At 66.9% G+C, this 55,797-nt stretch carries 56 protein-coding genes and 2 tRNA genes (2 of these 58 cut by a window edge); 40 read left to right on the forward strand and 18 right to left on the reverse strand.

Annotated features, from left to right (window positions below; genetic code table 11):
* Both ACWPM1_RS04935 and ACWPM1_RS04940 read left to right on the forward strand, forming a co-directional pair.
* Positions 1–1,005 carry the 3' portion of an APC family permease gene (locus ACWPM1_RS04935; protein WP_455693725.1) on the forward strand. The gene continues 342 nt to the left of window position 1, outside the view, so the window shows 1,005 of its 1,347 coding nt (coding positions 343–1,347); its start codon lies off the left edge, out of view; the stop codon is at positions 1,003–1,005.
* The gene (locus tag ACWPM1_RS04940) at positions 987–1,280 is read left to right on the forward strand and encodes a 4a-hydroxytetrahydrobiopterin dehydratase (RefSeq protein ID WP_455693726.1); all 294 of its coding nucleotides are present in this window, start codon (positions 987–989) and stop codon (positions 1,278–1,280) included. The genes ACWPM1_RS04935 and ACWPM1_RS04940 overlap by 19 nt, the downstream gene beginning before the upstream one ends.
* On the opposite strand, the gene ACWPM1_RS04945 is transcribed toward ACWPM1_RS04940, so the two are convergent.
* Together ACWPM1_RS04945 and ACWPM1_RS04950 are read right to left on the reverse strand one after the other, a co-directional pair.
* The gene (locus ACWPM1_RS04945) at positions 1,269–2,075 is read right to left on the reverse strand and encodes an SDR family oxidoreductase (protein ID WP_455693727.1); all 807 of its coding nucleotides are present in this window, start codon (positions 2,073–2,075) and stop codon (positions 1,269–1,271) included. The two genes, ACWPM1_RS04940 and ACWPM1_RS04945, sit on opposite strands and share 12 nt — an antisense overlap.
* Before the next feature lie 344 nt (positions 2,076–2,419).
* Positions 2,420–3,037 (reverse strand): DNA-3-methyladenine glycosylase family protein, encoded by a 618-nt coding sequence (locus ACWPM1_RS04950; RefSeq protein ID WP_455693728.1) that lies wholly within the window; start codon positions 3,035–3,037, stop codon positions 2,420–2,422.
* Between the two features lie 96 nt (positions 3,038–3,133).
* Here ACWPM1_RS04950 and ACWPM1_RS04955 point away from each other — a divergent pair, with 96 nt between their 5' ends.
* The 30 genes from ACWPM1_RS04955 to ACWPM1_RS05100 all read left to right on the forward strand — a co-directional run bounded on the left by ACWPM1_RS04955 (position 3,134) and on the right by ACWPM1_RS05100 (position 33,926).
* Complete coding sequence (locus ACWPM1_RS04955; RefSeq protein WP_455693729.1) at positions 3,134–3,451, forward strand: 2Fe-2S iron-sulfur cluster-binding protein; 318 nt, start codon at positions 3,134–3,136, stop codon at positions 3,449–3,451.
* 74 nt (positions 3,452–3,525) lie between these two features.
* Positions 3,526–4,539 carry a cysteine synthase A gene (locus tag ACWPM1_RS04960; RefSeq protein WP_455693730.1) on the forward strand — a complete coding sequence of 338 codons (1,014 nt, stop codon included), beginning with the start codon at positions 3,526–3,528 and terminating at the stop codon, positions 4,537–4,539.
* Positions 4,540–4,585: 46 nt separating this feature from the next.
* Complete coding sequence (locus ACWPM1_RS04965) at positions 4,586–4,891, forward strand: hypothetical protein (RefSeq protein WP_455693731.1); 306 nt, start codon at positions 4,586–4,588, stop codon at positions 4,889–4,891.
* A gap of 46 nt (positions 4,892–4,937) precedes the next feature.
* Complete coding sequence (locus ACWPM1_RS04970) at positions 4,938–5,624, forward strand: ABC transporter (RefSeq protein ID WP_455693732.1); 687 nt, start codon at positions 4,938–4,940, stop codon at positions 5,622–5,624.
* Between the two features lie 328 nt (positions 5,625–5,952).
* Entirely contained in the window at positions 5,953–6,432 is a 480-nt protein-coding gene (locus tag ACWPM1_RS04975; RefSeq protein WP_455693733.1) for a division/cell wall cluster transcriptional repressor MraZ, read from the forward strand.
* Positions 6,429–7,367 carry a 16S rRNA (cytosine(1402)-N(4))-methyltransferase RsmH gene (gene rsmH, locus ACWPM1_RS04980; RefSeq protein ID WP_455693734.1) on the forward strand — a complete coding sequence of 313 codons (939 nt, stop codon included), beginning with the start codon at positions 6,429–6,431 and terminating at the stop codon, positions 7,365–7,367. The genes ACWPM1_RS04975 and rsmH overlap by 4 nt, the downstream gene beginning before the upstream one ends.
* 38 nt (positions 7,368–7,405) lie before the next feature.
* Positions 7,406–7,846 (forward strand): hypothetical protein, encoded by a 441-nt coding sequence (locus ACWPM1_RS04985; protein WP_455693735.1) that lies wholly within the window; start codon positions 7,406–7,408, stop codon positions 7,844–7,846.
* The gene (locus ACWPM1_RS04990) at positions 7,843–9,561 is read left to right on the forward strand and encodes a peptidoglycan D,D-transpeptidase FtsI family protein (RefSeq protein ID WP_455693736.1); all 1,719 of its coding nucleotides are present in this window, start codon (positions 7,843–7,845) and stop codon (positions 9,559–9,561) included. The genes ACWPM1_RS04985 and ACWPM1_RS04990 overlap by 4 nt, the downstream gene beginning before the upstream one ends.
* A complete protein-coding gene (locus ACWPM1_RS04995) occupies positions 9,558–11,024 on the forward strand; it encodes a UDP-N-acetylmuramoyl-L-alanyl-D-glutamate--2,6-diaminopimelate ligase (RefSeq protein ID WP_455693737.1) in 1,467 nt (488 codons plus the stop codon). Before ACWPM1_RS04990 ends, ACWPM1_RS04995 begins: the two co-directional genes overlap by 4 nt.
* Complete coding sequence (locus tag ACWPM1_RS05000) at positions 11,021–12,478, forward strand: UDP-N-acetylmuramoyl-tripeptide--D-alanyl-D-alanine ligase (protein WP_455693738.1); 1,458 nt, start codon at positions 11,021–11,023, stop codon at positions 12,476–12,478. The genes ACWPM1_RS04995 and ACWPM1_RS05000 overlap by 4 nt, the downstream gene beginning before the upstream one ends.
* Before the next feature lie 17 nt (positions 12,479–12,495).
* Positions 12,496–13,566: a phospho-N-acetylmuramoyl-pentapeptide-transferase gene (mraY, locus tag ACWPM1_RS05005; RefSeq protein ID WP_455693739.1), complete on the forward strand. Its 1,071-nt coding sequence runs from the start codon at positions 12,496–12,498 to the stop codon at positions 13,564–13,566.
* On the forward strand, positions 13,563–14,846 hold the full coding sequence (locus ACWPM1_RS05010; protein ID WP_455693740.1) for a Mur ligase family protein: 1,284 nt from the start codon (positions 13,563–13,565) through the stop codon (positions 14,844–14,846). The genes mraY and ACWPM1_RS05010 overlap by 4 nt, the downstream gene beginning before the upstream one ends.
* A complete protein-coding gene (locus ACWPM1_RS05015) occupies positions 14,843–16,072 on the forward strand; it encodes an FtsW/RodA/SpoVE family cell cycle protein (protein WP_455693741.1) in 1,230 nt (409 codons plus the stop codon). Before ACWPM1_RS05010 ends, ACWPM1_RS05015 begins: the two co-directional genes overlap by 4 nt.
* On the forward strand, positions 16,069–17,253 hold the full coding sequence (gene murG / locus ACWPM1_RS05020; protein WP_455693742.1) for an undecaprenyldiphospho-muramoylpentapeptide beta-N-acetylglucosaminyltransferase: 1,185 nt from the start codon (positions 16,069–16,071) through the stop codon (positions 17,251–17,253). The genes ACWPM1_RS05015 and murG overlap by 4 nt, the downstream gene beginning before the upstream one ends.
* Positions 17,250–18,668: a UDP-N-acetylmuramate--L-alanine ligase gene (gene murC, locus ACWPM1_RS05025; protein ID WP_455693743.1), complete on the forward strand. Its 1,419-nt coding sequence runs from the start codon at positions 17,250–17,252 to the stop codon at positions 18,666–18,668. Before murG ends, murC begins: the two co-directional genes overlap by 4 nt.
* Positions 18,665–19,633: a UDP-N-acetylmuramate dehydrogenase gene (murB, locus tag ACWPM1_RS05030; RefSeq protein WP_455693744.1), complete on the forward strand. Its 969-nt coding sequence runs from the start codon at positions 18,665–18,667 to the stop codon at positions 19,631–19,633. The genes murC and murB overlap by 4 nt, the downstream gene beginning before the upstream one ends.
* Positions 19,630–20,592 (forward strand): D-alanine--D-alanine ligase, encoded by a 963-nt coding sequence (locus ACWPM1_RS05035; RefSeq protein ID WP_455693745.1) that lies wholly within the window; start codon positions 19,630–19,632, stop codon positions 20,590–20,592. The genes murB and ACWPM1_RS05035 overlap by 4 nt, the downstream gene beginning before the upstream one ends.
* Positions 20,585–21,511, forward strand: a complete 927-nt coding sequence (locus ACWPM1_RS05040; RefSeq protein ID WP_455693746.1) for a cell division protein FtsQ/DivIB — start codon at positions 20,585–20,587, stop codon at positions 21,509–21,511. Before ACWPM1_RS05035 ends, ACWPM1_RS05040 begins: the two co-directional genes overlap by 8 nt.
* Positions 21,511–22,788, forward strand: a complete 1,278-nt coding sequence (gene ftsA, locus ACWPM1_RS05045; protein ID WP_455693747.1) for a cell division protein FtsA — start codon at positions 21,511–21,513, stop codon at positions 22,786–22,788. Before ACWPM1_RS05040 ends, ftsA begins: the two co-directional genes overlap by 1 nt.
* A gap of 101 nt (positions 22,789–22,889) precedes the next feature.
* Entirely contained in the window at positions 22,890–24,599 is a 1,710-nt protein-coding gene (gene ftsZ / locus ACWPM1_RS05050; RefSeq protein WP_455693748.1) for a cell division protein FtsZ, read from the forward strand.
* Positions 24,600–24,655: 56 nt separating this feature from the next.
* Positions 24,656–26,422, forward strand: a complete 1,767-nt coding sequence (locus ACWPM1_RS05055; protein ID WP_455693749.1) for a tetratricopeptide repeat protein — start codon at positions 24,656–24,658, stop codon at positions 26,420–26,422.
* Positions 26,423–26,559: 137 nt separating this feature from the next.
* Complete coding sequence (locus ACWPM1_RS05060; protein ID WP_455693750.1) at positions 26,560–27,072, forward strand: YbjN domain-containing protein; 513 nt, start codon at positions 26,560–26,562, stop codon at positions 27,070–27,072.
* A 31-nt stretch (positions 27,073–27,103) separates the two neighbouring features.
* Complete coding sequence (locus tag ACWPM1_RS05065; RefSeq protein ID WP_455693751.1) at positions 27,104–27,913, forward strand: pyrroline-5-carboxylate reductase family protein; 810 nt, start codon at positions 27,104–27,106, stop codon at positions 27,911–27,913.
* 95 nt (positions 27,914–28,008) lie between these two features.
* Positions 28,009–28,743 carry a Bax inhibitor-1/YccA family protein gene (locus ACWPM1_RS05070; RefSeq protein ID WP_455693752.1) on the forward strand — a complete coding sequence of 245 codons (735 nt, stop codon included), beginning with the start codon at positions 28,009–28,011 and terminating at the stop codon, positions 28,741–28,743.
* 178 nt (positions 28,744–28,921) lie between these two features.
* Positions 28,922–29,782: a hypothetical protein gene (locus tag ACWPM1_RS05075; protein WP_455693753.1), complete on the forward strand. Its 861-nt coding sequence runs from the start codon at positions 28,922–28,924 to the stop codon at positions 29,780–29,782.
* Positions 29,783–29,873: 91 nt separating this feature from the next.
* Positions 29,874–29,949, forward strand: a tRNA-Ala gene (locus ACWPM1_RS05080).
* A 305-nt stretch (positions 29,950–30,254) separates the two neighbouring features.
* Positions 30,255–31,313 carry a GTPase ObgE gene (gene obgE / locus ACWPM1_RS05085; RefSeq protein ID WP_455693754.1) on the forward strand — a complete coding sequence of 353 codons (1,059 nt, stop codon included), beginning with the start codon at positions 30,255–30,257 and terminating at the stop codon, positions 31,311–31,313.
* A gap of 62 nt (positions 31,314–31,375) precedes the next feature.
* Complete coding sequence (gene proB / locus ACWPM1_RS05090) at positions 31,376–32,509, forward strand: glutamate 5-kinase (RefSeq protein ID WP_455693755.1); 1,134 nt, start codon at positions 31,376–31,378, stop codon at positions 32,507–32,509.
* Complete coding sequence (locus tag ACWPM1_RS05095) at positions 32,506–33,423, forward strand: NAD-dependent epimerase/dehydratase family protein (RefSeq protein WP_455693756.1); 918 nt, start codon at positions 32,506–32,508, stop codon at positions 33,421–33,423. Before proB ends, ACWPM1_RS05095 begins: the two co-directional genes overlap by 4 nt.
* A gap of 89 nt (positions 33,424–33,512) precedes the next feature.
* Positions 33,513–33,926 carry a hypothetical protein gene (locus ACWPM1_RS05100; RefSeq protein WP_455693757.1) on the forward strand — a complete coding sequence of 138 codons (414 nt, stop codon included), beginning with the start codon at positions 33,513–33,515 and terminating at the stop codon, positions 33,924–33,926.
* A gap of 52 nt (positions 33,927–33,978) precedes the next feature.
* Here ACWPM1_RS05100 and ACWPM1_RS05105 read toward each other — a convergent pair whose 3' ends face one another.
* The 9 genes from ACWPM1_RS05105 to ACWPM1_RS05145 form a co-directional block, all read right to left on the reverse strand.
* Positions 33,979–34,779 (reverse strand): phosphoadenylyl-sulfate reductase, encoded by an 801-nt coding sequence (locus ACWPM1_RS05105; RefSeq protein WP_455693758.1) that lies wholly within the window; start codon positions 34,777–34,779, stop codon positions 33,979–33,981.
* Positions 34,772–35,221, reverse strand: coding sequence for a DUF934 domain-containing protein (locus ACWPM1_RS05110; protein ID WP_455693759.1), 450 nt, complete (start codon positions 35,219–35,221; stop codon positions 34,772–34,774). Before ACWPM1_RS05110 ends, ACWPM1_RS05105 begins: the two co-directional genes overlap by 8 nt.
* The gene (locus tag ACWPM1_RS05115) at positions 35,214–36,848 is read right to left on the reverse strand and encodes a nitrite/sulfite reductase (RefSeq protein WP_455695125.1); all 1,635 of its coding nucleotides are present in this window, start codon (positions 36,846–36,848) and stop codon (positions 35,214–35,216) included. The genes ACWPM1_RS05110 and ACWPM1_RS05115 overlap by 8 nt, the downstream gene beginning before the upstream one ends.
* Positions 36,848–37,147 (reverse strand): DUF2849 domain-containing protein, encoded by a 300-nt coding sequence (locus tag ACWPM1_RS05120; RefSeq protein WP_455693760.1) that lies wholly within the window; start codon positions 37,145–37,147, stop codon positions 36,848–36,850. Before ACWPM1_RS05120 ends, ACWPM1_RS05115 begins: the two co-directional genes overlap by 1 nt.
* Positions 37,144–37,899: a uroporphyrinogen-III C-methyltransferase gene (gene cobA, locus ACWPM1_RS05125; protein WP_455693761.1), complete on the reverse strand. Its 756-nt coding sequence runs from the start codon at positions 37,897–37,899 to the stop codon at positions 37,144–37,146. The genes ACWPM1_RS05120 and cobA overlap by 4 nt, the downstream gene beginning before the upstream one ends.
* A gap of 97 nt (positions 37,900–37,996) precedes the next feature.
* Positions 37,997–38,947, reverse strand: coding sequence for a mechanosensitive ion channel family protein (locus ACWPM1_RS05130; RefSeq protein ID WP_455693762.1), 951 nt, complete (start codon positions 38,945–38,947; stop codon positions 37,997–37,999).
* Positions 38,944–40,149: a cystathionine beta-lyase gene (gene metC, locus ACWPM1_RS05135; protein ID WP_455693763.1), complete on the reverse strand. Its 1,206-nt coding sequence runs from the start codon at positions 40,147–40,149 to the stop codon at positions 38,944–38,946. Before metC ends, ACWPM1_RS05130 begins: the two co-directional genes overlap by 4 nt.
* Positions 40,149–41,000 (reverse strand): sulfurtransferase, encoded by an 852-nt coding sequence (locus tag ACWPM1_RS05140; RefSeq protein ID WP_455693764.1) that lies wholly within the window; start codon positions 40,998–41,000, stop codon positions 40,149–40,151. The genes metC and ACWPM1_RS05140 overlap by 1 nt, the downstream gene beginning before the upstream one ends.
* A 39-nt stretch (positions 41,001–41,039) precedes the next feature.
* Positions 41,040–42,161, reverse strand: a complete 1,122-nt coding sequence (locus ACWPM1_RS05145) for a hypothetical protein (protein ID WP_455693765.1) — start codon at positions 42,159–42,161, stop codon at positions 41,040–41,042.
* Between the two features lie 108 nt (positions 42,162–42,269).
* Between ACWPM1_RS05145 and queF the strand changes: the two genes are divergently transcribed.
* Together queF and fumC are read left to right on the forward strand one after the other, a co-directional pair.
* Complete coding sequence (gene queF, locus ACWPM1_RS05150; RefSeq protein ID WP_455693766.1) at positions 42,270–42,743, forward strand: preQ(1) synthase; 474 nt, start codon at positions 42,270–42,272, stop codon at positions 42,741–42,743.
* Positions 42,740–44,119, forward strand: a complete 1,380-nt coding sequence (gene fumC, locus ACWPM1_RS05155; protein WP_455693767.1) for a class II fumarate hydratase — start codon at positions 42,740–42,742, stop codon at positions 44,117–44,119. The genes queF and fumC overlap by 4 nt, the downstream gene beginning before the upstream one ends.
* Here the strand turns inward: fumC and xth are convergent.
* The 6 genes from xth to ACWPM1_RS05185 form a co-directional block, all read right to left on the reverse strand.
* Positions 44,116–44,889: an exodeoxyribonuclease III gene (xth, locus tag ACWPM1_RS05160; RefSeq protein WP_455693768.1), complete on the reverse strand. Its 774-nt coding sequence runs from the start codon at positions 44,887–44,889 to the stop codon at positions 44,116–44,118. The two genes, fumC and xth, sit on opposite strands and share 4 nt — an antisense overlap.
* Before the next feature lie 223 nt (positions 44,890–45,112).
* Positions 45,113–45,364, reverse strand: a complete 252-nt coding sequence (locus ACWPM1_RS05165) for a hypothetical protein (RefSeq protein WP_455693769.1) — start codon at positions 45,362–45,364, stop codon at positions 45,113–45,115.
* Positions 45,365–45,392: 28 nt separating this feature from the next.
* Positions 45,393–45,468 (reverse strand) — tRNA-Thr (locus ACWPM1_RS05170).
* Positions 45,459–45,908: a hypothetical protein gene (locus ACWPM1_RS05175; protein WP_455693770.1), complete on the reverse strand. Its 450-nt coding sequence runs from the start codon at positions 45,906–45,908 to the stop codon at positions 45,459–45,461. The genes ACWPM1_RS05170 and ACWPM1_RS05175 overlap by 10 nt, the downstream gene beginning before the upstream one ends.
* A gap of 78 nt (positions 45,909–45,986) precedes the next feature.
* Positions 45,987–46,862, reverse strand: coding sequence for a hypothetical protein (locus tag ACWPM1_RS05180; RefSeq protein WP_455693771.1), 876 nt, complete (start codon positions 46,860–46,862; stop codon positions 45,987–45,989).
* Positions 46,859–48,175 (reverse strand): replication-associated recombination protein A, encoded by a 1,317-nt coding sequence (locus tag ACWPM1_RS05185; RefSeq protein ID WP_455693772.1) that lies wholly within the window; start codon positions 48,173–48,175, stop codon positions 46,859–46,861. Before ACWPM1_RS05185 ends, ACWPM1_RS05180 begins: the two co-directional genes overlap by 4 nt.
* A 96-nt stretch (positions 48,176–48,271) precedes the next feature.
* On the opposite strand from ACWPM1_RS05185, the gene ACWPM1_RS05190 reads away from it, so the two are divergent.
* Both ACWPM1_RS05190 and ACWPM1_RS05195 read left to right on the forward strand, forming a co-directional pair.
* The gene (locus tag ACWPM1_RS05190; RefSeq protein ID WP_455693773.1) at positions 48,272–48,955 is read left to right on the forward strand and encodes a PadR family transcriptional regulator; all 684 of its coding nucleotides are present in this window, start codon (positions 48,272–48,274) and stop codon (positions 48,953–48,955) included.
* Positions 48,956–49,027: 72 nt separating this feature from the next.
* The gene (locus ACWPM1_RS05195) at positions 49,028–49,501 is read left to right on the forward strand and encodes a hypothetical protein (RefSeq protein ID WP_455693774.1); all 474 of its coding nucleotides are present in this window, start codon (positions 49,028–49,030) and stop codon (positions 49,499–49,501) included.
* Here the strand turns inward: ACWPM1_RS05195 and ACWPM1_RS05200 are convergent.
* Positions 49,498–50,646 carry a glycosyltransferase family 4 protein gene (locus tag ACWPM1_RS05200; protein ID WP_455693775.1) on the reverse strand — a complete coding sequence of 383 codons (1,149 nt, stop codon included), beginning with the start codon at positions 50,644–50,646 and terminating at the stop codon, positions 49,498–49,500. The two genes, ACWPM1_RS05195 and ACWPM1_RS05200, sit on opposite strands and share 4 nt — an antisense overlap.
* Positions 50,647–50,818: 172 nt before the next feature.
* On the opposite strand from ACWPM1_RS05200, the gene ACWPM1_RS05205 reads away from it, so the two are divergent.
* The 4 genes in view from ACWPM1_RS05205 to ACWPM1_RS05220 are tightly spaced (at most 53 nt apart) and all read left to right on the forward strand, a layout consistent with a single transcriptional unit that may run on beyond the window.
* Entirely contained in the window at positions 50,819–51,949 is a 1,131-nt protein-coding gene (locus ACWPM1_RS05205; RefSeq protein ID WP_455693776.1) for a phosphoserine transaminase, read from the forward strand.
* Between the two features lie 53 nt (positions 51,950–52,002).
* Positions 52,003–53,586 carry a phosphoglycerate dehydrogenase gene (gene serA, locus ACWPM1_RS05210; protein WP_455693777.1) on the forward strand — a complete coding sequence of 528 codons (1,584 nt, stop codon included), beginning with the start codon at positions 52,003–52,005 and terminating at the stop codon, positions 53,584–53,586.
* A 19-nt stretch (positions 53,587–53,605) separates the two neighbouring features.
* On the forward strand, positions 53,606–54,715 hold the full coding sequence (locus ACWPM1_RS05215; RefSeq protein WP_455693778.1) for an ATP phosphoribosyltransferase regulatory subunit: 1,110 nt from the start codon (positions 53,606–53,608) through the stop codon (positions 54,713–54,715).
* A gap of 36 nt (positions 54,716–54,751) precedes the next feature.
* Positions 54,752–55,797: the 5' portion of an adenylosuccinate synthase gene (locus tag ACWPM1_RS05220; protein ID WP_455693779.1), read on the forward strand. 244 nt of this gene lie beyond the right edge of the window; 1,046 of the gene's 1,290 nt are visible here — the first part of the coding sequence; the start codon lies at positions 54,752–54,754; its stop codon lies off the right edge, out of view.

The following is a 55,797-nucleotide window of genomic DNA, read 5'->3' on the forward strand; positions in this document are numbered from 1 at the left end:
GAATTCCTCGTGCGCCTCGGAGTCGGCGGCGGACGGTGGGGGCCGGGCGCGATTGCGAGCCTGATACTGGTTCTGTTCCTCCTGCTCAACGCCATCGGCACGCGCGCGAGCGGTGTGGTCCAGATCGTCTTCTCGACCCTTAAGGGCGCGGTGCTCATCGCGCTCGTGGTCGCGCTGTTCTCGCAGCCCGGCGCGGTCGACGCCGGGCCGCCGCCGGCCACGATCACCCGCGGCTGGTTTGGCTTCGGCGCGGCGATTCTGGTGATCGTCAGCGCTTACAACGGGTGGGGCGACCTGTCAGTCTACGGCGAGGAGATCGACGACCCCGGGCGGGCGATCCCGCGCGCGCTGTTTGGCGGCATCCTCGGCATCGCGGCGCTCTATCTGGCGGTCAATCTGGCGCTGATGCACTCGCTGACGCCCGAGGCGCTGGCGGCATCAGACTTCGCCGCCGCTGATGCGGCGAAGGGCGTGTTTGGGGCCAACGGCGATCTGATCTTCACTGCGTTCGGGGTGCTGTCGGTCGGGGCGATCGCCAACCTCAGCTTGATGACTACCACGCGGGTGGTTTTCGCCAGCGCCAGAGCCGGTATGTTGCCCGGCGGGCTCGCCTGGGTCGACAGGCGCGGCACTCCGCTGCGCGCGCTATTACTGGCGACGGTGTGTTCGGCCGCATTCCTGTGGTCGGACGCTTATATCGCGCTCAACGCCACCGCCACCGCCCTGTCGCAGGGGGTGTTCGTGATCGTCGCGCTGGCGGCGATTGTTCTGCGGCGGACCGAGCCCACAATGCCGCGGCCCTACCGGATGCCGCTCTATCCGCTGTCTGCGTGGGCGGCGCTGGCGTTCAACCTGATCCTGCTGCTAGTGTTCGTGGTGCAGGAGCCGTTCTACACCTTGCTAGGGCTGGTGCTGGTCGCAGCGCTTTCGGCGGGCTATCTGCTGCTTGCGCGCGCCGGCGGTGAAGCGCCTGAGGAGAACGCCGAGTGGCCGTTGCCGAGTTGACTGCAGTCGAGCGCGAGGCCGCGCTCGCCGATCTGCCCGAATGGGCCGCCTCCCGCGAAGGCAAGGCCATCGCGCGCAGCCTCCGCTTCGCCGACTTCAACGAGGCGTTCGGCTTCATGACCCGCGTCGCCCTGCTGGCCGACAAGGCCGATCACCATCCCGAATGGTCGAACGTCTATAACCGGGTCGAGATCGAGCTCACCACCCACGACGCCGGCGGGCTCAGCGCGCGCGATGTCGAGATGGCCAAGGCGATTGACGCGTTACTGGCCTAAGGGCCTAGCCTGGCCGCGCGCCTGCTTGCGCACGCGACCTGGCATCCAGCGCGCGCCGAACGCCATCCGTCTCGCGGTCTTGCCGACAAGCGTGTGCAACTTGTCGCCGTGCACCGCATCCCAAGCAGCCCGGGCGACAACCAACGCTGATGTAATCTCGAGCCCCGCCTCGGTCACCCGGGCGCGGATCGCTTCGTTGCTGCCCTGGTTGGGCGAATGGTCGAGCAGGGGCGTGTCGATGAACCCGGGCATCAGGTCGCGTACCTTGATGCCGTGCTCGGCCCATTCGGCGTCGAGCGCTTCCGTGATCCCGCGCACCCCGAACTTGGTCGCCGAATAGACGCTCGCGCCGCCGGTGCCGTAGATGCCCGCCGCGCTCGCGGTGTTGAGCAGGCACGATCCCGGCGCAGTCTTCTTGAGGTGCGGCAGCGCGGCTTGCGCGCCGAACAGCACGCCCTTCAGGTTGATGTCGAGGCAGCGCTCGATCTCCTCGGTAGTGTTGGTGTCGAGCGAGCCGCCCAGCGGGATACCGGCGTTGTTGGCGAGCACGTCGATCCGCCCGCCCGAGGCCATCGAGAACGCCTCGAGCGCGGTGTCCCACGCCGCCCGGTCGCGCACGTCGAACTTGTGCGCGAAAGTGAACCCGTTGCCGATCCGCGCCTGCGTCTCGGTCATCCCCGCGGCGTCGATGTCGCCGAGCCCGACGAACCACCCGGCCTGCGCGAAATGCTCGGCGATCGCCCGCCCGATGCCCGATCCGCCGCCGGTGATGAAGATCGCTTTCCGCACGCTCATGCCCACACTCCCTTTGGTAGCGGGTTAGCGCGGTGAGTGGCGGATTGCTACGCGTTCGAGCGTGCGTTCAGCAACTGCTATGGATTACTGCAAACGACCCACTGCGGACGTTACAGGTTCACTAGGAGAACGTGGTCGCGATACTATTTCGTAATGCGGTCTACGGCTAAGCTCAGTTTGCTGTAGATGCCTGCAAGAAGCCCCAGGACCCCCAAATAGAATGCTGCTTCAGCCCAGACTGGCATACGATTCCCTCCTTCGTTCGGCCGGAGGATGGACGCATACGGGACGGGAAGCAAATGGGGGCTCCACCTGTCTTGCAACCGTAAACCTAAGCCTCCGAGCTAAAGCGCCGGATTGTTGTAGCAGTGCCAGGTGAAGATCGCCGCCGCGCCGCGGTGCGGCCGCCAGTCCTCGGCCAGCGCGCGGGTTTCCTTTTCGGTGGGCCGTTCCTCCAGTTTGAGGATCTTGCCGAGGCCCGCCTGGACCGCGAGATCGCCCGCGGGCCAGATGTCGGGGCGGCCTTCGGCGAACAGCAGATAGATCTCGGCGGTCCAGCGACCAATGCCTTTGATCTGCGTGAGCTGGGCGATCGCCTCCTCGTCGTCGGCGGGCAGCGCGTCGAAGTCGATCGCTCCCGCCGCGACGAGCTCGCATAGCGAGCGGGCGTAGCCCTGCTTCTGCCGCGAGAGGCCGCAGGCGCGCAACGTGTCGAAATCGCGCGCAAGTAGCTCCGTGGGATCGACATCCTCACCCACCTCGGCGGCGAGCTTGTTCCACATGCTCGCCGCCGCCGCGACCGAGACCTGCTGGCCGACGATCGCACGCAACAGGGTCACGTGGCCGCGCTCGCGGATCCGCGGTTCGGGGTAGCCCGCCGCCTCCAGCGCGCGCGCAATCGCCGGTTCGCGCGCGGCGACCGTGTCGAGACTGTGCTTGATCTGCCCGGCGCTGAGCCCCATCGGATGTCCCATTCTTGCCAGAGTGGCGTTCTTGCTAAAATTGTTGGCAGTGCCTAGCAGCCGCGCCGAAGCAAATCGACAAGGACGCAAGTTCCCATGCCCAAGCTGATCGTGGTCAACCGAGCCGGCGAAGAATCGACCGTCGATGCGGCCGACGGCCTCACCGTAATGGAGGCTATCCGTGACAACGGCTTCGACGAGCTTCTCGCGCTGTGTGGCGGTTGCTGCAGTTGCGCGACGTGTCACGTTCACGTCGATCCGGCCTTCAAGGACCGGCTTCCGGCAATGAGCGAGGATGAGGACGACCTGCTGGAATCGAGCGACCACCGCGATGAGAACTCGCGCCTCGGTTGCCAGGTCCCGCTGACTGCCGACCTCGACGGTCTCAAGGTTACCATCGCCCAGGAAGACTGAGGGCAAGACTGAGTAGCGGTTCGCAAACCGGAACTGCGTTGTCCGCCGCGGGACCAAACTCTAGCTAGCGCGCTATGACTGGCATTCCCGTGCGCACCACCACGCTCGATCTCATCGGAAACACCCCCCTCGTCCTTCTCGCCGGCCCGAGCGCCGAGGCGGGCTGCGAGATCTGGGGCAAGTGCGAATTCCTGAACCCCGGCGGCAGCGTGAAGGACCGAGCGGCGCTCGGCATCGTCCGAGATGCCGAAGAAAGCGGCGAGCTGAAGGCTGGCGGCACAATCGTCGAAGGGACGGCCGGCAACACCGGGATCGGCCTTGCCCTTGTGGCGAACGCGCTCGGGTACCGCACGATCATCGTGATGCCGGACAACCAGTCGGCGGAGAAGATGGCGACGCTCCGGGCGCTTGGGGCCGAGCTCGTCCTCGTGCCGCCGACCAAATATTCCGACTGCAACCACTTCGTTCACACGAGCCGTCGGCTGGCGGAGGAGACGCCGGGCGCCATCTGGGCGGCCCAGTTCGACAATACGGCCAACCGCAAGGCGCATATCGAGACCACCGCAGTCGAGCTGTGGGACCAGTTGGAAGGGCGCATCGACGGGTTCACCTGCGCCGTCGGCACCGGCGGTACGCTGGCGGGGGTCGGCATGGGGCTCAAGCAGCGTAACGAAGACATCGTCATCGCGCTAACCGACCCACACGGGGCAGCGCTGTACAGCTACTACGCGACCGGCGAACTCAAGGCGGAGGGCAGCTCGGTCGCCGAGGGCATCGGACAGGGCCGGGTTACAGGAAACCTCGAGGGCGCTCCCGTCGATATGCAATTCCGTATCTCCGACGAGGAGGGGCTGGCGTGGGTCGCCCGGCTTCTGCGCGAAGAAGGACTGTGCCTCGGTCTCTCGTCGGGGATCAACGTTGCCGGAGCGGTCGCGCTGGGCAAGCAACTTGGGCCCGGCAAGCGCGTGGCGACGATCCTGTGCGATACCGGCTTCCGCTACCTCTCGACTCTCTATTCCGCCGATTGGCTGGCTGCGAAAAAGCTCCCTGTCTTCGACTGGCTACGGCCTGACTGCACGGCGGTTTGACCCGCGGAGAAGTTGACTGGGGCCGGTCTGCGACTAGCTTAACGCAATGGCCGACCGCATCCCAGGAGAGGCTCCGCTTGACGAGCCGCCCCTTTCGCCGCTCGCTGGAACCCGAGCGCAAGCCCTGCAGCGCCTGCAGGTAGGGATTTCGTTGCTGCTCGGGATCGTGCTGATCGTCGGTCTGGCCAACGTGATCGAGGAGCGGGCCAAGCAGAGCGAGCAGACGGCCGTGCCGCAGGCTGAAGCGTCTGTCGCCGCCGAAACGGCCATCCCTGCGAACGATCCGCTAGCTGATGCCGGCGTGCTCCCGGCAGATGGGGCCACCACCGGCCCCGCCGACGATGGCACATAGATTCCGCATTGCCGCCGCAGCCGCCGCTACAGCGCTGGCCGCCACAATGGCGATATGGGCGACGCCTGGGTTGCAGAAGGAGGACCAGAGGCCGGCGCTGGGCTTGTTCACGTCGCTACCCATCTTCTGGGCGGAGAGCGCCAGCGTCGCCGAAGCGCTCGACAGCACCAGCGACCTGCATTGGGTCCGAATTTTGCTCGAGGAAGAGAACCGGCTGGTGCCGGTGGATACCCTCGATGGAGATGCGTTGGTTGGCCTCAAGCGGCTGATCATGGCCCAGCCGCGGCCGCTGGCGCCTTCCGAGAACGTCGCGCTCGACGACTGGGTGAACGGTGGCGGGCGCTTGCTTCTGTTCGCGGATCCTCTGCTCACCGAGGAGTCGCGCTTCGCGCTGGGAGACAGGCGCCGGCCGCAAGACATGGCGGTTCTTTCTCCGATCCTTGCCCGTTGGGGATTGGAATTGCAGTTCGACGAGAGCCAGCCTGACGCCGAGCGCCGAGTACCTTTTCGCTCGGTGACTATCCCCGTTCGCCTCGCTGGAAGTTTGAAGCGCATGAAAACCAACGCGCAGGCCAAGTGTGTATTCGAAAGCGAGTCACTCGTGGCGAGGTGCCGGATTGGCGAGGGCGCTGTTCTGGTAGTTGCCGACGCCTCCGTTCTTGAGAGTGCGCGATCCGTGGAACGCCCGGAAGAAGCGCTGCGCACGATGAACAAGGCCGCATTCGCGGACTGACGCGGGATTTTGCGGAATATAGCCTGCGGCCCTTTAAGTACTTGTAAAACAATAGGTAAATTTCGAATGCGGACTGCCTCGTGGAGCTCTGGCACGCGCGTTATCCACATGGAAAATCGATATTAACCGCTTCTTCCCGCAATTTCCCGCACTTTTCCCTTCCATCCCGGGGCGCGAAAAGTTAATACGCTGACCCATCGGACATTTCGATCCAAGCACACCGGGACCGGTCGTTGCCAAGCTTCCGCGCCTGCGCGGGCGGCTGCGGGAAAGTCATGTCTGCGGGGTGGGCCTTCGGGCTCGAGAGTGGACGTAAGTGCGGGGGGAAGTGGCGGCTTCAGGCTTCAGCGGTTTCAGTGGACAGGCCTTTTCGCCGGCGGGCGACAAGGGCCGGTTCGTGCTGCCTCCGCTGTTCCGCAACGCAGTGAAATCATCGAGCGACGGCAAGGTGCTCTGCCTCGACAAGCACGCCAAATTTCCCTGTCTGGTGGGTTTTGGCCTTTCGCGCATGAGCGAGCTCGAGCAGCAGCTCGACCGCGAAGAGGACCGCGCCGGACCTGAGTTCGACCGCGATACCCGTGCACAGCAGCTGTTCGGTTTCGCCCAGATTCCCTTCGACGACTCGGGCCGCTTCGTGCTGCCAGACCATCTGCGCATGCTCGGCAACATCGACGGGGCGATGTTCTTTCAGGGCGGCGGGCGCAACTTCACCGTCTGGAACCCTGCGGAATTGATGAAGATGGACGACGCTTGGGCGGCCGCGAAGGCCGCCTGCGTGCAGTTCCAGGCTGAAGGGAAGGGCAAGTGAGCGATGCCCCGCATATTCCCGTTCTTCTTGATGAAGTGATCGCCGCGCTCGCGCCGCGGCCGGGCGACGTGATCGTCGACGCGACTTTCGGCGCGGGCGGCTATTCGCGCGTGCTGCTTGATGCAGGCGCCACGGTGCACGCTTTCGACCGGGACCCGGATGCTATAACCCAGGCTAGGAAATGGCCCGAAGCTGCGGAAAAGCCGCCGCGGCTGGTTCTATACCCCCGCCGCTTCTCCGAGATGGTTAACGCGCTCGCCGAGTCGGGGCTCGCGCGGGTCGACGGGATCGTAATGGATATCGGCGTGTCATCGATGCAGCTCGACCAAGCTGAGCGCGGGTTCGCGTTTTCCGCGGAAGGCCCGCTCGACATGCGCATGAGCCGGGAAGGGGCGAGCGCCGCCGACTTCCTTAACGAGGCCGATGAGGCGGCAATCGCCGACGTGCTCTACAACTACGGGGAAGAGCGTCAGAGCCGCCGGGTCGCGCGCGCCATCGTTGCCGCGCGGCCGCTGTCGACAACCGGCGAACTCGCCCGCGTCGTGCGCAAGGCACTCGGTTACCGCCCCGGAGCGCCGAAAGACCCCGCGACTCGCAGCTTCCAGGCCATCCGCATTCATGTGAATGCCGAACTGACGGAGCTGGAGGAAGGCCTCGATGCCGCGGAAATGCTGCTCGGGGAAGGCGGCCGGCTGGCGGTGGTGAGCTTCCACAGCCTCGAGGACCGTATCGTCAAGCGCTTCCTGCGTGATGCGTCGACACTCCCCTCGAGCTCGCGCCACATGCCCGCCGCTCAGGTTGAGCCGGCCGTATTCACCCGGGTTTCCAAAGGTATCAGGCCGTCGGAGGCGGAGCTAACCCGCAACCCGCGCGCCCGTTCCGCGACCCTTCGCCATGCGGTCCGCACCGCCGCGCCGGCGCGGAGGGCCGCCTGATGGTCGCCGGCAGCCGTCTTCGCCAACTGGGTTGGGCCGTGACGCTGGCCCTCTGCGTGACCCTGTTCGCGGCGCTCACTTTCAAGGTCAATTCGGTGCGCAGCCAAGTGCGCCTCGCCGAGCGGCAAATCCTCGCGCTTCAGCGGGAGAAGGTGCTGCTCGAGACTGAATTCGAAACGCGCGCCAGCCAACAGCAGCTTGCCCAGTGGAACGCGGTGGACTTCGGCTACCAGGCACCAGGCGCGGATCAATACCTCGAAGGTGAGCGCCAACTCGCTCGCCTCGGTGAACCACGCGGCGCCACGGCGCCGACACCGATCCGGGTTGCCCGCGCGCCCGGCGAGGCAGCGGATCGTGAGTTTCCCGCGATGGTATCGCCGCTCACCGGCAAGCCCGTGCGCCCGGTGGAAGCCGCCCAGAGCCTGGCGGACCGGCTATCGAATGGCGGTGATTTTCTCGCCGAGGCCGCAACCCAGTGAACGCGCTTACCTATAGCACCGCTGTTCATTCCGGCCGGGTCCAGCTGGTGACCTTACGTCAACGGTCGTTGACGGTCGCCCGCCTGCGGGTCTTGCTGGTGGCCGCGATCTTCGCTCTACTGGCAATCGCCGCGGTGCTTCGCATCGGCTACCTCGGCATTACCGGGCACTCTCGCGCGGCCACCTCGTTCGAAGAAGCGCTCCTGCCCCCTCGCGGCGAGATCACCGACCGCAACGGTGAGCCGCTCGCCCGCGCGTTCCCGGCCTTCGCGCTGTGGTATAACCCCGAGGCGCTCGGTGGCGGTCCGCTCGTCAGGTCGCCGAAGCAAGTCGCGGCTGAATTGGCGGCGATCTTCCCGGATATCGACGAGACCCAGATGGCCGACCGCCTGGCCAAGGGTAAGGCGGGATACCTCCGCCGCCGGGTCCTGCCGGAAGACGCCAACAAGGTGCAGGCGATCGGCGAGCTCGCGCTCGAACTGCCGCAGGAAACCGATCGCCACTATCCCCAAGGCTCCATGGGCGCGCATGTGCTGGGGTACGTTGGTGCCGACGGGCACGGGCGCATCGGCATGGAAGCCGTGCTCGACGACCACTTGCGTGATCCGGCCCGGCGGGGCCGGCCGGTGCCCCTCTCCATCGACGTGCGCGTGCAGGGTGCGCTCGAGGACGAGCTCACCCGCGGCATGCGCGCGACCAATGCGCTCGGTTCGGCGGGGATCGTCCTGGATGTCGACACCGGCGAAGTGATCGCGCTCGCCTCGCTCCCTTCCTTCGACCCGAACAAGATCGACGCGGCGGGGGTCGATCTCATGTTCAATCGGGTGACAAACCAGGTTTACGAGCTCGGTTCGACCTTCAAGCCCCTGGCGGTCGCAGCGGCCATCGACGCCGGCACGATCACCGATTTCGGACGCCGCTACTCCGCCCGCCCATTCCCGATCGGCAAGTTCACGATCAAGGACAGCCACCCCCTCGGCGACTCGCTCAACACTCCGGAGATGCTGATGCATTCCTCGAACGTGGTCACCGGGCACATCGTGCAGGACCTCGGTCCCGCTCGGCTGAAGAAGACCATGGTCGATCTGGGCATGAACGCGCGGCCTGAAATCGAACTTCCTGCTAAGGGCTTTCCCCTCTGGCAACCCGGCGAGTGGCCCCTGATCACTGCCGTGACGGTCGGCTACGGCCACGGCATCTCCGTCACCCCTCTGCACCTCGCGAGCGCTTACGCGGCCATGGTGAACGGCGGGATCTACCGGCCCGCCACCATGCACAAGCTCGCCCCGAGCCAAGTGCCGAAGGGGCGCCGCGTCTTCAAGGCCAGCACGTCGGCGCGGATGAACCAGTTGCTGCGGATGATCGCGGTGTACGGGACCGGCCGCAAGGCCAACGCGCCGGGCTTCCGGGTAGGCGGAAAGACAGGCTCGGCCGACAAGCCGAGCGGCGGTGGGTACAACCGTACGTCGGTCGTCGCGACCTTCGCCGCCGCGTTCCCGATGGACCGCCCACGCTACGTCATCATCGCCATGCTCGACGAGCCGAAAGGCACTGTCGCCTCAAGCTTCCAGCGGACGGCGGCGTGGAATGCGGCCCCGGTCGTCGGCCGGCTCGTCCCGCGGATCGGCCCTATCCTCGGCGTGGCGCCGGACTCGAGCCGAGATGTAGATCTTTCCGACCTCGCCCCGCTTGTGCCCAAGAAGGGCGGCGAATGAAGCTCGCCCGCATCGCCGCCGTTGCCGGTTTCGACGTCGGCAGCGCGCGCGAGGAGACCGTCACCGGCTTCGCCATCGACCATCGCAAGGTTGCGCCCGGTACGATCTTCGGCGCCTTCCAGGGCGCGACCGTGAATGGCGAGGACTTTATACCGGCGGCAATCGCGGCAGGCGCCGTCGCGGTGGTGGCCCGGCCGGAAGCGAAGGTCGAAGGGGCGCTCCACCTCGCCGACGCAACACCCCGCCGTGCCTTTGCCCGGCTTGCTTCGACATTCTTTACGCCGATGCCCGCGACCATCGTTGCCGTGACGGGCACAAACGGCAAGACTTCGACAGTCGAGATGACGCGCCAGCTATGGCGCATGGCCGGCATCAGCGCCGCATCGATCGGAACGCTCGGGGTGACCACCCCCGATGAGAGCGTATCGACCGGTCTGACCACGCCGGATATTGTCACGTTCCTGGCCAACATGACGGGTCTCGCGCGCGAAGGCGTCACTCATGTGGCCTACGAGGCTTCGAGCCACGGGCTCAGCCAATACCGCAATGAGGGACTTTCGGTTGCGGCGGGTGCCTTCACCAATCTCAGTCGCGATCACCTCGATTACCACGGGGACATGGAGGAATACTTCGCTGCCAAGATGCGGCTGTTCGATGAGGTTGTGGCGCCGAGTGGCGCTGCAGTAATCTGGCGCGACGGCGATGGATGGGCCGAGCGCGCTGATGAACACGCGAGAAAACGGGGTCTGCGCGTGTTCACCGTGGGCGGCGAGGGGGAAGCGATCCGCCTCGCCGCCCGCAAACCCGGAACGCTTGGCCAGGAACTCGAGGTCGAGCACGCGGGCGCAGTCCGGAAGATCCAATTGCCTTTGATCGGTGCATACCAGGCGTCAAATGCGCTGGTCGCGGCAGGGCTGGTTATTGCCACGGGAGGGGACCCTGCCGCCACCTTCGATGGGCTCGCCCGCCTGCAACCCGTGCGTGGTCGCTTGGAGCGCGCCGCGCTCAATCGTGCTGGCGCGCCGATTTACGTCGATTACGCGCACACGCCCGACGCGCTGGAGGCCGCCATTGCCGCGTTGCGGCCACACGTATCGTATAGCCCGCGCGGGCGGCTGATCGTCGTGTTCGGAGCCGGTGGCGACCGCGACCAAGGCAAGCGCGCCGAGATGGGCCGCGTCGCGGCGGAGCGCGCGGACGTGGTGTTCGTGACCGATGACAACCCGCGCGGCGAAGATCCGGAGGTCATTCGGCGGCAGGTGCTCGACGGCGCAACCGGCGCTCGCGAGATTGGCGACCGCCGCTCGGCGATCGCCGCAGCGGTCGCGCTGGCGCAGGCGGGCGACATCGTCCTCGTCGCCGGCAAGGGACATGAACAGGGCCAGATAATAGGCTCGGGAGAGAATATGCGGGTTTTGCCATTCGACGACGTGACCGTGGCGCGCGAGGCGGCGGCAGCATGAGTTCCCACCCGGCTCTTCGGGCCTGGCCCCGCGAGAAGCGTGATGCCCTGCGCCTTGCCCTTTGGACGGCGGAGGAGCTTGCCATTGCCACCGGCGGCACGGCAAGCGGCGCGTTCCAGTGCGCGGGGGTCGAGATCGACAGCCGCGAAGTGCGCTCGGGTGATCTGTTCGTCGCCCTGAAGGGCGAGGCAACCGACGGTCACCGTTTCCTCGACAAGGCCTTTGCCAATGGCGCCGTCGCAGCGCTCGTGAGCGAGCCGACGGACTGGCCGCATATCCTGGTCCCCGACACTTCCGAAGCGCTGGCGAAACTGGCCGCGGCGTCCCGGCATCGCGCCGATGCCGTCCGCGTCGGTGTCACCGGCTCGGTCGGCAAGACCGGGGTCAAGGAAGCGATCTTCGCTGCATTGGACCGAGCCAGCCGCGGGGCGGCGCACCGTTCGGTGCGAAGCTACAACAATCACGTCGGCGTGCCGCTGAGCCTCGCACGGATGCCCTCGCGCTGCCGGTTCGGCGTGTTCGAGATGGGCATGAACCACTCGGGAGAAATCTCGGCACTGGCCGAGCACGTTCGGCCTCACGTGGCCGTTATCACCACGATCGCGCCGGCGCACATCGAGAACCTCGGCAGCGAAGAGGCCATCGCCGATGCCAAGGCCGAAATCTTCACCGGCCTCGTCGAAGGCGGCACCGCCGTGATCCCGTCCGACAGCGTGCACTACGACCGCTTGCTCGTGCATGCCCGTCAGGCTGGCGCGCGAGTGATCACGTTCGGGCGCGCTGCCGGCTCCGACGCGAAGTTGCTGGATGCTATTCCGAGCGCTAACGGCGGGTCGCTGGTGACCGCCGATATCGACGGTACGCGGCTATGCTATTCGGTCGCCGAGCCCGGTGATCACTGGATCATGAACTCCCTTGCCGTCATGGCCGCTGTGAAGGCGGCAGGCGGCGACCTCGCGGCCGCCGGTCTCGCCCTTGCCGAAATGGGCGGCCTAAAGGGCCGCGGCGCGCGCCACCGGGTTGCGGTTCCGGGCGGGCATGCACTCCTGATCGACGAAAGCTACAACGCCAATCCGGCCAGCATGCGCGCAACGCTGCGCCAACTCGGACAGACGCCCGCCACCCGCCGTGTGGCGGTCCTGGGCAGCATGAAGGAGCTGGGCGACTTTGCACCGGGTTTCCACGCCCAGCTCGTCGAGCCGCTGGAGGAAGCGCACGTAGACTTTGCGGTGCTGGTAGGCGACGAGATGAGGGCTCTGGCGGGCGAACTGGGGAAAGGGGGCGCGCACTCGCTTGCCGCGCCCCTCGGCTTCGCGCATTGCGACGGGCCTGGCGAGGCGATCGCGGCCCTGGAAGCGTTCGGCCTCGCGGCGGGCGATGCGGTCCTGATCAAGGGTTCCAATTCGGTCGGGCTTGGAAGGGTGGTTGCGCGCTTCGTCGATCGCGCGGGTTAGAAGGCCTGGATGGCTGAATGCTCTATTTGCTAGCCGAGTGGATGGGTTTCGAGGGGCTGTTCAACCTCGTCCGCTACCAGACCTTCCGCGCGGGTGCCGTGTTGATGACGGCGCTTGTGATTGGCCTCATCATCGGGCCCCGTTTCATCGACCTCCTCCGGGTGCGCCAAGGCAAGGGCCAGCCCATCCGCGAAGACGGACCGCAAACCCATCTCGCCAAGCGCGGCACGCCGACCATGGGCGGCTTGATGATCCTTACCAGCTTGATGCTTGCCCTGCTGCTCTGGATGGACCTATCGAACCCGTTCGTCTGGGCCTGTGTCGCGGTGACGATCGGGTTTGGTATCATTGGCTTCCTGGACGATTACGACAAAGTGCGAAAGGCGAGCCACGCTGGCGTGTCGGGTCGTGTGCGGCTGCTACTCGAGTTCATCGTGGCGGGGGTGGCGAGCTATATAGTCGTCAGCCAGATTAGCACGTTCCTGTACGTGCCGTTCATGGTCGGCGTGGGGATTCCGCTGGGACCATTTTACTACGTCTTCGCCGCGATCGTTATCGTCGGCGCGGGCAATGCGGTGAACCTCACCGACGGGCTCGACGGCCTCGCGATCATGCCAGTGATCATCGCTTCCGGCGCGTTTGCGATCATCGCCTACCTCGCGGGCCGGGCCGACTATTCGGAATACCTCGGCATTCCCCATGTAGCGGGAGCCGGCGAGCTAGCGATCTTCTGCGCGGCAATAATGGGCGCCGGGCTTGCGTTCCTGTGGTTCAACGCGCCTCCGGCGGCGGTGTTCATGGGTGACACAGGCAGCCTGGCGCTTGGCGGCGCACTGGGGGCGATCGCGGTGGCAACGCATCATGAGGTCGTGCTGGCGGTTATCGGCGGGCTGTTCGTGTTCGAGGCGCTCTCGGTTATCATCCAGGTCTTCTGGTTCAAACGCACCGGAAAGCGGGTCTTTCGAATGGCCCCCGTGCACCACCATTTCGAGCAACTCGGCTGGAGCGAGAGCAAGGTCGTGATCCGCTTCTGGATCGTCGCTATTGTGCTCGCGCTCATCGGCTTGTCGACGTTGAAGCTGCGGTGATTACCTCGCCCGCCTTCGCCGGCAGGAAGTATGCGGTGCTCGGTCTTGCGCGGTCGGGGCTGGCAACGGTGGAGGCGCTGGTCGCGGCTGGCGCACAGGTGACGGCGTGGGACCGGCAGGACAACGCTCGAACCAAAGTCGATCCGGCTCACGTCCTCGTCGCCGATCCGCTGGAGATCGACCTCACGGGTTACGACGCGGTCGTCATTTCTCCCGGTGTACCGCTCAATACCCATCCAATCGCGGCGCGCGCGGCCCAGTTCGGGGTGCCGGTGATCGGCGACATCGAATTATTTGCGCAGGCCCGCGCCAGCCTGCCCCCGCACAAGGTCGTCGGCATCACCGGCACCAACGGAAAGAGCACCACCACCGCGCTTGTCCATCACATCCTCCACACTGCCGGTGTGCCAAGCACGATGGGCGGCAACATCGGCCTCCCAATCCTTGCGCAAGACCCGCTACCCGACGGCGGAGTTTATGTGCTCGAACTGTCGAGCTACCAGATCGACCTTACCCAGAGCCTCGACTGCGACGTGGCGGTGTTGCTGAATGTGACCCCAGACCACCTAGACCGCTATGCGGATTTCGACGCTTACGCCGCGAGCAAAGCGCGGCTTTTCGAGATGTCGTCCGGGGTCCATGTCACGGGGCCAACCGACGCTTCGCCTCCTGAACGGGCGCCGTCACTGCAGGGTCCGCACAACGCACAGAACGCGGCAGCCGCCGCGCAAGTATGCGCCGCGCTCGGAATTGGCGAGGACGTTATTACGCGCGGCTTCCACAGCTTCACCGGGCTGCCTCACCGCATGGAGCAAGTCGCCACTCATAAGGAGGTGATGTTCGTCAACGACAGCAAGGCGACCAACACTGACAGTTCCGCCCCCGCGCTCGCGGCGTATTCGCCCGAAAGCAACGGCCCGCGCATCCACTGGATCGTCGGCGGGCTGCCCAAGGAGGACGGGCTTGGCGCGTGCGAAGCACACCTCGGCAACGTGAAGACAGCCTATACCATCGGTGAGGCCGGGCCGCGGTTCGCCGAGCTGCTGGAAGGTCGGGTGCCGGTCGTCCGGGCTGAAATGCTATGCGAGGCCACTCGCCGCGCGCTGGCCGGGGCGGTGCCTGGCGATGTGGTGCTACTCAGCCCAGCGTGCGCCAGCTTCGACCAATTCAAGGACTATGAGCAGCGCGGCGAACGCTTCAAGCAATTTGTCGCAGCGCTGACCGAGAACCCGACCGCCGATCCCTGCCACGAAGAACCCAACGCGGAGTCCGCCGCATGAGCATCGAGCGGCCCTACATCCCGCGCAACGGCGTGTCCGCTCAAGCAGCAGCGCCGCGGTACCCAGGGTCCCGGCGAGCGGAACTCAAGATCTGGTGGCGCGAAGTCGACCGCGTTCTGCTCGGCCTGGTACTTTTGTTGATGGCACTCGGCACTGCGGCGGTCTTTGCCGCTTCGCCCGCGAGCGCACATCGGCTGTCGACCGCGAACGTCACGTTGCCCGAGCTCTACTTCTACTGGGCGCATTTGCGCTGGCAGGCGGTCGGTCTGATCGTCTTGATCGGCGCTTCCACCCTGACCCGCGAGAATGCGCGCCGGTTCGGCATCGTGTTGGCCGGTACGATGCTGGTCTTCTTGTTGCTGGTCCCTTTGGTCGGCGGCGAGGTCAATGGCGCGAAGCGCTGGATTAATCTCGGCATCGCCTCTTTCCAGCCGTCGGAATTCCTCAAGCCGGGGTTTGCGATCCTGCTGGCCTGGATCGTCAGCTGGCGCACGCGCGATCCCAATCTGCCTGTCGTCGCGGCAGTTAGCGGGATCATGGCTCTAGTCGCGGCGCTGATGATGCTGCAGCCCGACCTCGGCGGGACAATCCTTTTTGCCGGCGTGTGGTTCGTGATCGTCCTGCTCGCGGGCATCCCCCTCAAGCGCGTCGGCAGCATGGCCGGCTCCGGCGTGGTAGGCCTCACGGCGGCATACTTCCTTTACGACAACGCCCGGCACCGGATCGACGCGTTTCTCGGCGGCGGCACGGCGTTCGACCAGGTCGATCTCGCCAGCCGCACTCTGCTTGCCGGCGGATGGACCGGCAGCGGCGTGTGGCTCGGCGTGCGCAAGATGAACCTTCCAGAGGCGCACACTGACTACATCTTCAGCGTAATCGGCGAGGAATTCGGGTTGATCGTTTGCGCGCTGGTTGTGCTGCTCTACCTCGCGATCGTCGTGCGAGTGCTCACTCGACTGGTCGACGAGGAGGACTTGTTCACGCTGCTGGCCGCGGCCGGTTTGACCACGCAGATCGGCGGCCAGGCCTTCATCAACATTCTCGTGAATCTGCAGCTATTCCCCTCGAAGGGCATGACACTGCCCTTGGTCAGCTACGGTGGTTCCTCCACGATCGCCGTTTGTCTCGCCGTCGGGTTGCTAATCGCCCTCACGAGACGGAATCCCTTCCTTTATCGCCAGACGCCCGGCCTCAAAGAATTGATCGCGAAGGAGATCGGGACGTGACCGGTGCCACCCGCCACTATGTGCTCGCGGCCGGAGGAACCGGGGGACACTTGGTCCCCGCCTACGCCTTGGCGACCGAGCTCTCGCAGCGTGGGCACCACGTCGCGCTGCTCACCGACAAGCGGGGGGCCGAGCTTCCCGGCAAGCCGAGCTTCCTGCCGGTCCATGTCATTCCGGCGAGCACGTTCGGCAAGAACCCGCTTCGCTGGCCGGCGGCGATTTCCGCGATTCTTGAGGGCCGAAGGATGGCGCTTCGGCTGTTCGAGAGCTTCCAGCCCTCGGCGGTTGTGGGCTTCGGCGGCTACCCGGTGTTCCCCGCGCTCCTCGCCGCCATGGCCGCCGAGATCCCCAGCGTGGTGCACGAACAGAATGCCGTTCTCGGTCGCGTGAACCGCTTCTTCGCGCGCAATGTCGACGCTATCGCCACCGCCTATCCGGAAGTAGCCAAACTCTCCCCCCAGCATGCGGGCAAGGTTCACCTCGTGGGCAATCCCGTGCGGCCGGAAGTCGCCGCGCTGCGCGACCAGCCATTTCCCGCTTTCACCGCCGATGGACTGTTGCGGGTGCTGGTGACCGGGGGGAGCCAGGGCGCGCGGGTGCTGAGCGAAGTGGTGCCGGATGGGCTGGCAATGCTCCCACCCGCGCTGCGCCAGCGGTTGCAGGTCACGCAGCAGTGCCGCGCGGAGGACCTCGACGCGGTGCGCCAACGCTATCGCAACCATGACATTCCTGCCGAGCTCGGCACCTTCTTCGAGGACATGCACGTCCGCCTCGCCGATGCGCATCTGTTCATCGGCCGCGCGGGTGCGATGACCATCGCCGAGTTGACCGTGGTCGGCCGCCCCGCGATCCTCGTTCCGCTGCCGATCGCCACCGACGACCATCAGGCGGGCAATACGCGCGAGATCGTCAAGGCTGGCGGCGCGCGGATGATCCGGCAGGAGAAGTTCACTGCCAAGGAGCTTGCCAAACAGATTCAGGCGCTCGCCCAGCGGCCCGACACGCTGGCGACGGCTGCCCATGCTGCGTGGAACTGCGGGCGGCCCAAGGCAGCCCAGGACCTCGCCGATCTCGTCGAAAGTTTCGGCGGGGCCGAGTTGATGGACGTCATCCGCGTCGAGGGGGGCAGCGGACAAACCGCGGCCAACGGTCTCGCGACGGCACGGGACTTGGCGGGGTGAAGGGTGTTCCCACGGATATCGGCACCGTCCACTTCGTCGGCATCGGCGGGATCGGTATGTCTGGCATCGCCGAGGTGATGAAGAACCTCGGCTACAGCGTGCAGGGCTCGGATCTCAGCGAAGGGCCGAGCGTCGAACGGCTACGCAAACGCGGCATTCCGGTGCACATCGGTCACGCGGCGGAGAACGTCGCGGGGGCGGGCGTGGTGGTCATTTCGACCGCGGTCAAGCGCTCGAACCCCGAGGTCGCCGCGGCGCTCGAAGCGCGCATCCCGGTGGTCCGCCGCGCAGAGATGCTCGCCGAGCTGATGCGGCTAAAGAACACGGTGGCGGTCGCCGGCACCCACGGCAAGACCACCACGACCAGCATGATCGCTGCATTGCTCGATGCCGGCGGGATCGATCCCACGGTGATCAACGGCGGGGTGATTGAACAGTACGGCTCCAACGCGCGGCTCGGCGCCAGCGACTGGATGGTGGTCGAAGCCGACGAAAGCGATGGCAGCTTCCTGCGGCTCGACGGGACGATCGCAGTCGTCACCAATATCGATCCCGAGCACCTCGATCACTACGGCGACTTCGATTCGGTTCGCCGCGCGTTCGTCGAGTTCATTCACAACGTGCCGTTCTACGGCGCGGCGGTGCTGTGCATCGACCATCCCGAAGTGCAGGCGGCGATGGCCAAGGTGCGAGACCGCAAGGTGGTGAGCTACGGCTTCAATCCGCAGGCGGATGTGGGCGCTGAAAACGTGCGGCCCGAGGCAGGCGGAAACCTGTTCGACGTAGTGATCCGCCGCCGTGGCGAGGAAAACCGCCGAATCGCGGACGTGTGCTTGCCGATGCCGGGCCGCCATAACGTGCAGAACGCGCTTGCCGCTATCGCGGTGGCGATCGAAATGGAATGCCCCGATGACATCATTCGCACGGGCTTCTCGAAGTTCGGCGGGGTCCGCCGGCGGTTCACCAAAGTGGGCGAGGCGCACGGCGCGACCATCATCGACGACTATGCCCACCACCCGGTGGAGATCCGCGCGGTGCTCGCCGCGGCGCGCGAGAGCGCGGGGGCGAGCGGGGGGCGGGTGATCGCAGTCGTCCAGCCGCACCGCTTCACCCGGCTGCGCGACCTGATGGACGACTTCCAGAACGCCTTCAACGATGCGGACCGGGTATATGTGACCCCGGTCTATACTGCGGGCGAGGAGCCCATCGCCGGCATCGACGCGAACGCGCTGGTCGCGGGACTCAAGTCGCGGGGACACCGCTCCGCCGCCACTGTGGTGGACAAAGACGACCTCGCGCACCGGCTTTCGGCGGACCTCGCCCCAGGCGACTATGTCGTGTGCCTCGGTGCGGGGGACATCACTCGATGGGCAGCCGGACTTGCCGACGCCATCACTGTGGAGAAAGCGGCGTGAGCCGGCAGATCGGCGACGTGCGCGGCTGGCGACACGGCTCGGCGCCGTGGTCGGCGGTCGAAGAGCGCAAGAGCGCTCGCCTCGGCCCTGAAAACATTCGCGGACGACTGACCGAGAACGCGCCCTTGGCGCCGCTCGTGTGGTTCAAAAGCGGCGGCAGCGCGGACTGGCTGTTCGAGCCTGCCGACCTCGAAGATCTGAAGGATTTCCTGCAGCGGCTTGGCGGCCGCACCCCCGTGATGGCGCTTGGGCTGGGTTCCAACATGATCGTGCGCGATGGCGGTGTGCCGGGCGTAGTGGTCAGGCTCGGCAAGGCGTTCGCGACGGTCGAGGCGCGGCGCGACAAGGTGCTCGAATGCGGCGGGGGTGCGAGCGGAATCCTTGTCTCTTCCAAAGCGCGCGATGCGGGGGTCGCCGGGGTCGAATTCCTGCGCGGTATCCCCGGCACCGTCGGTGGGTTCGTGCGGATGAACGGCGGCGCGTATGGCCGCGAAGTGTCCGACGTGCTGGTCGATTGCGACGTTGTGCTGCCGACCGGCGACTTCGTCACGCTGCCCGCTCGCGATCTCGAATATTCCTACCGCCACTCGAACCTGCCCGAAGGCGCGATCGTCGTCGCCGCGCGCTTCCAGGGGCGCGAGGGCATCCCTGCCGAAATCGGCGAGGAAATGGACAAGATCGCCGCGGCGCGCGAGGCGAGCCAGCCGTTGCGCACCAAGACCGGCGGCTCGACCTTCAAGAACCCCACCGGCCACAAGGCATGGCAACTCGTCGACGAGGCCGGGTGCCGCGGGCTCATGCTGGGCCAGGCGCAGGTCAGCGAAAAACACACCAATTTCCTCATCAACACCGGCGAAGCGACGAGCGCCGACATCGAGGGCCTCGGAGAACTGGTGCGCGAGAAAGTTTATTCGAACAGCGGCGTAAGCCTCGAGTGGGAAATCCAGCGGGTAGGGCGTCCGTGAATAAGAAGCATCACGTTGCCGTCCTGATGGGCGGCTGGGCCAACGAGCGGCCGGTGTCGCTGATGAGCGGCGAAGGTGTCGCCAAGGCGCTCGAAGCGCGCGGGCATCGCGTCACCCGGATCGACATGGACCGCCAGGTAGCGGCGCGCATCGCGGAGGCTGCGCCGAACGTCGTCTTCAACGCTCTTCACGGCGTGCCGGGCGAGGACGGGACGGTCCAAGGCATGCTCGACCTGATGGGGGTGCCGTATACGCACTCGGGCCTGGCGACCTCGGTGATCGCCATCGACAAGGAACTGACCAAGCACGCGCTGGTGCCGCACGGGGTGCCGATGCCGGGCGGGCGGATCGTCCAGAGCGAGACGATTTACGAGAAGGACCCGCTGGCGCGGCCATATGTGCTCAAGCCCGTCAACGAGGGCAGCTCGGTCGGCGTGGCTATCGTGACCGACGAAAGTAACTACGGGAATCCGATCCGGCGGGACGTGAAGGGCCCGTGGCAGGAGTTCGATCGGCTGCTCGCCGAGCCCTACATCCGCGGGCGCGAGATGACGGTCGCAGTGCTCGACGGGCCCGACGGGCCGCGCGCGCTGGCGGTGACCGAGCTCAAACCGAAGAGCGGGTTCTACGATTTCGATGCCAAGTACACCGAAGGGTTGACCGACCACATCTGTCCGGCCCAAATCCCTGAAAGGATTACCGAACTGTGCCTCGCCTACGCGGTACAAGCGCACACGCTGCTGGGTTGCCGGGGCTGCAGCCGCACCGATTTCAGGTGGGACGACGAGCAGGGCGAGGAGGGTTTGTTCGTGCTCGAGACCAACACGCAGCCGGGGATGACTGCGCTCAGCCTGGTGCCCGAGCAGGCTAAGTACTGCGGCATCAGCTACGAGGATCTGGTCGAAACCCTTGTCGATGAAGCGCTTGATCGAGGGGCGAACAGGGCTGAACATGGCTGAAACGATCAACCGCAATGGCAAAGGTGTCCGCCGTTCCACGGCCGCTCGCAGCCGCGCCGATACCGCGCGCAAGGCCAAGGCGCGTACTTCGGGTGCCGTAGGCCGTGCGCTTGCCCTGCTGCCATTCACCGAAGAGCAGTTGCACAAGGTGTTCCTCGCGATCATCCTCGGCGGCGCCGTGGCGCTGGCGTGGTTCGTCGCCAGCCTCGCCGGGGTGCCCGCGCTGGCGCAAGCGCAAGTGGCAGCGGTCGCCGCCGACGCCGGGTTCGAGGTGCGCCGGGTGCAGGTCACCGGGATCGAGCGGATGAACGAGCTGAAAGTTTACGAGCGCGTGCTCGCCGAGCGCGACCGGCCGATGCCGCTGGTCGATCTCCACGCGATCCGCGCCGATCTGCTGGCGCTGTCCTGGGTCGAGGACGCGCGGGTCAGCCGCCAACTGCCCGAGACATTGGTGGTCGACGTAATCGAGCGCACGCCGCGCGCGGCGCTCAGGAAGCCCGGCCGGCTGGTGCTGATCGACGGGACCGGGCACGAACTTGAGCCCGTCACCGAAACCAATGCCAAAGGCATGCTCAAGGTTGCCGGGCCCGGCGCGGCGAGGCAGATCGCGGGGCTCGACGAGTTGCTCGACGCGGCGCCCGCGCTGAAACCGCAAGTGGCCGAGGCCGAGTGGGTCGGCAACCGGCGCTGGAACCTGACCTTCAAGACCGGGCAGGTGCTCGCGCTACCCCACGGCGACGATGCCTCGGCCGGCGCGCTGGTGTCGTTCGCGCGGCTCGACGGGGTGAACCGCCTGCTCGGCGGCAAGGTCGTCGCATTCGACATGCGCGCGCCCGACCGGATATACATGCGAATTCCAGGCCGCGCGCAACAGGCGCTGGAGACCGCCAAGGCCGCTGCAGCCGAAGGGACCGAGTAATGGGCCTCCCCCGCATCGCCAAGGTTTTCGGCGCCGTCAACGTCGGCAGTTTTCGCATCTCGGCGATGATCATGGGCCTGTCGGAAACGGGCGAGATGATCGTGCTCGGCAGCGGCAATCGTGCCAGCCAGGGCATCAAGCGCGGCTACGTTACCGACATGGCCGCGGCGACCTATGCCATTCGTGACGCGGTCGAACGGGCCGAGAAGAACGCCGGCACCAGCATCTCCAGCGTTTGGGTGGGCTGTTCGGGCGCGGGTCTGGCGAGCCGCGTCGCCAAGGTCGAGATCGACATCGGCGGCCGGCGGATCGAGGAAGACGACATCGAGCACCTGCTGGTGGCCGCGCGCGACAGCATCCAGCCCGATGGGCGGATGGTGCTCCATGCCCAGCCGGCACACTACACGCTCGACGGGGCGCACGGCATCGCCAACCCGCGCGGGCTCCACGCCGAGCGGCTCGGCGTCGACATCCACGTCATGCTCGCTGACGGCGCCCCGGTCAGGAACCTGATCGAGGCGGTGCAGAACGCCCACCTCGACGTCGAGGCGGTGGTCGCCGCGCCAATCGCCGCGGGCCACGCCTGCCTCACGCCCGAAGAGCGCGAACTGGGCACCGCGCTGGTCGAGATCGGCGGCGAGGTGACGAACGTGGCGCTTTATGCGGGCGGCATGCTGCTCGGGCTCACCGCCATCCCCTTCGGCTCGTCTGACGTGACCGATGCGGTCGCCAGCGCGTTCGGCATTCGCCGCTTCCAGGCGCAGCGCCTGAAGAGCCGTTACGGCTCGGCGATCGCCAGCCCCAGCGACTACAAGGACATGGTCCCGGTCAACGGCCCGGGCGACGAGGGCGGCCAGCCCGCGCGCGGCGCCGACGAGCAGAACCGCATTCCGCGAGCCGAGCTCGTGTCGGTGATCACCGAACAGCTTTCCAAGCTCACCGACGAGGTCGGTCGAGCGCTCAAGGGCATGGGCTTTTCGGGCGCGAAGGGCGGGCAGGTGGTCGTGACCGGCGGCGGGGCCGAGCTCGCCGGCATCGCGGAGTTCTTGCAAAGCGCACTCGGGCGCCCGGTCCGCGTGGGCAAGCCGCCCGCGCTGCGCGGCCTCGGCGAGGCCAACGCCACGCCCGGCTTCGTCACCCTCGCGGGCCTGTGCCTTTACGCCGCGGACGATCCGGTCGACATCCGGGCGGTTGCCGCCAGGCACACCGCGACCACGCGCTACACCGGCCTCGGTCTGGTAAACCGCGTGGTGCAGGCGATGAAAGAGTACTTTTAGTGGTTAACTCTCGCTGTGGATAAGGAAATTGGTCCTATCCCGAGACGAATCGGTTCGTGTAAGACTGTCAGCAAGCAATTTCTTCCCCGGAGGGGCATCCAATGAGCATCAACATCGGTCCGCCAGCCACCGACGAACTTCGCCCGAAGATCATGGTGATCGGTGTCGGCGGCGCCGGCGGCAACGCGATTGCCAACATGATCAATGCGCAGATCGAAGGCGTCGACTTCATCGTCGCCAACACTGACGCGCAGGCGCTGAGCAACGCCTCGGCCGAAAAGCGTATCCAGCTGGGCCCGGACATCACCGGCGGTCTCGGCGCCGGCGCACGGCCCGAAGTGGGCAAGGCCGCCGCCGAAGAGACCGTGGGCGAGCTGGAAGACGCGCTTGACGGGGTGAACATGTGCTTCATCGCGGCGGGCATGGGCGGCGGTACCGGAACCGGGGCGGCTCCGGTGATCGCCGAGGCCGCGCGCCGCAAGGGCGTGCTGACCGTCGGCGTGGTCACCAAACCCTTCCTGTTCGAAGGCACCCGCCGCATGCGTGCGGCCGAAGCGGGCATCGAAGAGCTGCAGAAGCACGTCGATACGCTGATCGTCATCCCCAACCAGAACCTGTTCCTGGTCGCCAAGGCGGAAACGACGTTCAAGGAAGCGTTCATGCTGGCGGATGAAGTCCTCCAGCAGGGCGTCCGCTCGATTACCGACCTGATGGTCATGCCCGGCCTCATCAACCTCGACTTCGCCGACGTTCGCTCGGTGATGCAGGAGATGGGCAAGGCGATGATGGGCACCGGCGAGGGCGAGGGCGAGAACCGCGCGCTCGAAGCCGCCGAGCGGGCCATCGCCAACCCGCTGCTCGACGGGGTCAGCATGGCCGGCGCCAAGGGGGTGATCATCTCGATCATCGGCGGCGAGGACATGAAGCTGCTCGAAGTCGACGAAGCCGCGAACCACATCCGCGAACTGGTCGACGAAGACGCCAACATCATCTGGGGCTCGGCCTTCAATCCCGACCTCCAGGGCAAGATCCGCGTCTCGGTGGTCGCCACCGGCATCGACGGCACCGGGGAGCCGATGGCCGCGCAGCCGCGCTCGTTCTCGCTCGGCGCCGGCCGCGGGCCCAAGCGCCCCGTGCTCGAGCTTCCCGCGGCCGACGAGGTCGAGGACAGCTATTCGCCGGCTCCGCTGGTGGCACCCGAACCCGAACCCGAACCCGAGCCGATCGCAGCTTCCGCCTTCGACGAGGAGGATGAAATCGAGGCCTACGGCGAACCCGCGGAAACTCCGGTGCGCGCACCGCTCGATCTCGGCGGGCTTTCGTCTAACTTCGGCGACAAGGACGAGGAAGAGTCCAGCGAGGATTACGACGACGACGTCGACGAGATCGTCGATCCGCTTGCCGGCCTGCGGCGTGAAGAGCCGGCCGACCCGGGCATCGGCGACAGAGCTGCCCCGGGCGACGACGAATGGGGCGCGGGCGCCAGCGGGCAGGACGAAGACGCTCCGCTCGATCTCACCGGCGGCACGACGCCCGCCGGTGGCCAGGACGAACTGCTTCTCGATGCCGACCGGCTCGCCGAGCAGGACGAACCGGTGCGGGCCCAGCTCGGCGGCGGCCGTCGCCGCGGGCTCGTCAGCGGCGAGGGCAGTGCCGCCACTCCGAGTGCCGGGAGCACGCTGTTCGAGCGCATGGCAAACCTGTCGCGCGGCGGCACCAAGTCCTCCGACGACGAGGACGATGAGGATGACGATGGCGGTTCCGCTTCGCTCAGCATTCCCCGTTTCCTCGGCCGGCAGAATAACCAGTAAACCGCCGCTGAACCCGTTTCGCGGCGGTTCAGCCGCGGGCGGGTAAGGGGCGAGCAATGGTTCACAGCCTGTCATCCCGCCGGAGCCGCGCCGCGGCCGAGCTTCTGGCCACCCTGCCGGTCGCGCTAGTCGCGAGCCCGCTCGCGGCGCAGAGCTACGCCGTCGTGCAGCCGGTGCCGCCGCCGGCGAGCGCGGAACTCAGCGCGGCGCTCCAGCGGCTGGCCCGCAACCCGAGCGATTTCGACGCGCTGGTCCAGGCGGGGCGTGCTTCGCTCGCCCTCAACGACGTCGATGCCTCGATGGGCTTCTTCCGCCGCGCCGAGACCCTTCGCGTTGGCGATCCGCGGGTGAAGTCCGGTCTCGCGTCGGCCAACCTCAAGTCGGGCCGGCCGATCGAGGCGCTGCAACTGTTCGAGCAAGCCGAAGCGGCGGGCATCCAGCCGGCCAACATCGCGGCGGACCGCGGGCTCGCGTTCGACCTCGTGGGCGACAACAACTCGGCCCAGATCCAGTACCGCCTGGCGCTGTCGCAAACGCGCGACGAGGAGGTGATCCGGCGGTTGGGCATCAGCCAGGCCATCGAGGGCGATACCAAGGGGTTCGAGGCGACCCTCTTGCCGCTGCTGCAGCGGCGCGATCTTGCCGCCTATCGCGCACGGGCCTTCGGCCTGGCGATCCTGGGGCAGGAGAAGGAAGCGGTCGCCATCGTCGAAGCGGTGATGCCGCGCGACATGGCCGGCCGCATGACGCCCTACCTTTCGTACATGCCCAAGCTCACCCGCGCGCAGCAGGCGGCGGCCGCGAACCTCGGCAACTTTCCCCGCGCCGCGCAGATCGGCCGCGACGATCCGCGCTTCGCACAATATGCGGGCCCGGCGAGCGCTGCTCCGCGGACTACGGCCTCGACCGACAGCCGCCTGGCGCCTGCCGGTGAGCCGCTCGGCCCTCGCAAGAGGGTCGGTTCGCGCCCGGAACGCGGCCAGTCGCTGGCGGACCGGACCCAGTCGCGCCGCACGACGCCGACGCCTGCGCCCGCCGTAGCCAAGACTCCGGTGACGCTGGCGCGCGCCGAGCCCGCGGTCCAGCAGCCCGCGCGTGTCGTTGCCGCACCTCCGCCGCCTCCGCCGCCTCCGCCGCCTCCTCCACCGCCACCACCGCCGCCACCGCCGCCTCCTCCACCGCCACCACCGCCGCCTCCGCCTCCGGCCGCGCCGGTGATCGAGTTGCCGTCGGCGCAAGTGAGCCAGCCGGAAGTGGTCGCGACTTTGCCGTTGGAAAACCCAGTTACGGGTTCGGCGCTCGACCTCGCGCCCGCGATCCAGCAGCCCGGAACCCCGCCGGTTACCATCGTGCCGGTCCCGGTGCCCACCGCAGCCAGCGCGCCGATCGTGCCCGAGCCCGCCAACCTGGCGGACGCGTTCGCCGATTTCGCCAGTGCGATTGCTGTGCAGCCCGCCGCCGGCGCGGTCGATATCACGGCGATCAAGCCCAAGCGCGAGGTGGCCAAACCGCCGCCGCCCCCGCCGCCTCCGCCGCCTCCCCCCAAGCCCAAGGCGCCGAGCCGCGTCTGGGTCCAGGTCGCGACCGGCAAAGATGTCGGCGCGCTGGCATTCGACTGGCGAAAGTTCGGCAAGAAGGCGCCCGAACTGCTGGGTAAGCGAAGCGCCTACACCGCCAAGTGGGGCGAATCCCGCCGCCTGCTCACCGGCCCGATCGATTCGGCCAAAACGGCGCACAAGCTGGTGGCAGATCTCAAGAAGGCCGGCATCGACGCGTTCGCCTTCACCAGCGCCGAGGGCGAGGACGTGGCCCCGCTGAAATAGGCGCGGCGCGTATCCAGCGCTTTTGCACAGGCTTTGAACAGGGTTATCGCGTTGTCCCCAGCCGTTAACCTTGGCCCGATTGCGGGCCGGGTGAGCGGTCGGCATCCAGCGCTCGTAACGACAAGGACGGGACCGCTATGATGACAACCGAGCACGACGACTACGAGGTCGCGGGTGACGACGCGGCGCCGGTCGACATGCTCGCGGCGCTGTTCGAGGCGCGCGGCTGGGCGCACGAGGTGGTCTCCGCCGACGAGATTTCCGGCGAAATTCAAGGCAGTTGGACGAGCTACCAGGTTCGCGCGATCTGGCGGGCGGACGACAACGTGCTCCAGCTGCTGTGCCTGCCCGACATCCGGGTCGCTGAGGCCAAGCGGGCCGCGGCGTACGAATTGCTGGCGCTCGTCAACGAGCAGCTGTGGCTCGGCCACTTCGACGTGTGGTCGCAAGGTGGCATGCTGGTCTATCGGCACGGCCTGTTGCTGGGCGACGAGGGTTTGCTGAGCCTTACCCAGGCGCAAGGGCTGATCGAAACCGCGGTCGACGAATGTGACCGCTTCTACCCGGCGTTTCAGTTTGTGTTGTGGGGAGACAAGACCCCGCAGGACGCGCTCTCGAGCGCGATGGTCGACGCCGCCGGCGAGGCCTAGCGCGCCGCAGCCGCGCGCCGTAAGCTGGGGCATGAGCGGGTTTCACTCGATCCTGATTGCCGGTTACGGCGCGATGACCGGGGCCATGGTCGAAGGCTGGCTCGCCTCCGGCCTGTCGCCGGCTATGTTCACCACTTACGGGCCGCGCGAGAAGGCTACCCCGGCGGGGGTGCGCTTCGTCACCGCTGTTTCGCCGGGGGACTTCGACGCGATAGTCCTCGGCTTCAAGCCGCAGATGTTCCCTGAGGCCGCGCCGCCGCTGGAACCGCTCGCCGGGCCGGGGACGGTGGTGATCTCGGTGCTGGCCGGGGTCGAGCTGCAAGTCCTCGCGCGGCATTTCCCGCGAGCGGGGGCGATCGTCAGGCTCATGCCCAACCTCGCCGCGGCGTTGCGCAAGTCGCCCAACGCACTGGTCGCGCGCGATCTGGGGGACGAGAGCCGTGCGGCGGTGACCGACCTCGCCGAACGGCTGGGCAGCGCCGAATGGCTCACCGACGAGAGCCGGTTCGACCTCGTGGCCGCGCTCACGGGCTGCGGCCCGGCGTTCGTATACCGTTTCATCGATGCGCTCGCGGCAGGCGCCGCCGAGCTGGGCCTTGACCGCGCGCAGGCCGAGCGGCTGGCGGTAAAGATGGTGGAAGGGGCAGGGGCGCTGGCGTCGTCGTCGCCTTATCCGCCGGTTAAGCTGGCGCGGCGGGTCGCCAGCCCCGGCGGCATGACGCAGAAGGGTCTCGACGTGCTCGATGCGGACGAAGCGCTCACGCGCCTGCTCACTAAAACCCTAACGGCCGCACGCGATCGGGGCCGCGAGATGGCTGCGGAAGCCACCGAAAACGGTTAATCCGCGCCCGTCCGGTTTTCCTTGAATCTGCGGCGCTAACCCCCGATATTGCGGGCACCGGCTTGTCGTCGCTCGGCGCCGGAATGGAGATTGTAATGGCTGATTATAACGATCCCCGCACTACGACGACGGCCGGCCTCGGCTCGGTGCCGCGCGCGGGCGGGCAGGTCGTATTCGATGCGGGCCTGCGCAAGCATATGCTCGCGATCTACAACTACATGACCAGCGGCGTGCTGCTGACCGGCATCGTTGCGCTGCTGACGTACAATTCGGGCCTGGCGATTACCTTCGCCTCCGGTCCGATCATGTGGCTGGTGGCGCTATCGCCCCTCGCGATCGTGTTCGCGATGAGCTTCGGTGCGAACCGGTTCAGCAAGACGACGTTGCAGATGTTATTCTGGGCGTTCGCCACGCTGATGGGCCTGTCGCTGTCGACGATTTTCCTGCGCTTTACCGGCGGGTCGATCGCGGTCACGTTCTTCGCGACCGCTGCCGCGTTCGCTGGTCTCAGCCTGTTCGGCTATACCACCCAGAAGAACCTGACCGGGATGGGGACTTTCCTCATCATGGGCGTCGTCGGGCTGATCGTGGCGATGATCGCGAACATGTTCATCCAGAGCCCGGCCTTCATGTACGCCATCAGCTTCATCGGCGTGCTGATCTTCGCTGGCCTCACCGCCTACGATACGCAGCGGCTCAAGAACGAATACGCGGTGCTTCGCGGCACTGAGTTCGCCGGCAAGGCGATCGTGCTCGGTGCGCTTACGCTGTATCTGGACTTCATCAACATGTTCCAGTTCCTGCTCAGCTTCATGGGCAGCCGCGAATAGTCGCAGCCAAGACTCGTTTCATCGTGCCCGGGGTGCCCAGCGCGCCCCGGGCATTTTCTTTGTCAGGACGCGGCGATAGGGAGCCGTCTTCAGCCGCGCGAAAGGCGCGCGCTGGCAAGTTCTATGCGGGCTAGGAGGGCCGCGCCGCATGCATTCCACGTCACCTGTTCGAATTCGAATGATCTCGCTGGCCACCGGGTTGGCGATGCTGGGCGCGTGCGCGACCCCACCCCCTCCGCCGCCGCCTCCTCCCCCGCCGCCGCCGCCGGTCGAGGTCATTCCGTACCGGCCGCTGCCGCCTTCGAGCGCGGCCTACATCATGAGCATCCCCGGCCGAGGCCCGGATGGGCAGCGCCTGACGGTTCTCAAGAACCTCACCGACGATCAGCGGTTGTGGTATTTCCGCTCGGCCTGGAACGTCGCGGCGCTCAATTGCACGGGACCCGGCGACGAGCCGATCCTCGAAGGCTACCGATCGTTTCTGACGGACAACGCGAAGACCTTGCGGGCCGTCAACCAGCGGCTCGATAAGAGCTATGCAAAAGAGTACCGCACGTCTCGCGAAGCGATCGCCGCGCGCGAGAAGCTGATGACGATCGTCTACAATTACTTCGCGATGCCGCCTGCGCGTGTCGAGTTCTGCCAGGCGGCGCATCGCGTGGCCGCGGCCCAGGCAGCGATGCCCAAAGCAGATGCTGCCGCGCTCGCGGCAGCGAATTTCGTCCAGTTCGAGCTGCCGTTCGAGAACTTCTTTACCGCCTATGAGCAGTACGAGCGCGACTCGGCTGCATGGGATGCGCAGTATGGCGCCCGCTACGGGGCCTCGCAGCCGGGCTACGTCGCGGTCCAGGCGGCGCGAATGACCGGCATCCCGCAAGTGGGGATCAGCGATGCCTCGGCGACTACTTCGCAGCCCGTGGTGCAAGCTGGGACCGTGACCGATACGGAAACCGGCGCATCGATCCCGGTCGTCCCGGTGACGCAGGAGCAGTCGGTGCCTGTCATCCAGCCGGTCCCACAAGCTTCTCCCAAGCCCTAGGGCGGCTGCGTACAAAGCCCTTTTCTTGGCGGGCGCGGCCCGCTAAGCGCCGCGCTCCGCGCGGGGTAACCGGCGTGGAGGGAACTGGAACGGGGCCGTAGCTCAGATGGGAGAGCGCGTCGTTCGCAATGACGAGGTCAGGGGTTCGATCCCCCTCGGCTCCACCATTTCCTGATCGAAAATCAGGAAACTGGCAGGTTCTTGTTCCGCCCTCGGACGCCGGGCGCCGGGTACCCGCCCGGCTTGGCTTCCGGCCTAACCGGCCGGGGCGCGTGCGCTTGCGGACTTGCTGGTCGCAAGTCCAGTATTCGCCTAAGCCCAGCGTTATGAAATTATCGGTTCGCGACCAGCGATCCGCAAGGCCGACCGGCCGCCCGCAACGGCCCGGACCCGAACTTCTTCGGGCGAGGGACAGCCGCGGAGGATAGCCAAGGTCGCGGACGCGGCCGCTGGCGCTTGAGGCTAACAAAGAATGCATTTTCTCGACCAGGCCAAAATCTACGTGAAATCCGGCGCGGGCGGCCCGGGCGCGGTGTCATTTCGGCGCGAGAAGTATGTCGAATACGGTGGCCCCGACGGCGGCAACGGCGGCAAGGGCGGCGACATCGTGTTCGTCGCCGTACCGGGCCTTAACACCCTGATCGACTTTCGTTACACGCAGCATTTCAAGGCGTCGCGCGGCGGCCACGGGATGGGCAAGGACCGCACCGGGGCCTCTGCCCCCGATCTCGTGATCGAGGTGCCGGTCGGCACTCAGATACTTTCCGAGGACAAGGAAGAGGTTCTCGCCGATTTCACGGAGGTTGGCCAGCGCGTCGTCCTGCTTGAAGGCGGGATGGGCGGCCGGGGCAACGCGAGCTACAAGACCAGCACCAATCGCGCGCCTCGCCAGCACCAGGAAGGCATTCCCGCGCAGGAGATGTGGGTTTGGCTGCGGCTTAAGCTGCTGGCCGACGTGGGCCTCGTCGGCCTGCCTAACGCCGGCAAGAGCACCTTTATCAACCAGGTTTCGAACGCACAGGCGAAGGTGGGCGCCTATGCATTCACCACCCTCGTGCCGAAGCTTGGGGTGGTGCGCCATCGCAACCGTGAGTTCGTGCTCGCCGACATTCCCGGGCTCATCGCGGGCGCGGCGGAGGGCGCCGGGATCGGCGACCGGTTCCTCGGCCACATCGAGCGCTGCCGAGTGCTCATCCATCTGATCGACATCTCGGGCGTCGACCCGGCCGAAGCGCTTCACATAGTCGAGGAAGAACTGGCCGCGTACGGCGAAGGTTTGGAAAACAAGCCCCGCCTGATCGCGCTGAACAAGATCGACCTCGCCGACGCCGAGCTGGCGGAAGACTTCGCCAAGGAATTGAGGGCCGCCGGGGCGGCCGCGGTCTTTCCGATTTCCGGGGCGACGGGCGAAGGGATCGAAGCCATGCTCGACGCGGCGCTTGCCTACCTCCCCGATCGCACCGCGACCGAGACCAAGGGCAACGAAGTCGAGGATATCGCCGAGCAAGGCGGCGACTGGTCGCCGATCTAGGTCCTCACCTGAAAGGGCGCAGTGGATTGGACTGTCGGCGAGGCTGAGCTAAGCGGCCTGCCATGTCCGTCGCCACTCTCGTTCAACTGACCAACCCCGCCGCATGCCGGCGGCTGGTGCTCAAGGTCGGCTCGGCGTTGCTGGTCGAGCGCGGCGGAGCGTTACGGCGCGAATGGCTGGCGGAGCTGGCCGGTGAAATTGCCGAAGCGCGAAGCCGGGGCCAGCAGGTCGTCGTTGTAAGTTCGGGCGCGATCGCGTTGGGCGCATCGCGGCTCGGCCTGCAAGGGGGTGGGCGGGCGAGCCTCGCCGACGCGCAGGCAGCCGCCGCGGTCGGGCAGATCGCCCTCGCCGGCGCGTGGGCGGAACTGCTGGGCGCGCAGGGTCTCGTCGCCGCCCAGCTGCTGCTTACACTCGACGATCTGGAGGACCGCCGCCGCTACCTCAATGCTTCGTCGACGCTTGCGCGGCTGCTGGAGCAGGGCGCCGTCCCGGTGGTCAACGAGAACGACAGCGTCGCCACGGCCGAGATCCGCTTCGGCGATAACGATCGCCTTGCCGCCCGGGTCGCCCAAGCGGCGCAGGCCGACGCGGTAGTGCTGCTGAGCGACGTCGACGGCTTGTTCGACCGCGACCCCAGGGACCCATCGGCCGAACTGGTGCGCGAGGTTCACGGGGTTGACGAGCACGTACGCGCCATGGCCGACGGCGGTTCGAGCTCGGGCCTGGGGTCAGGTGGGATGGTCTCCAAGCTGCAGGCAGCCGAGATCGCCGGGCGCGCAGGCATCGCGCTCGCAATCGTGAACGGTACCCGCGAACGGCCGCTGGCGACGGCGGTAGATGGCCAGCGGGGGACATTGTTCCTGCCGCAACGACGTGACGGGGGGCGCAAGGCCTGGCTCGGCGGGCGGCTCGCGCCAGCTGGGGTGCTGACCGTAGATCAAGGATGTGCTTCTGCTCTCGGGCAGGGCTCGAGCCTTCTGGCGGCGGGTCTTACGGCGGTGGATGGCGAGTTCGCGCGCGGTGATCTGGTGACGATCCACAGCGCCAAGGGCGATCGTCTGGCGCAGGGCCTCGTCGAGTATACGTCCGCCGAATGTCGTGCGATCGCTGGACGCAAAGCAAGCGAGCAGGCCGAACTGCTCGGATACGCACCCCGCGCGGCGGTCGTCCACCGCGACCATATGGTCTTGCTATGAGCGCGCCGCTCGTCGCGCTGACCGGTGCCACCGGGTTCGTCGGCAAATCGACGCTCGCCGCGCTCGATCGTGCCGGCGTTCAGGTCCGAGCGCTCGCACGGACGGTGCCCAGGGATCGCGGCGCGGCGCAATGGGTCGAAGGGGATCTCGGCAACTCCCAGGCGCTGGCGAAGCTCGTCGATGGGGCCGAGGCAGTTCTGCACATCGCGGGGCTCACCACGGCGCGCGATCCGGCGGAGTTCGAGACGGCCAACGTCGCCGGTACGTTGGCGCTGGTCGAAGCTGCGGCCAAGGCCGGCACGCCGCGCTTCGTGTTCGTTTCTTCGCTTTCCGCCCGCGAGCCGGGCCTGTCCGCCTATGGCGCATCGAAGGAGCGGGCCGAGCGGCTGGTTGCGGCAAGCGGGCTCGACTGGACTACCGTCCGCCCGCCCGGCGTCTACGGACCGTGGGACGTCGACTATCTCGAGATGTTCAGGCTGGCGCGGCGCGGGCTCGTCCCGGTCCCGCCGCCCGGGCGCAGTTCGCTGATCCACGTGCAAGACCTCGCCGAACTGCTCGTCGACTTGCTGCCGGGGGGCGAAATGGTAACGCACAAAACGTTCGAGCCGGACGACGGCCACGCCGGCGGGTGGTCTCATCGTGAGCTTGGCCGCCTGATCGGCTGGGCAGTGGGGCGGAGGCCGTGGGTTGTGCATCTCTCGCGCGGGATGCTGGAGAATGCCTCGCGCGCGGACCGGTTGGTTCGCCGGGGCCGGGCGCGGCTGACCGCCGACCGCGTGGGTTACATGGCGCACCCGGACTGGGTCGCGCGGCCCGAGTTCCACGTCCCACCAGCAGTCTGGCGGCCGCGCATCAATACGCGCGACGGGCTCAAGGCCACCGCCCGTTGGTACCGCGAGCGTGGCTGGTTGTGACTATCTCGGCGCAGGCCTAGCATCCTCTCGGGATCGCGAGTCGCAAAGGCGGGAACGGCCGCTGCGAGAACTCGAACAGGGGAACATCTATGAAGCGCATCGTACTCGTCGCCGCGCTGGCGACACTGGCGGCCTGCCAGCAGGAAGCCGCGCCGGCTCCCGAAGCGACAACCGAAGCAGCCGCCGCGGTTCCGGAGGCAGCCGCGGGGACCGTCGCCGCCGACGGCAAAGCCTCGACCGGCAAATACCAGGTGACCACCGCCGAGGGCTTGGTCTTCACCGAGGAGGTCAAGGCGGACGGCACCTATGTCCAGACGGACAAGGACGGCAAGGTCGTCGAGACCGGCAAATGGGTTCAGAAGTCGCCCACCGAGTATTGCACGACCAAGGACGAGGAAGGCGCCAAGGAAAAGTGCAACACGGAAGGGGTCGACGACAAGGGCGTGTGGACCTCGACCAACAGCGAAGGCCAGACCGCGACAGTCGTTCGCCTCGAAGGCTGAGACCGGAATTCAAGGCGCCGCCGGGACGAGGATTCCGGCGGCGTTTCACCGCCTAGAGGAAAGGCTCGTAACCGGGGGGCAGCTCGCCATCGGGGCCGAGCTGGACCGGCGAGTGGATGCCGCATTCGGTCTTGTCCCAGCCCTTCCAGCGGCCCGAACGCGGGTCCTCGCCGGGCGCGACCTTGGTGGTGCAGGGCGAGCAGCCGATCGAAGGATAGCCGGCCTCGACTAGCGGGTGCGGCGGGAGGTCGTGTTCGGCGAGGTAAGCCGCGAGATCGTCCGCGGTCCAATCGATCAGCGGGTTGATCTTGAGCCGGCCGCGCGTGTCCGACTGGTCGAGCTCGAACCGCGGCAGGTTGGCGCGGGTGCTCGCCTGGAACGCCTTGCGGCCGGTGAGCGAAGCATCGAATTTGGCCATCGCGGCTGCCAGCGGACGGACCTTGCGAATTTCGCAGCAGCCATCCGGGTCATACGACCAGCGCAAGCCCGTGCCGTCGCGCGCGGCGAGATCCGCCTCGTCCGGCCTCAGGGTCTGCAGGTTCGTGAGGCCGAGCCGCGCGACCAGTGCGTCGCGGTAGGACAGGGTCTCGGGAAAGTGCTTGCCGGTGTCGAGAAACAGCACCGCCGTATCTGGCGCGACTTGCGCCACGAGATGCAGCAGCACGGCGCTCTCGGCACCGAAGCTGGAGACCACCGCCACCCGGCCGGCGACGCCATCCTTGAGAACCGCTTCCAGTACCGCCCCGGTGTCCGCCGCGCGGTAAGTCTGGTTGAGCCGGATCGCATCCGCCGCGCTGAAACGCGGATCGGTGTCGATCCTATCAACAATCCGCGCGATGCCGAGGTCAGCCATGCCGCAGCTTCCAGATCGGCACCCTGTCGTCGGCGGCGGGCACGTAAACATGCTCCCAGCGGGTCAGGGCGGCCTCTGCGTCGGCGGGGTCGAACGGCTTGTCCGGCGCGAAGCTGTCGAAGCCGCAGCGGCGCATGAAGAAGATGAGATCGACCAGCACATCACCGGTGGCCTTGATCTCACCGGTGTAACCGGCTTCCCGCAGCATGCGAGAGGTCGAGAAACCGCGACCGTCGCGGAACTTGGGGAAGTCGACCTCGATCAGCCGCACGCGAGCAAGGTGCGGAAAAAGAACGGTGACGTCCTCGCCCGCCTCGATCCGCACGGAATCCGCTTCCTCTTGCTCGAGGAAGGCGTCGAGCGAGACCGATGGCTCGTCGGCCGCGGCGTCGTCGCGGAAGCGCAGGGCGGTGGGGAAGGCCTGGTTGCCGGGCTCAGCCATAGATCGCCTCCTTGAAGCCATCCATGCCGACGCGGCGATAGGTGTCGATGAAGCGCTCGTTCGGGGCTCGTACAGTGCGATAATGTTCCACCGCGCGTTCAACCGCGTCGACGATACCGTCTTCATCGAAACCGGGCCCTGCGATCTTGGCCTGGGTGGTGTCCTCGTCGCCCGATCCGCCGAGCAGCAGCTGGTAGCTCTCGCTGCCCTTCCGGTCGACGCCGAGAATGCCGATATTGCCGGCGTGATGGTGCCCGCAGGCATTGATGCAGCCCGAAATCTTGATCTTGAGCTCGCCGATGTCGGCCTGCCGCGCCGGCTCGGCGAAGCGCTCGGCGATCTTCTGCGCGACCGGGATCGAGCGGGCGTTGGCGAGGCTGCAGTAATCGAGACCGGGACAGGCGATGAGGTCGCTGATGAGGTCGAGGTTGGCATCGGCGAGCCCGGCGGAGACCAGCGCCTGCCACACCGTGTAGAGGTCAGCCTTGCGAACATGCGGCAGCACGAGGTTCTGCGCGTGCGTCGCGCGCAGCTCGTCGAAGCTGTAGCGTTCGGCGAGGTCGGCGACGAGGTCCATCTGCTCGGCCGATATGTCGCCTGGGATACCGCCGACAGGCTTCAGGCTGATGTTGGCGATTGCGTAGCCGGGCGCCTTGTGCGGCGCGACTTGCCGCTCGACCCACTGCGCGAACACCGGGTCGGAGAGATCGATCTCGTCGCTGAGGCCGTGTTCGAAAGCCGGCGGGGTGAAATACGCGGCGATGCGGTCGTACTCGGCCTGCGGGAAGTCCTCGCCGAGTGAAAGGAAGTGCTCAAACGCCTCCTCGACCTGGCGCGTGAATTCCTCTTGGCCCAAGTCGTGGACGAGGATTTTCATCCGCTGCTTGTGGATGTTGTCGCGCCGCGCGTGGCGATTCCACACGCGCAGTACGGCCTGCAAATAGCTGAAAATCTGCGAAGTCGGTAGGAACTCGCGGATATTGTAGGCGATGAACGGGGTGCGCCCCATGCCGCCACCGGCAAATACCTGGAAACCGATCTCTCCCGCCGCGTTGCGCACAATTCGCAGCGCGAAATCGTGCCAGCGCAGCGCGGCGCGGTCCTCCGCCGTTGCGATAACCGCGATCTTGAACTTGCGGGGGAGGTAGCTGAACTCGGGCATGAACGTGGTCATCTGCCGCAGCATTTCGGCCCAGGGACGCGGGTCGATCACCTCGTCCGCGGTGGCGCCGGCATACTGGTCGGCGGAGATGTTGCGGATCGATTCCCCGCTGGTCTGGATGGCGTGCATCTCGACTTTGGCGAGGTCGGCGAGGATGTCCGGAGCCTCGGCCAGCTTGATCCAGTTGTACTGGATATTCTGCCGGGTGGTGAAATGCCCGTAACCCCGGTCGTACTTGCGCGCGATCTCGGCCAGGGTGCGCATCTGCGCGCTGCTCAGCGTGCCATAGGGAATTGCGACCCGCAGCATGTAGGCGTGAAGCTGGAGGTAGAGCCCGTTCTTCAGCCGGAGCGGCTTGAACTGGTCGTCGTCCATCTTGCCTTCGATGCGGCGGCGCACCTGGTCGCGGAATTCCTCGACACGGGTGTCGACCATCGCCTGGTCGTATTGGTCGTAGCGGTACATCAGATCACCCATTCGCGGGCGTCGGGATCCGCCGGCTTCAATGTCAGGTCGGGGCGCACGGTGGGGCCGAGCGCGCGGATGCGGTCCTTGATGTGCGCGGGGCGCACGCCGCCATCCGCAGTCTTTTCGCCGTCGATCGCATAGGCGCCGTTCACGCGGCAGGCGGCGATCTCGCGAGCGAGGATTGCATCAGCCTGGTCGCCCGCGTCCACAGCGTCCTCGACATGGAGCGACCAGTCGTAGCCGGTCCACCAGGTAACCGCGCCGCTCTTGAGGTCGTTGCCGGTGAGGATTTTCACGCGTGCGTCTCCACCAGCGCGACGACCGCGGCGTCCTCGCGCGCGGTGACCTCGCCGATGACGATCAGCGCCGGGCTCTTGACCCGCGCCCGCACGACGAGGTCGGGCAGCGCGGCGAGCGGCCCGCGAATTACGCGCATTTCGGGGCGGCATGCATTCTCGATCACCGCCAGCGGCATGTCGGGCGCGAGGCCATCGGCCATAAGCTTTTCAGCAATTTGTGGGGCGGTCTTCACGCCCATGTAGATCACCAGCGTCCGACCCTTGCCGGCGAGGCCCGCCCAATCCTGCTCGGCGAGGCCCTTGCATTGGCCTGCCACGAAGCTGACGACGCTCGAGGCGTCGCGGTGCGTGAGCGCGATCTGTGCCGCTGCCGCTGCGCCGTTGGCGGCGCTGACCCCGGGGACGATCTCGACCGGCACGCCGGCGGAGCGGCACGCCTCGGCCTCCTCGCCGCCACGACCGAAGACAAGCGGATCGCCGCCCTTGAGTCGCATGACATCGCGGCCAGCGAGCGCCTCGCGCACCAACAGCGCGTTGATCGCGTCTTGCGGCAGGGTATGCCGCGCACGGCTCTTGGCCACGGAGACCAACTCGGCAGAGGGATGGGCCAGCGCTAGGATCGCGTGTTCGACCAGACCGTCGTGCACGATCAACCCGGCACGTTCGATCAGCCGCGCGGCGCGCAAGGTCAGCAGGTCCGGATCGCCCGGGCCCGCGCCGACCAGATAAACGGTTCCTGGTTTAATCATGGCGGGGAGATGCGCCTCGCCCCCCGTGGTCGCCAGCCAGATTGCCTGTGAGGCTGAAAAGGCGCGATTTTGAAAGCTGGGATACTCGGGCGCGAAGCTAGGCTTCCGGGCGCGTCCCGCGCTCGGCCAGCGCATCCAGCAGGGCGCGGAACTGCGGGTTGTCCTTCAGGTTGATGTCGCGCTGCGCGAACGGAACGTCGACGCCGTTCTCCTGGAACAGCGCCCACAGCCGCTTGAGCACGTCGGAGCGGACGTTGCCGATCCCCTGCTCGGGATCGTTGATCCAGCAATGGATGATGAATTCCATCGCACTCTCGCCGTAGCTGTCGAGCCACACCACCGGGGGAGGAGAGTCGAGCACGCGGGACGTGTCCTTCGCTGCCTGCAGCATCAGCTTCTCGGCCATGACGATGTCGCAAGTGTAGGCCACGCCCACCGGCACCTGAATGCGCACGTCGCGCGAACTGTAGGACCAGTTCTCGACCTGATTGATCATCAGGTTTTCGTTCGGGATCAGGTATTCCTTCTTGTCGCGGGTCGTCACCGAAACCGCGCGGATGCCGATCTTCTTCACTTGGCCCACGGTGTTGGTGATGCCGTCGTTGACCGCGATGACGTCGCCCGGCTTGATTGAGCGGTCCATCAGCAGGATGATCCCGGCAAGGAGGTTGCCGAAGGTTTTCTGCAGCCCGAACCCGACCGCCAGACCAAACGCGCCCGAGAACACCGCGAGCGCGGTGAGGTCGATCCCCAAGATGTCGATCGCGACGAGGAACGTCGCCGCCCAGATCGCCAGCGATACCAGTTTCTGCGCGAGCAGCCGGCGGCCGGCGTCGAGCGCGGTCACCCTGCCGATTATCCAGCACGCGAGGTGGATCGCGAGGCGCCCCAGCAACAGCGCCAGCAGGATGACCGCGATGACTACCAGCGCGCTCCACACCGAGATGCGGCTGTCTGCGACGGTGAAGCCCCAACTGTCGAGGGTGGCGATCAGCCGCCCGAGCCCACTCGTGGGATCGAGCCCGCGGAAGAGCGCCGCGCTCGTCACGCCTGTGCCATCGCGGCGAACCCGGCCTCGAGATCGCGCATCAGATCCTGCGGGTCTTCGAGGCCGATCGACAGGCGTATGCCGAGGCGGTCCTGCGGATCCCGGCCGGCGGGCGGCCATGGGGCCGCGGTGCGGATGTTTTCCGGGTCGAAGGGAATGACGAGGCTCTCGTAGCCGCCCCAGCTATAGCCGATACCGAATAGTTCGAGCGTATCGATGAACAGTGCCCGCGCGGACGGGTCGCTGCCCTTGAACACGAAGCTGAACAGTCCGCAGCCGCCGGTGAAATCTCGTGCCCATAGCTCATGGCCTGCGGAGCCCGGCAGCATCGGGCACAGCACCTGCGCGACTTCGGGCCGCTCCGTTAGCCACTGGGCGATCGCCAGCGCGCTTGCGGAGCTCCGCTCGATGCGAACGCCCATCGTCCGGAGGCCCCTGAGCGCGAGCGCGGCATCATCGGGCGCGACAACCTGGCCGAGGCTCTGCGAAGTCTGTCGCAGCCGCGAATACCATCGTTTCCCGGCGGTGGCCGAGCCCATCATCAAGTCGGAATGGCCGCCGACGTGCTTGGTCAGGCTCATCACCGATATGTCGCAGCCGTGCCCGAGCGCCGCGAAACCGAGCGGGCTCGCCCAGGTGTTGTCGAGCACGCTGGCTGCGCCTTTTTCCTGAGCGATGCGGGCGAGCGCGGGCACGTCGCTGACTTCCATCGTCAGGCTGCCGGGGCATTCGAGCATCACCGCCCTCGTCCGCTCGCAGAAGGCCGCGGAGTAGGCATCCAGGTCGAGGGGATCGAAGAACCGCGCGCCGATGCCCATCCGCTTGAGCAGGCCGTTGGCGAGGGTGCGCGTCGGCTCGTAGGCGTTGTCGGTCACCAGCAACACGTCGCCGGGTCGCAGCACCGCCAGGAGCGCGCCGGCGATCGCCGCGACGCCGCTGGGGTAGAGCACGGTGCCTTCCGCGCCCGGTTCGAGTTCGGTGAGCGCTTCGGCGAGGGCCCACTGGGTGGGGGTCCCGCGGCGACCGTAGTAAAAGTGGCCGTCGGCGTTGGGGCGGCCCTCCGCGAGATCGGCGCTGTCGGCATAGAGGTGCGTGCTGGTGCGCCAGACCGGCGGGTTGACCGCGGCGCCCGTCCACTCGGCGCGCCGGCCGGCGGTGACCAGCCGTGTGCCCAGACTTTGCGCGCGCGCTTTTCCGGCCATCAGGCGGCGGCCCCGTGTTCCTTGGGGGTGGTGGGATCGGCGCCCCATTCGCTCCAGCTGCCGTCATAGAGCGCTGCCTCGTCGATGCCGAGGCGGTGCAGCGCGAACAGCAATACAGAGGCCGTTACGCCGCTCCCGCAAGTGGTGACGATCGGCTGCGTCAGGTCGATGCCGGCGCGTTCGAACGCGGCGCGCAGTTCCCCCTCGGAGCGGAAGGTTCCGTCTGGGTTGTAGAGATCTCGGAAAAACAGGTTTCGCGAGCCCGGAATGTGGCCCCCGGGCAGTCCATGCACCGCGTCGCTCGTTTCCCCGGTGAAGCGGCCAGCGTCGCGCGCGTCGATGAGTTGCTCGGTGCGGCTATCGAGGTTGGCGAGGATGTCGGCCTTTGAACGGACCCGGCTGGTATCGGCGGCGGCAGAAAGGGGGAAGTCGCCTAGTGCAGGCAGTGCTTCGCCCGTCTCTAGCGGCCTTTGCTCGGCGCGCCACTTGGCGATTCCGCCGTCGAGGATGGCGATCTCGCGCATGCCGTTCATCCGCAGCACGAACCACGCCCGCGCCGAGGTCTTCACCGCGCTGTCGTCGTACAGCACGATCCGGGCATCGGGCCGGATCCCAAGCTCGGCCATCTGCCGAGCGAACTGCTCCGTCGCCGGAAGGGCGTTGGGCACGCTCGATCCTGTGTCCTTGAGGCTGGCGAGGTCGAGGAAGCGGGCCCCGGGAATGTGCCCGGACGCGAACTCGGCAGCGGCGTTCCGAGCGGGCTCGGTCGGGTGGGCGGTTGCGTCGAGGACGACCAACCCCTCGGTGCCCAGCACCTTCGCCAGCCGGTCGGTGGATACGAGGCTGTCCATGCCCCGGTTGCTAGCGGGCCGGAAAGGCCGCGTCGAGCGTCAGTCGAGCGCCTTCTGACCAACGGTGCGATACGTCTGCGGCATCTCGTCGAGCCGGAACGGCTGCAGGCGCTGGCCCGCGGAGCCGGGAGGCTTCAGCCCGACGATGAAAGTCCGCGCAATGGGCTCCATCCCTTGCGCGGTCGCGCGGACCCGGAGGAGGGGGACATAGACCACCGCCTTGCCGTGCGGGATGGGGCGGATTTCGCTCACTGGCAGCCGGAAATCGCCGGCGAACGAAGCGCTTTCGCCCGGATCGAGCCGCGTCAGCGATTGAACCGGGGTAAGCGGCGTGGCGGGATCGGCGAGCTGCTGCTCGGCCGGCACGCGGGCGTGGGCGGTGACGAGGTCGCCACCGAAACTGACGTTCTCGAGCGGCACCGGGCCGCGGTTGGTGACTCTCAGTTCGTACGACAGGGTAGCGAACATCATGCTGCGGGCCAGTTGCTTAGCCTGCGCCTCGATCATCAGCGGCGGGCCGGCCAGCGGCGCCGGTGGCGGCGTGGCGGCCGTTGGCTTGCCGACCGGGGGCCGCTCGATAACGGGTGCTTCCACTTCGGCGGACCCGCGACGGCGGCGAAGGAACACAGTCGCGCCGATGCCGAGCGCGGCGAGCGCCCCGACAAGGGCGAAAAGCCAGCCGGGGAGGCCTTCGTCGCCGCTATCCGGTGCGGTGGATACGGCAGGCGGGGGGGAGGGCGCCGCAGTCGGGAGCGGTAGCGGCGCGGTGCCGGGTACCGCCTCGGGGAAGGGAGTATCGCCAGTCGTCACCGCGGCGGATTCTTCCGCCGTCGGTGCGGCGGGCGGGGTGAAGCGCGGCGGCAGCGTGCTGCTGCCGGGCGGCAGGACCTGGCGCGGGGTGGCACGGGCCGAAGGCTGCGCGGTTGGCGTCGGCGTTGGCGCGGGGGCGCTCGTTGCACGCGGCGTGGGCGTCGGGGTGGGCGCGCGCGGACGGGTTAGGATCGGCGCGTCGGGATCGACCGGGCCCTGCACGTCGGTCGGCGTGGGCGTGGGGGCCGTCGGCAGGCGGAAGCTGCCGGGCGAGGGCGCGGAATCCTGCGCCGCCAAGGGCACGGCTGCGGCGGCAAACGCAATCAGGCTGGCGGTCGCAAGGTGTCGCATGTCTTCCCGGAAGCGCGTTTTTAAGCGTCGCTGGCGCTGAATAGGCACTGAACCCAACGAGTCCACACCCGCCTTGCAGACCCATGCAATTAGGGCCAGATGCGCGGCATGAGCGACACACCCCCCGTCGATGCTCGCGCGCCGTTGCACCTCGGGCAGTCGAGCCGGCTGCCGGCCTCGCCCGAAGAGGCAACGCTCGATTACGTGCCGAACCCGCGCGACGACGCGCTTTACCTGGTGCGCTTCGCCGCGCCCGAATTCACCTCGCTGTGCCCGGTCACCGGGCAACCCGACTTCGCGCACCTGGTCATCGACTACGCGCCGGGTGACACGATCGTCGAATCGAAGAGTCTCAAGCTGTTCCTCGGCTCGTTCCGCAACCACTGCGGGTTCCACGAGGATGTGACCGTCGGGATCGGCCAGCGGCTGGAACACGAGATGCGCCCGCGCTGGCTGCGCATCGGCGGCTATTGGTATCCGCGCGGCGGTATTCCGATTGACGTTTTCTGGCAGACGGGCGCGCCGCCCGAAGGCCTATGGGTGCCTGACCAGGGCGTCTCCGGCTACCGGGGCCGCGGATGAGCGCCTCCCGCACCGAGACCGATACTTTCGGCCCGATCGACGTGCCGGCGGATCGCTTGTGGGGCGCACAGACGCAGCGCTCGCTGCAAAACTTCAAGATCGGCGGCGAGACCATGCCCGTGCCGCTGATCCGCGCGCTGGGTACTATCAAACGCGCGGCGGCGGAAGCCAACCGCGAGTTGGGCGTTCTCGAAGCCAGCTTGGCCGCGGCGATCGTCGACGCGGCGCAGGAAGTCATCGACGGCAGGCTCGACGAGGAATTTCCCCTCGTCGTCTGGCAGACGGGGTCGGGCACGCAGTCGAACATGAATGCCAACGAGGTGATCGCCAATCGCGCGATCCAGATGCTGGGCGGCGCGATCGGCTCGAAAAAGCCGGTCCATCCCAACGATCATGTCAACATGAGCCAGAGTTCGAACGATACCTTCCCGAGTGCGATCAACGTCGCGGTGGCGGGCGAGATCGTTCGCCACCTTCTGCCCGCCTTGCGCGCGATGCACGCCGATCTCGCCTCGAAGGCAGCGGAGTGGGCCGGCATCGTCAAGATCGGCCGCACGCATACCCAGGACGCGACCCCACTGACCTTAGGCCAAGAGTTCTCCGGCTACGCGGCTCAGGTGGAGGCCGCGATCGTCCGGATCGAATCGACGCTGCCCGGGCTTTTGGCGCTAGCGCAGGGCGGGACCGCGGTGGGCACCGGCCTCAACGCGCCCGCCGGCTTCGCCGATTTGGTGGCAGCGAAAATAGCCGGCATTACCGGCCTTCCGTTCGTGACCGCGCCTAACAAGTTCGCCGCCCTCGGGGCACAGGACGAGCTGGTGTTCGCCCACGGCGCGCTCAATGCGCTGGCGGCGGGCCTCAACAAGATCGCCAGCGACATACGGCTGCTCGGCTCGGGCCCGCGGGCTGGCCTCGGCGAACTGGCGCTGCCAGAAAACGAACCCGGCAGTTCGATCATGCCCGGCAAGGTCAACCCGACACAGGTCGAAGCGCTGACGCAGGTCTGCATCGAGGTGTTCGGGAATCATGCCGCGATCACCTTCGCCGGCAGCCAGGGGCAGTTCGAGCTCAACACCTATCGTCCGGTCATGGCCTGGAACGCGCTGCGCTCGATCCGCCTGCTCGCCGACTCGGCCGAGAGTTTCACCGAGCATCTCCTGCGAGGCCTGGAGCCGCGCCGCGACAACATCGCCCGCGGGGTCGAAAACTCGCTTATGCTGGTGACGGCGCTCGCTCCCGAGATCGGTTACGACCAGGCCGCTGCAATCGCCAAGAAAGCGCACAAGGAAGGTTCGACCCTGCGCGAAGCGGCGCTGGCAAGCGGGGTGGACGGACAGGATTTCGACCGTCTCGTGCGACCGGAGAAGATGGTCTAGACGTTCAGCTCGATCCACACGGGCGTGTGGTCGCTCGTCTTTTCCCAGCTACGCGGTTCGCGGTCGACCTCAGCGGCCCGCAGGCACTTTTTTAGCGACGGGCTGAGCAGGAAATGATCGATCCGTAGGCCGGCATTGCGGGCGAAGGCATTCCGGAAGTAATCCCAGAATGTATAGATCGTCTCGTCCGGGTGCATCGTGCGTAGCGCGTCGGTCCAGCCCTGATCAAGCAAGCGGAACCAGGCCGCGCGGACTTCCGGGGCGAACAGCGCGTCGTCGAGCCAGCGCTCGGGCTTATAGACGTCGCGTTCGGTGGGCATGACGTTGAAGTCACCCATGAGCACCACCGGCAGCTTGCTCTCGATCAGGCCTTGGGCGTGCTCGGTCAACCGCTCGAACCAGCGCAGCTTGTAGTCGAACTTCGGGCCGGGACGAGGGTTGCCGTTGGGCAGGTAAAGCCCGCCGAAGATCACCCCGTTGATGGCGGCCTCGATATAGCGGCTATGCGTGTCGTCCGGATCGCCGGGGAGGCCGCGCCGCGTCTCGTGGATTTCGCCCACCCGGCTGATCAAGGCGACACCGTTCCACCGGCTTTGCCCGTGCCAAACGACATCGTAGCCGAGCTTGCGGATCGGTTCGGTGGGAAACTTCTCGTCCGGCGCCTTTAGCTCCTGCAACGCGACGACATCGGGCTGCGCCGTCTCCAGCCAGCGCAGCAGCACCGGTAGCCGGCCGTTGACGCCGTTCACGTTGTAGGTGGCGATTTTCACATTGTGGCCAACGCGCAAAGCCCCTGAAAAGTGCCTCGCCGCCGGACTTGGCTAAGGGAGGATACCTAACCTTGAGGGACCGCTTCGTTAGGCATGAGTGTCGATGATGTGCGATTATCGCGGTTGCGCATCTCGCTCTTTCTCCGCCCCCGGAGCAGGCGGAAGACTCCCGCGCCGCCGCGCGGCGCCGCGTTCTGATGCGCGCCTCGATGCGGCTGCAGGGTCAGCTCGAGGAATGGGCGCTCACCGTGAAGGATTTGTCCGCCACTGGGATGAAGGCGCGCTCACCCGTCATCGTCAGGTCCGTCACCACGGTTGAAATCGGCTTGCCGAATATTGGTTGGGTACCCGGAACGATTGTCAGGATCGTGGCGACGATGCGATCGGCGTGCGGTTCCTGTCGGCTATCGATCCCGAGTTGGCACAAGTGCGCGTGAGCGGCAGTTATGGCGCAGCCCCTGAACCGATGGTGCATTTGCGCACTCTGTGAGCAGGCAGAAGAATGGTGCCGGCTGCAGGATTCGAACCCGCGGCCCCCTGATTACAAATCAGGTGCTCTACCAACTGAGCTAAGCCGGCGCCTGTACCCTTGCGAGGCAATAGGGCATCTTGAGCCTCGCCAATGCGACAAAGCGCGCCGGAGGTCCAGAGGTCAACTGCGCGCCACCGACCTTCGCGACCAGCAGGTCGAGCGCAAGGAAGCCCACCACGGTCGCAAGCGAGATAACGGCGATGGTACGTGCCGAGCCCCGGGCCTTCCCGGTGGCCACGCCGGCGGCTGCGATGTCGAGAACGTCGCCTACTGCCCGCATGAGGGACGGTGCCGGGCTGCGTGGCGCGGCGAGGACTGCGATACCGGCGGCGATCTCACGCGCGCCGAAGCCGCGGACGACGTTGGTTCCCTCCGGCACGCCATGTGCCGAGGCGATTTTGCGAGGGGCGAGCAACTCGGCAGCGCCCAGAGCGAGCGAGAAATAGCCGAGCGGACGAGCGAGTTGGGCAAAGTTACACGGGGGCAAGCTCCTTGGATTGCGACCAGACTGTTCGCCAACGGCGGCGGCGCGGCAAACGATCCGGAACTTGCAAAGGTTAGCTTCTCAGGGCGCGCCGAAGGTCCAGCCCTCGGTCATGGCAATGTCGTCGGTCATAGCTGGCGGACGCCAGTAGCGGGGCTCATGCGCGACCGTGCGCAGCCAGGCGGAAGCGAGCAGGGCGTCGGAGCGGTGGTCGTCGATCGGGCCTCGGCCCTTCATTGGGCGGCTGCCGATGGCGGTGAGCGCTTCGTTGAGTTCACCGTAGCTGCGCAATTTGCTGCGGCTCGCGGTGCGACCGGCGGCGATGGCCGCGATGGTCGTATAGATTTCCACCGCGACCGAACCATGCTCGGGCAAGGGGTCGAACGGCCATAGTGGGATATTGCCGTCCAGCCGGTGGAGCACGCGCATGCCGGTGAGGCTCGCCTTGCCGACCTGGCTGGCGCCGACCAGATTGAAGTTGCTTGTCGGGCGGCACCCCAATGCCGTCTGGCCGACCCGCTCGGTTACTCGCAGACGGCCGATGCCGCCGCCGAACAGGTCGCCCTCGCGCCCGCCGTGGCGGCGGTAATGGCGCGCGATGTCGGGATGGTCGACGAACCCGGACGCGGCGAGGTGCGGATCGGCTTCGCACATCTCCTCGACCAACGCCCAGAGCGAGCGGGCGTTTGACGGGCTTTCAGGCCAACCGGGGAAGTACGCGCCCGTGTCGGCGAAAGCCAACGAACCCGATATGTCGAGACCGACCAGCGTGTCGGCGGGCATCTTGTGCAGCAGCCAGTTGGCCACCTCGTGGCGCGACCAGCGGTGGCCCGGCCGCACGATCCGCGGCGCCGTGTCGCCAGCGTCGCAAATGGCCAGGGCAATGCCGGCGTGGCGCTCGCCCGCCGCGCCCGACCAGTCGATCGCCGCGAAGTGCTTGAACCGGTCCGGCCTCACCCGTCGGCGCGCTCGGCTCGCAGCTTGTTCCAGTACTCGATGCGCTTCCTGACCTCGCGTTCGAAGCCGCGCTCGACAGGTTCGTAAAAGGTCTGCCGCTCCATTTCCTCGGGCCAGTAATCCGCACCCGAAAAGCCCTCCTCCGCATCGTGATCGTAGGCGTAGCCCTTGCCGTAGCCGATGTCCTTCATGAGCTTGGTCGGCGCGTTGAGGATGTTCTGCGGCGGCATCAGGCTGCCCGTCTCGCGAGCGCTTTTCCACGCGGCCTTCTGGGCGAGGTAGGCGGCGTTCGATTTGGGCGCGGTGGCGCAATATAGGCAGGCCTGGACAATCGCGAGCTCTCCTTCAGGCGAGCCGAGAAATTCGTAGGTGTCCTTGGCGGCGAGGCACTGCACCAAGGCCTGCGGATCGGCGAGGCCGATGTCCTCGACCGCGGCTCGGACCAGCCGCCGCAACACGAACAGCGGCTCCTCGCCCGCCACCAGCATCCGCGCCATGTAGTAGAGCGCGGCGTCTGGGTCGGAGCCGCGCAGCGCCTTGTGCCACGCGGAGATGAGATTGTAGTGCCCCTCGCGGTCCTTGTCATAGACCGCCACCCGACGCTGGAGGAACTTGCCGAGTTCGCTCGGGTCGAGCGGATGGTCGATCTGCGCGGCGTATAGCGTTTCCGCTTGGTTGAGCAGGAAGCGCCCGTCGCCGTCGGCGCTGGCGACCAGAGCATCTCGCGCCTCCGGGGTCAGGGGAAGCGGCCCCTCGAGCGCCTCCGCCTTGTCGAGCAGCTTGCATAGGGCGGGTGTGTCGAGGCGGCGCAGGATCAGCACTTGCGCGCGGCTGAGCAACGCGGCGTTGAGCTCGAAGCTGGGGTTTTCGGTCGTCGCGCCGACGAGCGTGACCGTCCCGCGTTCGACGAACGGCAGGAAACCGTCCTGCTGCGCGCGATTGAAGCGGTGAATCTCGTCCACGAACAGGAGCGTGCGCTGGCCCGCCTGCGCCGCCTTGTCCGCCTCGGCAAACGCCTTCTTGAGGTCGGCAACGCCGCTGAACACTGCGCTGATCGCCACGAATCGCATGCCGACCGCGTCGGCGAGCAACCGCGCGATGCTCGTCTTGCCGGTACCAGGTGGACCCCACAGGATCATGCTCGAAAGGCGCCCGGCGGCGACCATCCGGCCGATCGCGCCTTCGGGTCCGGTGACATGCTCTTGGCCCACCACCTCGCCGAGCGCACCCGGCCGTAGACGATCGGCCAGAGGCGCATCGGGGCGGGGCTCGTCCCGCTCGGTCGGGAGGCTCTCGGGAAACAGATCGGCCATGGCAAGCGCAGATAGGAAATGCACCGGCGTTCGGCGAGGGTCTTGCAATTCGATAGTTCTAAGATATATCGTGAACCATCTTAGAAGGAATTAGAGATGCGGCACGATTGCTATGACAACGATGTGAAGCGGGCTTTCCGCGCGGCGATTAAGGCCAAGATGGCGGCCAAGATGGCATCCCGCATCGGTGGTCGCTGGGACAACGACGGCGTGTTCGGCCCCGATGGCCCTTTCGGACCGAGCGGACCCTTCGGCCCTTCCGGGCCCTTTGGCCCATCAGGTCCGTTTGGGCCAAGTAGCCCAGGCGGACGTGGACGCCGCGGGCGGATGTTCGGCCAAGGCGAACTGCGGCTCGCGCTGCTCAAGCTCCTTGCCGACCAGCCGCGTCACGGCTACGAGCTCATCAAGGCGATCGAGGAGGCGACCGATGGCGCTTATGCCCCGAGCCCGGGGGCGGTCTATCCGACGCTTCAGTTGCTCGCCGACGAGGGCGCTATCGAGGAAGTCGGCGACGAGAGCCCGCGCAAGGCCTTCGCCGCCACCGAGCAAGGCCGCGTCGAACTGGCCGACAAGGCCGACGAGGTCGAGGCGCTGTTCGCTAGATTGACCGAGCATGGCGAGAAACAGCAGCGCCACCGTTCGCCGCACCTTTTCCGCGCAATGGGCAACCTCGCGCAAGTGCTCAAGCACAAGGCGAAGGCGGGCGAACTGGACGAGAAAGCGATGAACGACATCGTCGACATGATCGATGAGATGGCCAAGCGTATCGAGCGCCTTTGATCGCCCGATTTGGCGCTCCCGCGGCGGCGTGGTATTTCCCGCCGCGGGCCGCCATGGAGGGGGAGAGCAATCATGAACGAGGCAACTATCGACGCGCCCGGCGTCTCGAAGACGCCGATGCATCTTTGGATCGTCGGTATCCTGTCGCTGCTGTGGAATGCCTTCGGCGGCTACGACTACACGATGACCCAGATGCGGGATCCGGGGTACCTTGGGATGGTGTCGGAGCAGATGGGTATGTCGGTCGCCGAGATCGGCGCTTTCTTCGACAGCTTTCCGGTCTGGGCGAACGTGCTCTGGGCCTTGGGCGTGTGGGGCTCGGTGCTTGGCTCGATCCTGCTGCTTGCCCGTTCTCGGCACGCTGTGACCGCTTTCCTGGTCTCGCTGATCGGGGCGGCGCTCAGCTTCATCTATCAGCTCACGCTCGACCTGCCGTCGGAGATGAACACTGGCATGAACAAGTTCATGCCGCTGGTCATTCTCGCGGCGATCGTGTTGCAGTTGTGGTATGCCCGTCGGCAGACCGCGACGGGGCTTCTGCGCTAGCTTCCCTTGGTCCGCAGCACGCGCAGGTAGGTGTCCGCCACCGCGCGGTTGATCGCGTCCCACTCGAATGCCTGCGCGCGCGTGTGTCCGGCCTCGCCATGCTCGCGCCGCAGGGCGGGTTCGTCGACGTAGCGCGACAGGCAGTCGGCAAAGCCGGCGACGTCGCCCGGCGGCACCAGGAAACCGTTGACGCCGGGCTCCACGAGACTGGCGGCGCCGGTCGCATCGGCGGCGACGACTGGCACCCCGCAAGCCATCGCCTCGAGCGTCACGTTGCCGAAGGTCTCAGTGACGCTCGGATTGAGCAGCACGTCCATCGAGGCGACCGCACGGCCGAGGTCGTCGCCGCCCTGGAAGCCGACAAAGCAAGCCTCTGGCATCTTCTCCTGGAACGCGACCCTGGCGGGACCGTCGCCGATGACCAGCACCTTGTGCGGCACCTTGCGGTTGCCGAGCTCCGCGATCACGGTGGCGAACTCGCCGAGCCCCTTTTCCAACACCAGCCGGCCGAGGAAGCCAACGACAACGTCATCGTCGGACAAGCCCAGCGATTGCCGCCACACGAGATCGCGCCGCCCCGGGTTGAACACCGTATGCTCCACGCCGCGGGACCATAGACCGATATCGTCGTTCATGCGCTGGGCGCGCAGCGTCTCGATCATGCTGGGGCTGGGAGTGAGCAGCGCGTCGCAGCGGCGGTACAGCTTGCGCAGCCAGGCCTCCATCGCCGGCTCCAGAAACCCCAGCTTGTAGTACCGCGGATAAGTCTCGAACCGGGTGTGCACGCTGGCGACGACCGGCAGGCCCCGGTCGCGCGCCCACTTGGCCGCCTCGCGCGCGGCGAAGTCGGGCGAGGAGATGTGGAGCAGGTGAGGCGCGAAGCGCTCGAGGTCCTCGCGCACTCGCGTTCCCATCCACGTCGGCACGCGATACTCGCTTCTTCCTGGGATGGCGATCGACGGCAGGCTGACGAGATCGCCCTGGGGCTCGAAAGGGGGAATGTCGACCGTCGGGGAATAGACCCGAACCTCGACGCCTTGCCGCAGGAGGTAGCGGACCAGCCGGTTCAGCGCCTTGTTGGCGCCATCCACTGTCATAGCGTAATTGCCGCTGAACAGCGCGATCCGGAGGTCTGCAAGCTGCATCGACCGGCCATAGAAAGGCGTCGGCCGTTTGGCGAGGGGACAATGGTCGACGCTTTCAGACCGGCTGTCTCACAATTATTATGCGCGCTTGACTTGCTGCGCCGCAACATTAGGGCGGCAAGCGGGCCACGCGGTCCCAACGCCGCGCGTGCTCTCTGCAAGGAGAGACTACATGACTGACCTCCCGCCGTTGCCGGCCATCAAGCCGGCGCGTCCGTTCTTCTCTTCCGGTCCCTGCGCGAAACCGCCAGGCTGGTCTCCTGACAAGCTGGCCAGCGAATCCCTTGGGCGTTCGCACCGCTCGAAGATCGGCAAGGCGCGCCTGCAATATTGCATCGATCTGATCCGCGAAGTGCTCGAGGTGCCCGATACGCACCGCATCGGCATAGTGCCGGGTTCGGACACCGGCGCGGTCGAGATGGCGATGTGGACGATGCTCGGCGCGCGCCCCGTCACCACATTGGCGTGGGAAAGCTTCGGAGAGGGCTGGGTGACCGACGCGGTCAAGCAACTTAAGATCGACCCCACGGTCATTCGTGCGGATTATGGCCTGCTGCCCGACCTCACCGAGGTCGATTGGTCGAGCGACGTGATCTTCACTTGGAACGGCACCACTTCGGGCGTGCGCGTGCCAAACGGCGATTGGATCGCCGCGGACCGAGAAGGGCTGTCCATCGCCGACGCCACCAGCGCGGTGTTCGCGCAGGACATCGCGTGGGACAAGGTCGATGTACTGACCTTCTCCTGGCAGAAGGTTCTCGGGGGCGAGGGCGCGCACGGGGTGGTGATCCTCGGGCCTCGCGCGGTCGAGCGGCTGGAAAACTACACGCCCGAGTGGCCGCTGCCGAAGGTGTTCCGCCTCGTCTCCAAGGGCAAACTCGCCGAGGGCGTCTTCAAGGGGGAGACGATCAACACGCCCTCGATGCTGGCGGTGGAAGACGCGATCTTTGCGCTCGAATGGGGCAAGTCGGTCGGCGGTCTGGCCGGGCTCAAGGCGCGCGCTGAAGCCAATGCCGCCGCGCTCGACAGAATCGTGCGGGATCGCAACTGGCTGGGTCACCTTGCCGAGGATCCGGCGAGCCGCTCCAACACCAGCGTTTGTCTCACCGTCGAAGGCGCGGACGAAGCGGTGATCAAGGCGATGGCCAAGCTGCTGGAAGAACAAGAAGCCGCCTATGACGTGGCGGGCTATCGCGATGCACCCCCAGGCCTTCGGATCTGGTGCGGCGCCACCGTCGACACTGCTGACATCGAGGCCCTCGGCCCTTGGCTCGACTGGGCCTACGCCACGGCGCGCGCCTGACTCCCTGCGCGGCCATCGCCGCACCACATCAGTTCAATTTTAAGGAGGCCACAATGGCCAAGCCCAAAGTCCTCATTTCCGACAAGATGGACCCCAACGCCGCGCGCATTTTCGAAGAGCGCGGATGCGATGTCGATGTGATCGTCGGCGAGAGCCCGGATGATTTGAAGGCGCGCATCGGCGAATACGACGGTCTCGCAATCCGCAGCTCGACCAAGGTCACGCGCGAGATTATCGACGCGGCGCCCAACCTCAAGGTGATCGGCCGGGCCGGCATCGGGGTCGATAACGTCGATATCCCTTATGCGAGCAGCAAGGGCGTGGTGGTGATGAACACCCCGTTCGGTAACTCGATCACCACCGCCGAACACGCGATCGCGCTGATGTTCGCGCTGGCCCGGCAAATCCCGGAAGCCAATGAGCAGACCCAGGCCGGCGAGTGGCCCAAGAGCGGGTTCATGGGCGTCGAAGTGACCGGCAAGACGCTGGGCCTGATCGGGGCGGGAAATATCGGTTCGATCGTCGCCAGTCGCGCGCTCGGCCTCCGGATGAAGGTGGTCGCCTACGACCCCTTCCTGACTGAGGAGCGCGCGGTCGAAATGGGGGTGGAAAAAGTCGACCTCGAGACGCTGTTGACGCGGGCAGACTTCATCACCCTGCACACCCCGCTCACGGACCAGACCCGCAATATCCTCAGCCGCGAGCGGCTCGAGAAGACCAAGAAAGGCGTGCGCATCGTCAACTGCGCGCGTGGCGGCCTGATCGACGAAGCGGCGCTGAAGGACGGTCTCGAAAGCGGCCACATCGCCGGGGCGGCGCTCGATGTGTTCGAGGCCGAGCCGGCGAAGGATTCGCCCCTGTTCGGCACCAAAAACTTCATCTGCACCCCCCACCTTGGGGCGAGCACGACCGAGGCGCAGGTCAACGTAGCGCTGCAGGTCGCAGAACAGATGGCTGATTTCCTCGTCAACGGCGGAGTGACCAACGCGCTCAACATGCCCAGCCTGTCGGCCGAGGAAGCGCCCAAGCTGCGCCCCTACATGAGGCTCGCAGAGAACCTCGGCAGCCTCGTCGGACAGCTGGCCCACGGCAATCTCACGCAGATTTCGATCGAGCGTGAAGGCGCCGCGGCCGAACTCGCCGGCAAGCCACTCGAGGCGGCGGTGCTCGCCGGGTTCATGCGCCGCCATTCGGACAGCGTGAACATGGTCAACGCGCCGTTCCTCGCCAAGGAGCGCGGGCTCGACGTGCGCTCGATCCGGCATGAGCGCGAAGGCGCTTACAACACGCTGATCCGCGTGACCGTCGGGACCAGTCAGGGCGACCGCTCGGTCGCGGGCACGCTGTTCGGGCAGGACAACGCGCGCCTGGTCGAGATCTTCGGCATCGGCATCGAGGCCGAACTAGCCGGGCACATGCTCTACATCGTCAACGAGGATACGCCCGGGTTCATCGGCCGCATCGGCACGCTGCTGGGCGAGGCGGGGATTAACATCGGCACCTTCAACCTCGGCCGCCGCGATGCGGGCGGCGAGGCGGTGCTGCTGCTGTCGGTCGACCAGTCGATCCCGAAGGAGATGATCGAGAAGGCCTGCGCACTTCAGGGCGTGAAGACCGTCATGGCGCTCGAGTTCTGACGGCGCTAGGCCGCCCGGCATGACCGATCCCGCCGCCGACCTGCTCCCCGTGGGGCTCGAGGACCGCTTGCCGGCCTCGGCTCGTGCGCTCACTGCTGCACGGCGGGCCGCGCTCGATGCGATGGACGCGCACGGCTACGACCGCGTGATCCCGCCGCTGGTCGAATTCGAAAAGTCGATGGCGGGCCGGATGAGCGGCGTGGCGACGCGGCGGATGTTCCGCTTCGTCGACCCTGCCAGTCTGCGCACGCTGGCCCTGCGGAGCGACATCACGGTGCAGGTCGGGCGCATCGCCGCGACCAGCCTCGCAGCCGAGCCGCGCCCGTTGAGGTTGTGCTACGCGGGCGAGGTTGCGGTGATTGCCTCGGACCAGCTCGATCCGGCGCGTCAGCGCCTCCAACTTGGCGCCGAGCTGATCGGCAGCGATACCGTCGCGGCGGCGGCCGAAGTCGTCGGCGTGGCGATTGAGGCCCTGTCCGCCGCGGGCGCCCGGGGTGTGTCGGTCGACTTCACTTTGCCCGATCTCGTCGACACTCTTTCGGCCAAGGCTTTCCCGCTGGCGGCCGGGCAGATCGAGGACGTGCGCCGCGAACTCGATGCCAAGGATGCCGGTGCGCTGAACGATGCTGGCGGGGAAGCATACCTACCCTTGCTCTATGCCGCCGGGCCGTTCCACGAGGCGATCGAGCGTCTTGCGGCGATCGACGCAGGCGGCGCGCTTGCCAGCCGCATCGCCGGCTTGCGCGAGATCGCGGGCCGCGTGGCCGGCAAGGCACGCATCACGCTGGACCCGACCGAGCGCCACGGCTTCGAATATCAAAGCTGGTTCGGCTTCACGCTCTACGCCGAAGGGGTTCGCGGAACGCTGGGCCGCGGTGGAACCTACCGGATCGGCGGCAGCGACGAAGCGGCCACCGGCTTCACCCTCTATATCGACCCCCTGGTAGACGCACTGCCCGCCGTGACTGCAGGTGACGTCCTCTACTTGCCCGTCGGTCACGATCCGCAGGTCGCCGCCCGGCTGCGCGCGATCGGCTGGCGCACTCGCAGCGCCCTCGCCGAGGGCGAGGATGCGCAAGCGCTCGGTTGCACCCACATGCTGGTTGGCAGCGAGACGCAAAGCCTCTAGCGCGCCCCCGCCGCCCCTCAGGTAAGGAACGCTAAGTTGGCCAACGTCACCGTGATCGGCGCCCAGTGGGGCGACGAGGGCAAGGGCAAGATCGTCGACTGGCTTGCCAGCCGCGCCGACGCCGTGGTGCGCTTTCAGGGCGGGCACAACGCCGGCCACACGCTCGTGGTGGGCAACACCACCTACAAGCTGAGCCTGCTGCCGAGCGGCATCGTCACCGGCACGCTGTCGATCATCGGCAACGGCGTGGTGCTCGACCCGTGGCACTTGCGCGAGGAAATCGCCAAGCTCGAAGGCCAGGGCGTGGAGATCAACGCCGACAACTTCGCCATCGCCGACAACTGCGCGCTGATCTTGCCGCTGCACCGCGACCTCGATGCTTTGCGCGAGACCGCCGCGGGCGCGGGCAAAATCGGCACCACCGGGCGCGGGATCGGCCCGGCTTACGAAGACAAAGTCGGCCGCCGCGCGATCCGCGTGTGCGACCTGGCGCACCTCGACCATCTCGAACCGCAGCTCGACCGGCTCTGCGCGCACCACGACGCTTTGAGGGCCGGATTCGATCAGCCTCCGATCGATCGGGAGGCGCTGCTCGCCGAGCTCCGCGAGATCGCGCCTTCGGTGCTGCAATACGCCCAACCGGTGTGGAAGCGGCTCAAGAAGGTCCGCAAGGCCGGCGCCAAGATCCTGTTCGAAGGGGCGCAGGGTGTCCTGCTGGACGTGGACCATGGGACCTACCCATTCGTCACGAGCTCCAACACCGTCAGCGGGGCCGCCGCCGCGGGCTCGGGCCTGGGACCCAATTCGACCGGCTTCGTGCTCGGCATCGTCAAAGCCTACACCACCCGCGTGGGCAGTGGCCCGTTCCCTACTGAGCTCGACGACGAGACCGGCCAGCGCCTTGGCGAGCGCGGCCACGAGTTCGGCACGGTCACCGGCCGCAAGCGGCGGTGTGGCTGGTTCGACGCGGTGCTCGTGCGGCAGTCCTGCGCGATCTCCGGCGTGACCGGCATCGCCCTCACCAAGCTCGACGTCCTCGACGGGTTCGAGACGGTGAGGATATGCACCGGCTATCGCTTGCG

Source organism: Tsuneonella sp. HG249, assembly GCF_053819205.1.

Excerpts from the sequence above, each read along its gene's own strand:
- ACWPM1_RS04945 (WP_455693727.1), bottom strand. The coding sequence starts at position 2,075 with ATGAGCGTGCGGAAAGCGATCTTCATCACCGGCGGCGGATCGGGCATC.
- ACWPM1_RS04950 (WP_455693728.1), bottom strand. The coding sequence starts at position 3,037 with ATGGGGCTCAGCGCCGGGCAGATCAAGCACAGTCTCGACACGGTCGCC.
- ACWPM1_RS04955 (WP_455693729.1), top strand. The coding sequence starts at position 3,134 with ATGCCCAAGCTGATCGTGGTCAACCGAGCCGGCGAAGAATCGACCGTC.
- ACWPM1_RS04960 (WP_455693730.1), top strand. The coding sequence starts at position 3,526 with ATGACTGGCATTCCCGTGCGCACCACCACGCTCGATCTCATCGGAAAC.
- ACWPM1_RS04965 (WP_455693731.1), top strand. The coding sequence starts at position 4,586 with ATGGCCGACCGCATCCCAGGAGAGGCTCCGCTTGACGAGCCGCCCCTT.
- ACWPM1_RS04970 (WP_455693732.1), top strand. The coding sequence starts at position 4,938 with ATGGCGATATGGGCGACGCCTGGGTTGCAGAAGGAGGACCAGAGGCCG.
- ACWPM1_RS04995 (WP_455693737.1), top strand. The coding sequence starts at position 9,558 with ATGAAGCTCGCCCGCATCGCCGCCGTTGCCGGTTTCGACGTCGGCAGC.
- ACWPM1_RS05000 (WP_455693738.1), top strand. The coding sequence starts at position 11,021 with ATGAGTTCCCACCCGGCTCTTCGGGCCTGGCCCCGCGAGAAGCGTGAT.
- mraY (WP_455693739.1), top strand. The coding sequence starts at position 12,496 with ATGCTCTATTTGCTAGCCGAGTGGATGGGTTTCGAGGGGCTGTTCAAC.
- ACWPM1_RS05015 (WP_455693741.1), top strand. The coding sequence starts at position 14,843 with ATGAGCATCGAGCGGCCCTACATCCCGCGCAACGGCGTGTCCGCTCAA.
- ACWPM1_RS05040 (WP_455693746.1), top strand. The coding sequence starts at position 20,585 with ATGGCTGAAACGATCAACCGCAATGGCAAAGGTGTCCGCCGTTCCACG.
- ftsA (WP_455693747.1), top strand. The coding sequence starts at position 21,511 with ATGGGCCTCCCCCGCATCGCCAAGGTTTTCGGCGCCGTCAACGTCGGC.
- ftsZ (WP_455693748.1), top strand. The coding sequence starts at position 22,890 with ATGAGCATCAACATCGGTCCGCCAGCCACCGACGAACTTCGCCCGAAG.
- ACWPM1_RS05055 (WP_455693749.1), top strand. The coding sequence starts at position 24,656 with ATGGTTCACAGCCTGTCATCCCGCCGGAGCCGCGCCGCGGCCGAGCTT.
- ACWPM1_RS05060 (WP_455693750.1), top strand. The coding sequence starts at position 26,560 with ATGATGACAACCGAGCACGACGACTACGAGGTCGCGGGTGACGACGCG.
- ACWPM1_RS05065 (WP_455693751.1), top strand. The coding sequence starts at position 27,104 with ATGAGCGGGTTTCACTCGATCCTGATTGCCGGTTACGGCGCGATGACC.
- ACWPM1_RS05070 (WP_455693752.1), top strand. The coding sequence starts at position 28,009 with ATGGCTGATTATAACGATCCCCGCACTACGACGACGGCCGGCCTCGGC.
- ACWPM1_RS05075 (WP_455693753.1), top strand. The coding sequence starts at position 28,922 with ATGATCTCGCTGGCCACCGGGTTGGCGATGCTGGGCGCGTGCGCGACC.
- obgE (WP_455693754.1), top strand. The coding sequence starts at position 30,255 with ATGCATTTTCTCGACCAGGCCAAAATCTACGTGAAATCCGGCGCGGGC.
- proB (WP_455693755.1), top strand. The coding sequence starts at position 31,376 with ATGTCCGTCGCCACTCTCGTTCAACTGACCAACCCCGCCGCATGCCGG.
- ACWPM1_RS05095 (WP_455693756.1), top strand. The coding sequence starts at position 32,506 with ATGAGCGCGCCGCTCGTCGCGCTGACCGGTGCCACCGGGTTCGTCGGC.
- ACWPM1_RS05100 (WP_455693757.1), top strand. The coding sequence starts at position 33,513 with ATGAAGCGCATCGTACTCGTCGCCGCGCTGGCGACACTGGCGGCCTGC.
- ACWPM1_RS05105 (WP_455693758.1), bottom strand. The coding sequence starts at position 34,779 with ATGGCTGACCTCGGCATCGCGCGGATTGTTGATAGGATCGACACCGAT.
- ACWPM1_RS05110 (WP_455693759.1), bottom strand. The coding sequence starts at position 35,221 with ATGGCTGAGCCCGGCAACCAGGCCTTCCCCACCGCCCTGCGCTTCCGC.
- ACWPM1_RS05115 (WP_455695125.1), bottom strand. The coding sequence starts at position 36,848 with ATGTACCGCTACGACCAATACGACCAGGCGATGGTCGACACCCGTGTC.
- cobA (WP_455693761.1), bottom strand. The coding sequence starts at position 37,899 with ATGATTAAACCAGGAACCGTTTATCTGGTCGGCGCGGGCCCGGGCGAT.
- metC (WP_455693763.1), bottom strand. The coding sequence starts at position 40,149 with ATGGCCGGAAAAGCGCGCGCGCAAAGTCTGGGCACACGGCTGGTCACC.
- ACWPM1_RS05140 (WP_455693764.1), bottom strand. The coding sequence starts at position 41,000 with ATGGACAGCCTCGTATCCACCGACCGGCTGGCGAAGGTGCTGGGCACC.
- ACWPM1_RS05145 (WP_455693765.1), bottom strand. The coding sequence starts at position 42,161 with ATGCGACACCTTGCGACCGCCAGCCTGATTGCGTTTGCCGCCGCAGCC.
- queF (WP_455693766.1), top strand. The coding sequence starts at position 42,270 with ATGAGCGACACACCCCCCGTCGATGCTCGCGCGCCGTTGCACCTCGGG.
- fumC (WP_455693767.1), top strand. The coding sequence starts at position 42,740 with ATGAGCGCCTCCCGCACCGAGACCGATACTTTCGGCCCGATCGACGTG.
- ACWPM1_RS05165 (WP_455693769.1), bottom strand. The coding sequence starts at position 45,364 with ATGCACCATCGGTTCAGGGGCTGCGCCATAACTGCCGCTCACGCGCAC.
- ACWPM1_RS05185 (WP_455693772.1), bottom strand. The coding sequence starts at position 48,175 with ATGGCCGATCTGTTTCCCGAGAGCCTCCCGACCGAGCGGGACGAGCCC.
- ACWPM1_RS05190 (WP_455693773.1), top strand. The coding sequence starts at position 48,272 with ATGCGGCACGATTGCTATGACAACGATGTGAAGCGGGCTTTCCGCGCG.
- ACWPM1_RS05195 (WP_455693774.1), top strand. The coding sequence starts at position 49,028 with ATGAACGAGGCAACTATCGACGCGCCCGGCGTCTCGAAGACGCCGATG.
- ACWPM1_RS05200 (WP_455693775.1), bottom strand. The coding sequence starts at position 50,646 with ATGCAGCTTGCAGACCTCCGGATCGCGCTGTTCAGCGGCAATTACGCT.
- ACWPM1_RS05205 (WP_455693776.1), top strand. The coding sequence starts at position 50,819 with ATGACTGACCTCCCGCCGTTGCCGGCCATCAAGCCGGCGCGTCCGTTC.
- serA (WP_455693777.1), top strand. The coding sequence starts at position 52,003 with ATGGCCAAGCCCAAAGTCCTCATTTCCGACAAGATGGACCCCAACGCC.
- ACWPM1_RS05215 (WP_455693778.1), top strand. The coding sequence starts at position 53,606 with ATGACCGATCCCGCCGCCGACCTGCTCCCCGTGGGGCTCGAGGACCGC.